This is a genomic window from Microbacterium amylolyticum (assembly GCF_011046975.1).
Lineage (GTDB): Bacteria > Actinomycetota > Actinomycetes > Actinomycetales > Microbacteriaceae > Microbacterium > Microbacterium amylolyticum.
Genome location: NZ_CP049253.1, coordinates 280770 through 338440, shown reverse-complemented (window position 1 = coordinate 338440; position 57671 = coordinate 280770). Strand labels below are relative to the sequence as shown.

The window sequence follows — 57671 nt, the reverse complement described above, 5'->3', positions numbered from 1 at the left end:
GAAGAACTCTTCGCTTCCGCCGTCGATGATGTTGAAGCCGGCCTGGTCACAGGACGCCTTGATCAGCTCGACCTGCTCGCTGCGGCGGGGGTTCGGTGCCTGGTAGCCGATGCGAACGTCCAGGTTGTCGGCGCCGGACGCGTCGAGCAGCGCTGCGGACGCGTCGATGTCGACCTCGTCGTAGCGGCCGTCATACGAGAAGTCGGTGACCTCTGCGTAGTCGTCCTGGAAGGGGAAGACCTCGCGGGCGTTCATGACCTGAGCATCGGGGTTGATCGGTGCGATCAGGGTGTCGATGATCTGCTGGCGCGGAACGCAGAGGGCGAATGCCTCGCGCAGCTCCAGGTCGTCTGCGAAGAGCCCACCGTCGATGAAGTTGAAGTCGAGGTGTTCCCATGTGAGCGTGTCGCGCTGGTAGGTGGTGACGCCGTCCATTGCGCTCAGCTGAGCAAGCGTGTCGACGGTCGGCTGCGGGCCGATCACGTTGACGTCACCGTTGTCCAGCGCCTGAGGCATTGCGTCATCGGCGACGAATCGCACGATGAGCTCATCGTTCTGGGGGCCGAAGTCTGAACCGTAGTAGCTCTCGTTGGCGGTCAGCGTGACGGACTCGCCTGCTGCCCACGACGTGATGGTGTAGGGGCCGGACGCGGGGATCAGCTCAGCATCGGGGAGTGTTCCCGTTGCCGAGTTCCACCCGGTGTTCCAGAACTCTGCGGCGTCGGCAATCGCGTCGCTGTCGCCAGCGAGAATCGCTTCGGCGAGCTCGGTCGTCGACATGCCCGCCTGCTCCGCAACGATGTGCGCGGGCTCGCTGAGCCACGTCTGCAGGCGCCAGTCGGGGTTCGGGTCGGCGTACTCCACCGTGAAGCTCTTGCCGTCGACATCACCCTGAGGTCCAGCAGGAACTTCGTCACCGAGACCCACCGACACCGAGTTGAACAGCGGCTCTCCATCGAGCTCGAGGTTCGGGTTCTGTGTGCCCCATGCCAGGACCGAGTCAGCCACCGTGATCGGCGTGCCGTCAGACCAGACGGCGTTGTCGTTGATCGTGTACTCGATGACCATCGGGTCGTCGCTGACGAGCTCATAGGAGCCCAGGTCAGTGTTCATCTCGATCTCACCCTCAGGGCCGAAGTACGAGAACCCGATGAGCACCTGGTCGAGAATGACCGAGTTGTAGGTGTTGTAGGTGGAGGGAATTCGGCCGTTGTAACCGGCGAATTCAACTGCTCCGCGCGTCAACGAGATCGACTGCGAGACGGTGCTCCCGCCGCCTTCCGAACCGTTGTCGCCGTCGGTGCCCGCCTCGGGCGGCGCGCACGCCGAGAAGACGAGAGCTGCTGCGGCCGAAGCCGCGACTGCTGCTGTGATGCGCCTCATACGCATAATGGGTGCTCCTTTTGTGTTGGGGTGTCGGGATCGCCGATATCCTCACGTGCGCGGTTCGCGCCCGTAAGGGTGCTGTTGCTGGGTACGGCGGCCAGGTTCTCTGGTAGTCCCACACACGACATCGGAGTCTTGCACACGGCATGTTCCCTGTGTGTTACCGGGCGATATCCCGTTATCGAACCGTGGTGATGCGCAGGTGTGAATGTAGCTTGTTCACAATGAAGAACGGGGAACAGTGAGACAAATTTGGCGTAAGTCACCAGTGACCGGCGTGTCGCACCTCGTGCCGTGCACCAGATGCCCAGCGATCGGCGGCAAGATCGGGGAAACCCCGCTCGAGAGGAGTCCCCACCGGTGAGGACTATGCCCCACATCGCCGCGCTCGTGGCGTTCCTCCTCGTCGCCGCGGGTTGTTCCCCAGCGGATGATGCGCTCCCGCTCGAGACAGCCACCGTGAGCGGCGCCGACTACAACCCTGTTGACCGCTCACGGTTGCAGCGCGGTGGTGAAGTGGTCTGGCCCGTTGAGGAGATCCCCCCGCAGCTGAACCCGCTGCACGCCGAGGCGACGGGTGATACGAGCCGCATCTGGAACTGGTTCAGCCCACAGCTCATCCTCATGACGCCCGATGGCGAGGCATACGCCAATCCCGCTTATTTGTCCGAGTGGACAAACAGCATTGTCGACGGCAAGCGCGAGCTCAGGATCACGTTTCAGGACCAGGCCGCATGGAATGACGGCACGCCGATGACGTGGGAATCAATTCGGCTCACGTGGATCGCGCAATCGGGACGCGACGATGCGTTCCGGGCGCGCACAACCGATGGCTACGCCAAAATCGAGTCCGTTGAGCAGGGCCCGACGCCCCGCACGGCCGTCGTGACGTTCGAGGACGAGTACCCGTGGGTGGGCGGCATGTTCTGGGACATCCTGCACCCGGATGTGAATTCCGCTGAGGCATTCAATACGGCGTACGACGGGGAACCACACCCGGAATGGGGAGCGGGCCCGTACACGATCTCTTCCTCCAGCACGGACGCGATCACTCTCGTTCCGAATGAGAAGTGGTGGGGCAACGAACCCCTGCTCGATGCGATCACGTTCCAGCGGATGGACGCTGTCGCCGCGTTGAACGCCTTCCGTGGGGGCGAACTCGATGCCGTGCGAACGGGGTCAGCAGACAGCCTCGCGCAGGTCGCCGACATGGACGACGTCACGACGTATCGGGCGCAGCGCGTGGAGACTACGCTGCTGCAGCTCAATTCCGATCACACCGCTCTCTCGGATCTCGCTGTGCGCAGAGCAATCATGCACACCGTTGATCGCAACGCGATCGCACAGACGGTGTGGGAGGGGCTGAACTTCGCGGAGGAAACACCGGGATCGTTCATCCTCTATCCGTTCCAGGAGGGCTATGAGGACTCGCTCTCCGCCTCCGGGTGGCGCCACGACATCCTCACGGCCGCAACAACACTGCACGAGGCCGGATGGCTTCTGGGGTCGGACGGCTACCGGTACCGAGACAACGAACGCTTGTCTTTGCGGCTTCCGATTTTCGGAAGCGACCCGTCGATCGAAAACCGTGCGCGCATGCTGCAGCGCCAGCTGGCGGGCGTCGGTGTCGAGGTCGTCATCGATCAGCGACGTCAGGACGAATTGTCGACGACCTTCGCGGCGAAGGACTGGGACGCGATCATTCTGGCGTTCACGTCGAGCGATCCCTATGGCGTCGCCTGGATCTGCCAGCTCTACTGTTCCGAGAGCACACTGAATCTCACGGGAACCGGGTCTGCCGATATTGATGAGCGCATCTCCGACGTTCTCTCCCTTCCGACAGAGGCCCTGCAGACGGCCACGGGCATCGAGTTAGAAGCGGAGATCATGGCGGAGACCTGGGGGCTTCTCCCCCTGTACTCCGGGCCCGAAATCTGGACAGTGAGGACGGGGCTCGCCAATCTCACGCCTGAGCCCTACACCGGCCTCGACCTGTTCGGCGTCCAACCGGTTGAAGACGTGGGATGGCTCGCACGGTGACACGATCCGCGCTCTCATGTTTCTCGCCGCCGGCCTGCTAGTATTGGTCTTTGGCTTGCAGCGGGTTCCCACACCCGCACTTGTCGACGGCAGCCCCTCTACTGCTCGACGACATCATCCGAAGCACACCTGAACGAAAGTTTCCCAAAGTGGCAAACATCAAGTCGCAGATCAAGCGCATCAAGACCAACGAGAAGGCTCGCGAGCGCAACCGCATCGTCAAGAGCGAGCTCAAGACGCTCGTCCGTGCGACGCGCGAGGCTATCGCAGCCGGCGACAAGGAGGCCGCCGAGAAGGCGTTCGCCAAGGCGTCCAAGAAGCTCGACAAGGCTGCGGGCAAGCTCGTGATTCACAAGAACCAGGCGGCGAACCGCAAGTCGGCTCTCGCTGCTAAGATCGCCGCTCTCTGAGCGACGTTTTTCTGCGAAGGCCCACCCCTTTTTGGGGTGGGCCTTCGTCGTTCACGGACGGTGGCGGTGCACCCGATCAGGGTGGGACAGAAACGGTGGCCTGTTTCCGCGCTATCAGTTCAGGACGGCGCCCCGTAAGGGGCACGCGTGGAGACAACGGTGACCATACGCTCGAGTGCGAACAATGGATCGCGCGACGCGCCCTTGACTTCTGAGTCAGCCCGCGCGACCGACTGAATAGCGAGCCCGAGCGATTTCTCGCTCCATCCGGCCTGCAGGTCGCGGCGTGCACGATCCACCTGCCAATCGGTCATCTTCAGCTCTTGCGCAATCTGCCGTGACGACCCGCGCTGTCCGGCCACCTTCGCCATCGTGCGTAGCTTCATCGCGAACGCGGCCACGAGGGGCACGGGGTCTGCCCCGGAGTCGAGCGCGTTGCGCAACGAAATGAGCGCTGGTCCATAGTCGCCGGCGATCGCATGGTCGGCGACGTCGAATGCCGTTGCTTCGACGCGGCCGCCGTAGTAGCGGTCGATGATCTTCTCATCGATGTCGCCATCGATGTCTTGGATGAGCTGCTGACAGGCCGCGGCGAGCTCGGCAAGATCGCCGGAAAAGGCCTGAACGAGTGTGCCCAGCGCACGCGGGCTGATGCGACGGCCCGCGTGCTGGAATTCTCCGGCTGCGAATTGCTCGCGATCACGGTCGTACTTGATGGCCTGGCACGCCACCTCCACACCGCCGCCTGTTCCTGATCGGATGGCGTCGAGGAGCTTTTTGCCGCGAACGCTGGCTCCGGTATGACGCAACACCACGGTCGCGCCGTCTTGTGGAGCGGCGACATAGGCGAGCGCTTCCTGCAGAAATGCGTCAGAGCATTTCTCGACGCCACCGACGCGCACGAGCCGTGGCTCGCCGAACAACGACGGTGAGGTGACCGCGAGAAGCGAGCCGGCGGTGTAGTCATCGGCTCGAATGTCGGTGACTTCGAGAGCGGGGTCCTGGTCGCGCAGCTGCGCGCGAATCGACGAGGTCGCCCGCTCGGCGCAGACTTCTTCGGGGCCGGAGATGAGAACGATCGGCGCTGGCTTCGGGTTTCGCCAGGGAAGCTGCGCAATCGCGGTCTTTTTCGGTGTCGATCGACGCGGTGCGGCCATTCTTCCAGCGTACCGGCGACCTCTGCGATTCATCCGTGCTCCCGCCACAGCGAAAGCCCGTCGTCGATGATCGCGACGAGCACGAGGCCGTCCTCGTCGCTTCGGCCGATGAGCGTCCCCGTGCGGGCGAGCATCTCCAGAACATCGGGGTGCGGATGTCCATACGAGTTCTCCCCCACGCCGATGAGGGAAATGGGCGCTGAGATGGTCTCGTAGAGCGCGTCAAGCTGGTCGCGCGATCCGTGGTGCGCCACCTTCACAACGTCATAGGGGCCGGCCACCGCGCCCGCTCCGGCGAGCACGCGTTGCGGCGCCTCACCGAGATCGCCGAGCAGGAGCGTGCGGGGCACCTCGCCACCGCCGATGTCGATCACGAGGCTGGTGGCGTTTCCCGCGTCGAAACCCGTGCCGCCGTTTCGTGGCCACACGATGCGCCACACCGCATCGCCCAGGGTTCCCGCCATCCCCGCTTCCCCTTCCCTCACCTCGCCCGCACCGAGAACGTCGAGTGACGGGACATCGGCGTCATCATCCGTCGGCCCATACACAACGGTGTCAACACGACCGGCGATGACCTCGACTGCCCCGACATGGTCATGATCGAAATGGGTGAGAAAGGCAATATCGACGTGATCGACACCGAGTTTTGCAAAACACGTGCTGAGAGCCTCGGGCTCAGGTCCGGTGTCGATGAGAGCGACTCTGCCGGCCGAGCGCACGACGATCGCATCGCCCTGTCCGACGTCGCAGAGCGCAATCGCCCAGTCACGTGGGGTCGTCAGCGGCGCAACAACGGACTCGAGAGCGACCTTGCCCGCCATCACACCAATGATGAGAGCCAGGGCGCCTGACGAGACGGCGCGAACGAGACGCGATAGACGCCCGCGGCGAAGAGGAATGATCGCGATCGTTGTCAGCGCACCGATCAACACAAGAGCCGAGAACCCCCACCATCCAACGCTTCCGTCGACAGACGCCATCGGAAGGCTCGAAAAGGTCAGCGCAGTGTGAGCGATCCAGGCCGATGGCAACCAGGCGATGGCGGCGACGCCGTAGGAGAAAACAGGAATCGGTTGTGTGATGCACGCGAGGAAACCCAGCACCGTCGCGATGGGCGCCGCGGGAGCAGCGATCATGTTCGCCGGAACGCTTAGAAGAGGAACCTCCGGGGCGAAAAGCAGAACGATGGGCTGACACGCCAGCTGCGCGGCGAGCGGAACGGCGATCCCCAAAGCAAGGGCGCGTGGCATCCACCGGCGCAGCCCGCTCGCCAGGGGTTCCGCGAGAAGGAGAAGCGCCGCCGTAGCGACAGACGACAGCAGAAACGGGTAGGACGCGGCTAGCCAGGGATCGGAGCAGATCAACACGGTGATGGCCACAGACAACACCGCAACTCCCGCGCCCGCTCGCCCGAGGAGGAGGGCGAGCATCGCAACGGCCGCCATTGTCGCCGCCCGCAGCACACTCTCTTCCGGCGTCACGATGACGACGAAGAATACGAGCGCCCCGAGGGCGACGACAACGCGCACCCATCGTCTGGCTCCCACAGCCGCGCAGATCGCAAAGGCAATGCCCACCACGAGCGCGCAGTTACTGCCGGATACGGCCGTCAGGTGGCTAAGCGAGGAGATAATCATCGCCTCGTGCATGTCCTCGCTGACGCCGCTCGTCTCCCCCACGGACAACCCCGGCAAAAGGCCCGCTGCCGGGTCGGGAAGCCCCGCAACCACGTCGTTGACGAATCCGCGGCGAAGCGATGTCGACGCGGCAAAGAGGTGCGGAGGGGGTTCCGCCACCTCGATGTGTGTTGCGCGAAGGGCGACAACCGCCCCGTCACCACGGCCCGTCGCATCGACACGGCCCGTTACCCGCACAACGGCGCCGAGGTCGAGGCCGTCGGACGCGGCGGAGTCCGTTCGCCACGTGACGCGCACGGGGACGACGCCTCCGGGTGTGTCAATGTCCCCCGTGAACCACAGCATCCCGCCGCCCGGTTCGACCTTGCTGTCCACGCGAACCACGTGGTCTGTCACACGGTCACCCAGGTACTCGGCCGCCGCAACGCGACCGGGTTCGGCAAGGGCCACATGGCTGGCCGCCACTGCTCCGGCCACACAGGCCACTGCGATGAGAGCTGCGCCATGGGATCTGCGCGCCCTCAGTGCGACGCCGACCGCTGCCAGCGACGCCGTCCAGCAGGCAACGGCGATAAATCCGGAGATGTTCGGGAGAAGGACGCTGATCAAAGCAATTGCGGCGCAGGAAACGACAACGGGGAGCATCCGCAGATCGCGCGCTCTCATACACGGGCCCGCTCGCGCAGCCCTTCAAGCACTTTCGGCCCGATTCCTGACACCATCAGCAGGTCGTCGACGGATTCGAACCGGCCCTCCGCCGTGCGCCAGGCGATGATCCGCTCCGCCAGCGCGGGCCCAACTCCAGGAAGTGTTTCGAGGGCACCGGCATCCGCAGAGTTGAGGTCGATAGCAGCTCGGGAGCCCGCCGCATCGCCAGAAACGGCCTCGGCCGGCGGCAGCTGTTCCCCCTCAGCGGGAACATGCAGGAGCTCACCATCGACGAGAACGCGCGCGAGGTTCACTCCCGCGTGCGCCGCTACCTCTGCCAGCCCTCCGGCAGCAGCGATCGCATCGACCACACGGTCGCCTTCTGCGAGAACGTATAGCCCCGGCTCCATCACCGCCCCGGAAACATGGACGTAGACCTCGTCGTCACCGAGAGGATCCGGCGCGGGTGTGGCGAACGTGAGCGGTGTCTCCGCGATCGTTTCTGCCGGGGTCGCGGTGGCTCGCCACGCCCCAATGGCCACCGTGACGCCCATTCCGACCAGGAGCAGCACGATCGCCGCTCCGACCCCTACCCGCAGGCGCGCAGACGCCGCCTGCCCCGCTTCGTGTTCGCCCATGCGCACGACGCTAGAGACGCTGAGGGCCGCGCGTTCGTTCAGAACGCGCGGCCCTCAGATAACATCGCCGATGTTCGGCTGTGAACGACCTACTTGACGACGAGGCTGACGATCTTCGGCGCGCGAACGATCGCCTTCACGATCTGCTGATCGCCGATCGAACGCACAACCCGCTCGTCCTCGCGGGCCAGCTTTTCGAGCGTCGCGGTGTCGATCTTCGCGGACACCTGAAGCTGAGCGCGCACCTTTCCGTTGACCTGAACAACGGCCGTCACGTCTTCTTCCACCAGGAGGGTCGGGTCGGCGTCGCGCCATGTCTGCTGGCTAATGGAGCCCTCATAGCCGAGCTGCTCCCACATCTCTTCTGCCGTGTGCGGAGCGAACAGGTCGAGGAGCATCGCCGTTGTTTCCACGGCCTCACGAACGGCGGGATCGCCGGTTCCGGGGCCCTGATCGATCGTCTTGCGGATGGCGTTGACCAGCTCCATGAGACGCGCGACAACAACGTTGAACTTCGTCTGTTCGACGAGCCCCGGCGCATCGGCCAGCAGGCGGTGCGTCACGCGGCGCAGGCCCTGGTCGCCATCGGCCCACTTCACGCCCGGTTCGCTCGAGACCTCGCGCGAAACACGCAGAGCGCGGGCGAGGAACTTCGTCGCACCGGCCGTCGAAACGTCCTTCCAGTCCTTATCGTCCTCAACGGGACCGGCGAAGGCCAGCGCAACGCGCAGAGCGTCGGCTCCGTGCGCCGCGAGCTCATCGCTGAACAGAACAAGGTTGCCCTTCGACTTCGACATCTTCGCGCCGTCCAGGATGACCATGCCCTGGTTGATCAGCGCCGAGAACGGCTCGGTGAAGTCGACATGACCGAGGTCGAAGAGCACCTTGGTGATGAAACGCGCATACAGCAGGTGCAAAATCGCGTGCTCAACGCCACCGACATAGGTATCAACGGGAGCCCACCGTTGCGCGTCCTTCGGATCGAAGGCGCGCTCTGTGTTGCCCGGCGACAGGAACCGCATGTAGTACCAGGAGCTGTCGACAAACGTATCCATCGTGTCGGGGTCGCGCAACGCGCGCTCACCCGTGACGGGATCGGTTGTCTCGACCCACTCGGTCGCAGCGCCCAGCGGCGACGATCCCTTGGGCTTAAGATCGAGGTCTTTCGCCTGGGGAAGACGCACGGGCAGCTCAGCGTCCGGAACCTTTTCAATCCGGCCGTCCTCGGTGTGCACCATCGGAATGGGCGTTCCCCAGAAACGCTGGCGCGAAATCAGCCAGTCGCGCAGACGGTACTGCTTGGCTGCACGCCCCGTCCCCCTCGCCTCAAGGATCTCGATCGTCTTGGCGATCGCGTTGCGCTTGGACATGCCGTTGAGCTCGCCCGAGTTGATCATCCGCCCCTCGCCCGGAAGTGCCACTCCGGTTTCGACGGGGCTGGGGAGCGGATCCGGCTCGATGAGGTTGCCGTCATCGTCGGTCTCGATCACCGGGATAGCGCCCGTAATCGGTGCCGTCGTATCGACAACGATGCGCACAGGCAGGTCGAATGCGATCGCGAAGTCGAGGTCACGCTGGTCGTGAGCGGGCACGGCCATGACGGCGCCGTGTCCGTAATCAGCCAAAACGTAGTCAGCCGCCCAAATCGGCAGGCGCTCGCCGCTGACGGGATTGATCGCGTAGCGCCCCAGCGGAACGCCGGTCTTCTCGCGGGAGGCGTCCTGCCGCTCGATTTCCGTCTGCTTCTGCGTCTTCACCAGATATTCCTGGAAACGCTGCTGCGTCTCGGCATCGGCTGTCGAGACCAGCTCGGATGCCAGATCGCTGTCGGGCGCGACAACCATGAAAGTTGCGCCGTACAGCGTGTCGGGGCGCGTTGTGAACACCGTGACCTTCTCGTCACGGCCCTCGATCTCGAAGTCGACATCGGCGCCAACAGAACGGCCGATCCAATTGCGCTGCATCTGCAGCACCTTGTTCGGCCATGCACCCTCGAGCTGGTTCAGATCGTCCAGCAACCGGTCGGCGTAATCGGTGATCTTGAAATACCACTGCGTGAGCTTCTTCTTCACCACGACCGCGCCAGAGCGCTCCGATGTGCCGTCAGGAAGAACCTGCTCGTTTGCAAGAACGGTCTGGTCTACCGGATCCCAGTTGACGTAGCCGTCCTTGCGGTATACGAGGCCGCGATCGTACATCTGCTGGAACAGCCACTGGTTCCAGCGGTAGTACTCGGGATCGGAGGTGTGCAGAACGCGCGACCAGTCGAACGAAACGCCGTACTTCTTCAGGCTGTCTCGCTGCTGGGCGATGTTGTCGTATGTCCACTCACGCGGATCGGCGCCACGCTTGATCGCGGCATTCTCAGCGGGAAGGCCAAAAGAATCCCAGCCAACGGGGTGCAGAACGTTGTACCCGCGGTGGCGCCAGAAGCGCGCAATGATGTCGCTGTAGAGATAGTTCTCCGCGTGACCCATGTGCAGATCACCGGAGGGGTACGGGAACATCGGCAGAACGTACTTGCGCGGACGCGTATCGCGCTCGTCGCCGGCGGAGAAGGTGCTCTTCTGCTCCCAGTGCGCCTGCCATTTGGCCTGGATGGCGTGCACATCGATCGTCTCGTGTGCGGAGATCTCGGGAGAGCTGGTCTGTGACACGTCTGTAGGAGCCAATCGCATAGTGAACGGCGCGCGTTGTCCCTCGCGCGCGAAAAACTGGGAGATACCAGGTTAGCGCGGGGTCGGCGCGCGCGCCTCCACGTGGAATGGACGACGCCGATAGGTTGCCCCGGTATGGTGTCGCCGTGCTCAACGATGTCCTGACGGCGATTCTCGATTTCGTGGAGGGCGTTGCACCCTGGTTACGCATCCTTATCGCGTCGGTGGCAATCGCCCTCGAGACCAGCGTGCTCATCGGGCTTATCGTTCCGGGTGACACGATCGTCATCGTGAGCGCCATGGGCGTGACCTCGGTTCTCGAGGGCGTCATTCTCGGTCTTTTCGTCGTTCTCGGCGCTCTCGTCGGCGAGAGCATCGGGTATGCGATCGGCTGGTGGGTGGGGCCGCACTTCCGCGCCTCTCGCGTTGGCCGATGGATCGGTGAAAAAAACTGGCAGCGCGCCGAGAACTACTTTGAGCGCCGCGGGGGGATCGCGATCTTCCTCTCGAGGTTCCTTCCCGTTATGCACTCGCTCGTGCCGATGATCGTTGGCATGTCGAAGTACTCATACCGCCGCTTCCTCGCCTGGACGATCCCTGCCTGTGTTTTGTGGTCCGGCATCTACATCACCATCTCTGCCTCGGCAGCTGGCACGTACCGTGAGCTCGGCTCCAGCGCCCATTACGCGGGGTACGTTTTCGTGGGAATCATCGTGGCGGGCCTTCTTCTTTTGTTTGCCGGCAAGAAGCTCCTGCAGTGGCGCGAGGCGCGCCACATGAAAGACTGAGCGGGTGCCCCAACGCCCTCCCCTCGCGACGCGTAAAAGAATCCACTGGGTAGCCCGACTCGAACGCCGCTTCCATGGATGGCGCGAGCGTGTTGCCCGCCGCACAGGACGCGCCCCCCGCGTTGTCCCCTTCCCCGGATACGGCGGGGACGGCTGGATTCGCGTTGTCGGACGTGTCCTCATCCTTCCCCCTCTGTCCACAAAACGCGGACGCGATGCGGGTGTGCGCGGATGGCGGGCATTTCTCGGAATTCCGGTTGCGTTCTCGACCGTCACCGTCACGATCGCTGGACGCACACATGAGGTCGCCGCCGATCGCGGCGGGGTCATTGACGCCGTTCTTCCTGCTGATCTCGCCCCGGGATGGCAGACCTTTCAGATGTCCGTTGAAAACGGCGAGCCCGCCGAGGCTTCCGTTTTCGTTGTCGATCCCGATGTGCGCTTCGGCATCGTCTGTGATGTGGACGACACCGTCATGGTCACGGCTCTGCCCCGCCCCTTGCTGGCCGCGTGGAATTCCTTCGTCGTCAACGAACACGCCAGGCAGCCGGTTCCGGGCATGGCCGTTCTGCTTGAGCGCCTTGCCAAGCGCACCCCAGGAACGCCCATGATCTACCTGTCGACGGGGGCGTGGAATGTCGCACCGACGCTGACCCGCTTTCTTCACCGCAACCTCTTCCCGCGCGGGTCGATGCTGCTCACCGACTGGGGCCCGACGCACGACCGCTGGTTCCGCAGCGGCCGTGAACACAAGGAAACGAACCTTCGGCGCCTCGCCGAGGAGTTCCCCCACGTTCAGTGGCTGCTGATCGGTGACGATGGCCAGCACGACGATGAGATCTATACGACCTTTACGTCCGAGCACCCTGATGCTGTCGCTGGTGTGGCGATTCGCCGCCTGACCGCCACGGAGGCAGTTCTTGCCGGTGGTCGGCAATACGTTGACGACCACTCGGCCGCCGGTGTGCCCTGGGTGACGGCGCATGACGGCGCTGGTCTTGCTCAGCGCCTGGAGAAGGTCAACCTGCTGTAGCGCACGCCCGTTCACGAAGCCCCGCTCCGCCCCGCTTGTTTGTCAGGGGTTCGGAATAGTGTTCGAATACTCATTGTTAGTATCGAACATACGTTCTATTCTGGAGGTGTGGGAATGGCTGTCGTTCAAGCCGCCCAACGGGCGGAACAGATCTCCCAGGTCACGCAGCTCCGCGCGCAGATCGGGCAGATGCAGCGGCGCACGGCCACGGTCGATGCGCTGCCGGTTCCCTCTGCTATCAGCCCCCTGTTCCCGCACGGCGGGTTGCGCCCCGGCGCCGCGTATGCCCTGCCGGATTCCGCCAGCCTTCTGCTCGCGCTTCTCGGCGCCCCCTCTTCCGAGGGCGCATGGTGCGCGGCAATCGGCCTTCCTCATCTCTCCGCCGCCGCCGCCGAGGCTCACGGGGCAGATCTCTCACGCCTCGTGTTCGTTCCTCATCCCGGAGAGCGCTGGATGCAGGCAGCCGATCATGCGGCCGAGGTCTTCCCTGTTGTCGCCGTACGTCCGCAGGGTCGCGTCATGCCCGGTGAGGTCGCTCGCCTCGATGCCCGCCTTCGCGATCGCGGTGGCACGTTGCTCGTGTGCGGCCCCTGGCCGGGGGCCGATGCGTTTCTCACAATGCGTGATCCGGAGTGGAAGGGCGTCGACAACGGCCACGGCGTTATCGCCTCGCGGGCCGTCACGATCGCTGCTGGCGGACGGGGAATTCCGCACGAGCGCTCTGTTCGCGTCCTCCTCCCCGGCCCATCGGGCCAACTGGAGTCCGCCGCCCACGCACACATGGAGCGTCCGCGACTGCGGGCGGTCGGAGCATGAACGCGGTTCGCGAGGGCGTCTCCGCGCTCACGAACCCGTCAGCACCCCCGGTGCGAGTGATCACCGTGTGGATTCCCGATTGGCCCATCGTGGCGTATCTGCGTTCCACAGCACGTGAGATCGGAGCCGCTGACCGTCCGGAAGACAGTGATCCGATCGCCCTGTTCCACGGAAACACGGTAGTTGCCTGCAACCAGGCCGCCCGCAACGCCGGAGTCTCCCGCGCCCAGCGCCGCAGAGATGCGCAGGCCGCGTGCCCTGCCCTCCGCATCGCGCGTGCTGACGAGAGCAGGGATGCTCGGTCTTTTCACGATGTCCTCGCGGTTCTCGAGCGCCTCTCCCCCGGTGTACAGCCGCTGCGCCCGGGTCTTGCCGCTCTGCGGGCTCGCGGGCCCGCACGGTTTTATCGGGGCGAACGCTCCGCAGCGGAAGCTCTGCTCGGCGCGCTCGCGCACGCCGGCTTCCCCCATGCACACGCGGGTATCGCCGACGGGATCTTCACAGCAGAGCAGGCCGCGCGCAGCGCGGGCACACGGGCCGACTCTCCTCCCATTGCCATCGTTCCTCCCGGCGGTGCAGCCGATTTTCTCGCCCCGCTTCCCGTGACCGCCCTCGGCGATCGTGATATCGCACTCCTGCTTGCCCGGCTCGGTATCCGCACCCTCGGCGGCTTCACGCAACTTTCACCCGAGCTCGTTCACGACCGTCTTGGCGATCACGGGCTCCGTCTGCGCGCACTCGCTTCCGGGGCAGACTCCCGCCACGTTTCCCCGATGCCCCCGCCGACAGAGATCGTCCGCGAGATCGCGTTCGAGCCCCCGTTGGACATGGCCGAGCAGGTGGCCTTCGCCGTGCGTCAGACGGCCGAGGCGTTCTGCAACGCCGCCGCCGCAGAAGGCCTCATCGTCACAGCAGTGCGCATCACAATCGAGAGCGACCTCGGAGGTCGGAGCGAGCGCATCTGGCAGCATCCCGAACACTTCGATGCCGCAAGCGTCGTCGACCGGGTGCGGTGGCAGCTCGAGGCCGAGGCCCGTCACAAAGCCCCAGTGCAGGCGCAACTCTCACCGTCAGAAAGCGCCCTCCCCGGCGGTGCCAGCCGTGTACTCATCGAGCCGGAGGCGGTCGATGCCGCCACAGCCCATCAGCCGACGCTTATCGGCCAGGGGCCGGACGAACGTTCGCACCACGCCATGACGAGGCTCCAGTCCACGCTCGGACACGAGGGCGTTCTCACGCCAACGCTCGCGGGAGGGCGGTTCCTCGCCGAACGCGAGGTGCTCGTGCCCTGGGGCGATGCGCAGACATCAGACCGCGATCCTGCGCTGCCATGGCCCGGTTCGCTTCCCGATCCGCTTCCCACGGAAATCTTCCGCTTGCCTCGCTCTGTTCGAGTATCCGGCGCGGCAGGCGCCGAGGTTCGGGTTGATGAACGTGGCCTCCTCACGGCTCCTCCCGCAGAGATCGCGGGAAAGGCCGTTACCGGATGGGCGGGGCCGTGGCCGGTTGTCGAACACACATGGGATGTCGATCGCGCGCGCCATGCGCACCGCTTCCAGGTGATTGATGCGTCGGGTGATGCCTGGCTCGTCGTTCTCGAAAATGGCGAGTGGTGGTTAGAGGGGAAGTACTCGTAATGGGGTGGAAAAATCCCCCGATCCCCTGGAGCGAGCTCGAGCGCGCTCTCAGCGGCACACGCCCCGATCTGCGCCCCGTTGGCGCAGACGCCGGGGACAGCCCGGCGTGGAGCACAAAACGCACGCCATACGACCCGCCGGTCATCACGCGAACACCCTCGCTAACGCGCTACGCCGAACTCCATGCACACTCGTCGTTTTCTTTTCTCGACGGTGCGAGCTCCCCCGAGCAGTTGGTAGAAGAAGCAGAGCGGCTGGGGCTTGAGGCGCTCGCCCTCACCGACCACGATGGATTCCCCGGAATAGTGCGTTTCGCGGAGGCCGCCGAGCACACATCGCTTCGCACCGTATTCGGCTCCGAGCTCTCGTTCGGCCTTCCTGCTCCGCAACAGGGAATCGCCGACCCCGTCGGCACGCACCTGCTCACCCTCGCGCGCGGCGAAGAGGGCTATCACCGGCTCGCCGGAGCGATCACGCGTGCGCAGCTACGCGGCCGCCAGAAAGGGCGCCCGCTATACGACATCGAAGAACTCGCAGAGCACACGGCCGGGCACATCGCCGTTCTCACCGGTTGCCGCAAGGGGGCGGTCGGCCGGGCTCTGCGACGTAATCTGCCACGGGCGGAACGTATCTCTGCGGCCGAGAAGGAGCTCAGACGACTCGTTGATCTGTTCGGCAACGACAGCGTCTTTGTCGAACTCACCCATCACGGCGACCCCCTCGATGACAACAGAATCGATGTTCTGGCGCAGATTGCCCAGCGTGTGGGAGTGCCAACGATTGCCACCAACGGGGTTCACTACGCAACACCAGACAAGGCACCACTTGCTCAGGCCGTTGCGGCAATTCGAGCCACCCGCAGCATGGACGACCTCGACGGATGGCTCCCGGCCCACGCATCAGCCCACCTGCGCTCCGGCGATGAAATGGCCAGGCTCCTTCCCCGGCATACGGAGGCAATCGAACGCGCAGCCGACCTGGCCGCTGAGCTCGCTTTTCCCCTCCGCAGGGCAAAGCCCGCTCTGCCAAAACAGCAGGTTCCCGCGCCCCATACGCCGATGTCCTATCTGCGCAAACTCGTGTGGGCCGCCGTTCCTCAGCGTTACCCCCGCCTTCGTGAAGAAGACCGACAGCGCATTGCGCACGAACTCGATGTCATCGAACAAAAAGACTTTCCCGGCTACTTCCTCATCGTCCACGACATCGTTCAGGAGGCACGACGCCGCGGCATCCTCTGCCAGGGGCGGGGCTCGGCGGCCAACAGCGCCGTCTGCTACCTCCTGAACATCACGGCCGTCGATGCGATCGCCTATCAGCTACCGTTCGAACGCTTTCTCTCAGCGATGCGCGACGAAGAGCCGGACATCGATGTGGACTTCGATAGCGATCGCCGCGAAGAGATCATCCAGTGGGTCTACCAGCGCTACGGACGCGACCGCGCGGCCCAGGTGGCCACGGTAATCCAGTACCGCCCGAAGAACGCCGTCCGTGATGTTGCACGGGCGCTCGGCTATTCCCCCGGTCAGCAGGACGCCTGGTCACGCCAGGTGGAACGCTGGGGCGGGAAACTCGATTCCGGGCCCGATCACACGATCCCGGATCGCGTCATCGAATACGCATCCGAGCTTCTGAAAGCGCCGCGGCATCTCGGTATCCACTCGGGTGGCATGGTGCTCACCGATCGTCCCGTCGGCGAGGTTGTTCCGATCGAGCACGCCCGCATGCCGGATCGCACCGTGATCCAGTGGGACAAGGACGACGCGGCGTGGATGGGGCTCGTGAAGTTCGATCTGCTAGGCCTAGGCATGCTCTCAGCTCTGCAACATTGCTTCGACATCATCCGTGCCTCCACGGGCGAGGCGTTCGAGTTACGGGATCTGCCACGCGAGGAACCTGCCGTGTACGACATGCTGTGCCGGGCCGACTCGATCGGGGTGTTCCAGGTGGAGTCGCGCGCACAGATGGGGCTTTTGCCGCGGTTGCAGCCGCGGTGCTTCTATGACCTCGTTGTTCAGATCGCACTCATTCGCCCCGGCCCGATCCAGGGTGGCGCTGTGCACCCTTTCGTGCGACGCCGGATGGGAACAGAGCCCGTCACCTATGCACACCCAAAGCTCGAACCCGTATTGCGGCGGACCCTCGGCATTCCCGTTTTTCAAGAACAGCTGATGCAGATGGCGATGGCTGTCGGCGACTGCACGGGAGAAGACGCCGATCTCCTCCGCCGCGCGATGGGATCCAAGCGCGGTCAGGAACGCATCGACTCGCTGAAGGAAAAGCTCTACGCCGGCATGGCACGCAACGGCATCACGGGACAGCTCGCCGAGTCGATTTACGCGCAGATCCAGGCGTTCGCCAATTTCGGATTCGCGGAGTCCCACTCGCTGTCTTTCGCCCTGCTCGTCTACGCGAGCTCGTGGATCAAACTGCACTACCCCGCGGCTTTTCTTGCGGCACTCCTGCGTGCACAGCCGATGGGGTTTTACTCCCCCGCCACGCTCACCGCTGATGCCCGGCGGCACGGTGTCGAGGTGCTCCGGCCGGACATCTCCCTCTCGGGCGCCGAGGAAGCGCTGGAAGCGCGTGACCCGAATCGTCGCGGGCCGACGGGGCTGGCTGATTGTCTGCGCGATCATCTCGCGGATGGTCGGGAGACACCCCCGGCCAGGTTCGATGCCTCGGCGCCCGACCGGCATGAGGAGCATCGGCGTGACGGGGGTTTTGCTGTGCGGCTCGGGCTAGCGGGCGTGACGGGAATCGGCGAGAAAACGGCGCAGAGAATCATCGAGGAGCGGACACGGGGTGGCGCGTTCACATCATTGAACAACCTCGTTCGCCGCACGGGCCTCAACACCGCCCAGGTGGAAGCGCTCGCAACAGCGGGAGCGTTCGCTTCTTTCGGGTACGGCACTCGGGAGGCACTGTGGCTCGCGGGCGCCGCTGCCAAGGACCGTCCCGAGTTCCTTGAGGGAACTGTGCAGGCCGTACAGCCTCCGCTCTTCCCCGATCCGACAAGCTACGAACGGCTGGCGAGCGATCTCTGGGCGACGGGGATTTCCTCCGACGATCATCCCCTCACACATTTTCGCGGTCCGCTCGATGCCCGAGGCGTTCTCACCTCTCGTCAGCTGCGCACACATGAGTCAGAGCGGCGCATCGAAATTGCCGGTCTCGTCACACATCGCCAACGACCCGCGACCGCGTCCGGGGTCACCTTCCTCAACCTGGAAGACGAGCACGGTCTGGTGAACGTGATCTGCTCCGTTGGCGTGTGGACACGGTTCCGCCGTCTTCTGCGTGACAGTCCTGCGCTCATCATTCGCGGCGTGCTCGAGCGTTCACCCGAGGGCGTCGTCAATGTTGTCGCCGACGGTGTCGAAGACCTCCGCGTCGGAATCGGGCATCGCTCGCGGGACTTCCAATGATCCGTGCAGGAGCGGATCGATCCCGAGGAGATCCTGCACCCACAGTTGTGGGAGACCGATGTAGGGAACAGCGAAGCGCGTGACCCCCACTTCCGTCACCGTGTATCCCTCACGGTCAATGCCGGAGTTCGCATCTCCCTTCAGCGTCAGAACTGCCGTTCCGTCGGCGATCTGTGAGCTGAAATCAATGTGCACAACACGGTGCGTGACAGTTCCGGGACCATTGAAGCGATCGGTGGTGACGACATCGCCAATATCCACCTCCTCTACGGCAACCGTTTCGGAATAGACGATGGTGCCCACGGGAAACTCGGGCTCCATGGACCCCGAGATAATCACGAGTGGCGTCAACTGCAGCGCCGACAAAGCCAGCGCAAAGCCCGCCCCAAACAGGGCCGCTGTGGCCGCGCACACCGCCGCTGTGCGTTTCACAACGCTTCCCCGCGCGGCCCGGCATGTGGCAGCGGTGATGGTCCGGATAAGTCGCGAAATAGGCATGGCGCCCTCCCGCGCGTCACACGTCCATGTGCGTCGCGCCCGTGACCTAAACGTTACCGACGAAGCATCCCGCGTTCACCCGGCCCATTCATCCGCATACTTCGCACGACAGGCGTCAACGCGTACGCTCGAAGCATGTGCGGACGCTTCGTGGTGGCCAAAGTCGGCAATGAACTCGTGGGAGAACTCCGCGCTGATCACATCGCCGACAATCTGCCCGCGCCGTCATACAACATCGCGCCGACGCAGTCGGCCGCGATCGTTCTGGACTCATCGAAAACGGAGCCTCCAACGCGACGCCTCGAGAGTGCCCGCTGGGGCCTCGTTCCGCGCTGGGCAAAAGACCTCAGCATCGGCCAGCGGGCTTTCAACGCGCGGGCGGAAGAACTCGAGCACAAGAAGATGTTCGCGCCAGCGTTGCAGAGCCGACGGGCTGTGATTCCAGCAACGGGTTACTACGAGTGGAAAACGACCGAAGAAGGCAAGGTTCCGCTGTTCGTCCACTCTGCAGACGGCGACCCCGTTCTGTTCGCGGGGCTCTATGAGTGGTGGAGAAACCCAGAAGCAGGCGAAACGGATCCGGCACGCTGGGTTCTCAGCTTCACGATTCTGACGCGCGAAGCCGTCGGACGCCTCGGATCGGTGCATCATCGCATGCCCGTTTTTCTCGATGTCGACCATGCGGACGCCTGGCTGGACACCGATACCTCCGATCCGCGCGATGTTCTGGACGCGGGAATTGACGATGCGCCGCGCGTTGCCGAGTCTCTCGCCTGGCACGAAGTCGGCACTGCGGTGGGAAACGTTCGCAACAACGACGCCACGCTCATCAAGCCGCTCTGATCCGAGCCCCTCACGGCGCAATCGGGAAGAATGGTCAGGTGACTCACTCGATCCCCGCAGCCGCACGTGCCCATGCCGATGACCTCGCCGCGTATGTGCAGGCCTCCCCGTCGTCGTATCACGCCGCCCAGGAAGCGTCACGGCGCCTTACCGCTGCCGGTTTCGTTCCGCTGGACGAGGCACAGGCGTGGGAGCTGACACCGGGCGGGCGTTATCTGGTTGTGCGGGACGGGTCGATTATCGCCTTCGTGTTGCCGGAAACGGTCGAGGCGACAACGCCATTCGCGATCGTCGGCGCCCACACGGACTCTCCCTCCTTCAAGCTCAAACCGCGTCCGACCACGGTCGGCGCGGGCGGATGGTGGCAGTTGGGGTGGGAGGTCTATGGCGGCCCCCTCCTCAATTCCTGGCTCGACCGCGAGCTTGAGCTTGCCGGACGAATCGTGACGTCGAACGGCGCCGAGCACATCGTTCGCACCGGGCCGATCGCGCGTATCCCCCAGCTCGCCATTCACCTTGATCGTCAGGTGAACGACGGACTCACTCTCGATAAGCAGCGCCACACGGCTCCCGTGTGGGGCCTGGGTGAAGCCGAATCCGCCGACATCGTCGCCGTTCTGGCTGATCGCGCTGGTGTGCGCGCTGCGGACATCGCCGGCTACGACATCGTCGCGGCCGATACGCAGCCGCCCCGCGTTTTCGGCGCTCATGAGGAGATGTTCGCGAGCGGGCGCATGGACAATCTGCTGTCGACCCACGCAGGACTCATCGCCATCGAACAGGCGAAGCCTGCGAGCTCGATCGCCATGTTCGCCTCTTTCGACCACGAGGAAATCGGCTCCGCATCGCGATCCGGCGCTGCCGGGCCCTTCCACGAGGACGTTCTGCGCCGCATCCTCGGCGTCTTCGGCGCCACAGACGAACAGCGGGCCATATCGTTCGCGACCTCGCTCCATGTTTCGAGCGACGTTGGGCACGCCGTTCACCCGAACTATGCCGATCGCCACGACCCCGCAAACCGGCCCGTTGCCGGCGGCGGCCCCATCTTGAAGATCAATGGGAACCAGCGGTACGCAACGGACGCTCACGGCGCCGCCGCCTGGAACTCCGCGTGTCGCGACGCGGGCGTTCCGTCCCAGGAGTTCATCTCGAACAACCAGGTCCCGTGCGGATCAACGATTGGCCCCATCTCCGCCACCCGTCTCGGTATCCGAACAGTTGATGTGGGTGTGCCGATTCTGTCGATGCACTCGGCGCGCGAGCTCACAACCGTTATCGATCCCTGGTACCTCACACGGGCGATGGGGGCGATTCTGGCCCGGTGATAACGCTCACCGAACCCGAATGGCGCGCCAGGGAGAGCGCGCACGCCAGACGCGCCGATGCGCTCACGGCGTCCCACCGCGCACGACAGGCGCGAGGCGAAAAGCACCCCGTCTGGGACTTCCTGTTCACGTACTACTCCTACAAGCCTGCTGTTTTGCGCCGCTGGCACCCGGGCGCCGGCGTTGAACTCGAGAACGCCCGCGGTGATGCGCGCGCGCAGTGGCGGTGGTACGTGCCCGGATCATCTCCCGGTTCCCTCGCCGTGGACGTGGATGCCTTCGAGCGCGAGAAGACATCGCTCACGCGCCTGATCGAGATCATGCTGCGCCGAACCGCCGCACGCCCCGGGCAATTCGACTGTTTCGGGTTGCACGAGTGGGCAATGGCCTACCGACAGGATGAGCATCGGCACCCGCAGCCGCTCCGTCTCGGGCGGGCCGGAACCGATGATGTCGTCGAAGCGCACGACCTGCGGTGCACACACTTCGATGCTTTTCGGTTTTTTACCCCGGACGCCGTTCCGCGAAATCGCCTGCGCCCAACGCGCGAAGCACAGCCCGATCTCGATCAGCCTGGTTGTCTGCACGCCGGCATGGATGTGTACAAATGGGCGATCAAATTGGGCCCCCTCGTGCCGGGCGAGATTCTGCTCGACGCCTTCGAGCTGGCCAGCGAGATCCGGCAGCTCGATATGGAAGCGGCCCCCTACGACCTTCGCGAGCACGGATTTCTGCCCGTTCAGATCGAGACGCCGGAAGGAAAAGCGGAGTATGTCCGCCGGCAACGCGCCTTCGCCGAGCGCGGCAACACCCTGCGGACACGGATACTGGAGGCATGGCGCGGATGAACCTGGCATACGAACAGCTCAGTGCGCTGCCGTCTCGCCTCCGCGGCCAACCCCTGTGGCAGGCACCCGAACCGAACGAGTTCGATCACACAACGGCAACGCACGCCGCCATCCTCATTCTCTTTGGCGTTCTCGATGGCGTTCCCTCGGAACACAGCGCTCAGGCCGTTGGTCGCGATCTGGATGTTCTTCTTCTCACCCGCGCGACGACGCTCCGTTCGCACCCAGGGCAGGTGGCGTTTCCCGGCGGGCGCGTCGACCCCGGCGACGCGGACATCGTTGCCACCGCGCTGCGTGAAGCTCAGGAAGAAACGGGCCTGAACCCCGCGGGCGTCGAAGTTCTCGGAACTCTGGAACCGCTTCCCCTCCCCTTCTCCGGACACGCCGTCACGCCCGTTCTCGGATGGTGGAGAGACCCGTCGCCCGTCGGTGTTGTTGATCACGCCGAATCGTCTGACGTCTTCCGTGCCCCCGTCGCTGACCTCCTCGATCCGGCAAACAGATCGCTCTGGGAAATCCCGCAGGGGGATCTGGTCCGCACCGGACCGGCGTGGGAGCTCACCGTGCACGAGCGCCACCACGTTGTGTGGGGGTTCACGGCGGGAATTCTCGACCGGCTCTTCGCCCGTCTCGGCTGGGAGGAACCGTGGGACAGCTCACGGCGGACACCGATTGCTATTCCGTGACGCGCGGCGACTGCAACACGCACGTGACATGAATCGCGAGAGGATGTCAGAGTGACGCATACCCCTACCCTCGGGCTTCTCCTCGACGTCGATGGCCCGCTCGCGAGCACGGTAACCCGCACGATGCGCGTTCCGACGCTTGCCCCCGACCTCGTCGCCCTGGCCAAAGCCGGCTGTCCCATCGTCTTCAACACGGGGCGGTCAACTGACTTTCTCGCCGAACAGGTCGTCCCCCGTCTTGTGGAAGCAGGGATGTCAGCCAATGCCCCGGTGTGGGGCGTGGGGGAAAAAGGCGGAACATGGTTCTCTTTTCTCCCCGATACCGCCGATCCCGTAATGGGAGAGGTTCTGCGCGATGAAACCCTCGTGCCACCACACGCCTTGATCGACGAGGTGCGGGCCATCGCCGAGCGGTTCTCAGACATCGTATTTTTCGATGAGACCAAGCGAACGATGCTGTCGATCGAACACCACGTCGATGTGCCGAACGAGACGTTCATCGCTGCCCGCACATCCATGGTGGCGGAGATCGAAGAGGCGATCGAACGTACCGGCGCGGAGAGCATGTCAATCTATCCCACGGTGATCTCCATCGATGTCGAACATGTCAACAGCGGGAAGGCACTGGGTGCTCGGCGTGCGCTCGGACTGATCAGTGAGCGGATGACGCCCCCGCGAACCTGGTTCACGGCCGGCGACTCCGGTCAGGACTACGACATGTCCCGCCAACTTCACGAGCTGGGCTTCACAACGACGCACCTCGATGTTCGCCCCCACGGGCAGGTTCCCGAGGTCGCTTTTGAGGTCATCCGTGAGCGCCCGCGCTTCGACGAGGGCGTCGCAGAAGACGACATCACAGCGCGGCACATCGCTCGGCTGCGGTCACAGCTCGCCTGCTGAGTGCGGGAGCGCGTCAGGAGGTCCTGGCCAGACGGCGACGTACCCGGCGGAAAAGACGCAGGGCGCCGCGGGCGGGAACGCCGACGACGAACGCCGCCCGGCCCGCCGCTGATGTGTCGCGGTTGCCGAGCGCAAGTCGGCGTTCCCACACGAACCGCGCCGTGCGAAGAAGCGTCTGACGTTCTTCGCGCACGGGGGACGACGTTTCCTTCTGCCGTTCCTCGACGAGTGATTGTGCGAGCGCAACCCACGTATCGTCCGCCGGATCGTGAAAGTAGTTTTCGTCGAGCCACTCTGCAGCGGGATGGCGGAAGTTCCGCGCGATGACCTCCTCCTCCCCCGCGAGGAGGCCGCTCCCGTGAAACACGGTGTTGATCAGCGCATCGTCGATTCCGAACGTATCGAGGGCGATGACCGGAACTCCGTGCGCCGCCGCCTCAATTGCGGCCGTTGAACTCACCGTCACAAGTCCCTGCGCCGATACCAAAGCTGCCGACATCGGCTCATACGAGATGACGAGGTTGTGCGGCTGACCGATGGCCGCGAGCATCGCCGGATACGGATCATCTTCGCGGTGGGTCTCGTGCTCTCCGGGCCGTCCGCGCAGTTTGAGGACGACCCTGCGCGACGGGTCCGCCTCGGCGGCACGCACGAGGATCCGTGCCACACGGAGTCGCTCGGCAGGGTCAGCAGGGATGCGTGCCTGGGCAGCAAATACCAGGTCCGTTCCCTCGTCCGAGCTCAGCCACTTTCTCTGACGCGCGAACGGAAGCGTCGCAAGGGCGAAGCGCTGCGTGATTCCGCGCTCGACCGCCAACGCCGCGAACTCGCTCACCTCACGGCGCGAATGAAGGATGAACATCTCGCACGCGCGCCGAAAGTGCAGCGCACGCCACGTTGCTGGGATGGAAATCCCCGGCAGGCCGGTCGCACGCACGGCGCGAGGCTCCGCGTGCGCTGCAACGCGAGCGATCACACGGGCCACGGGCCCGCGCGCAGCAACCAGCACGACGTCGGCGCCGATCAGCCGGTGCGGAAGATCGTCAAGCGAGGTGCGCGCAACCCGTTGCTGATCAAGACCGGCCCCCGCCAGCGCGCGACTCAGCTGTCCGTCCGTCACAACAAGCTCCGTGTCGAGCACCACGAGGGTTCCGTCGACATCCGCGGATCCGAGCAACCATGCCGCCCACTTCACGTATGAGTCGGTGTCGGCAACCGCGACAACCCGCAGGCTCACGCGCCGACGCGGCGCAGCTTCGCTTTCGGCGCCTCTTCACCGGCGAAAACGCGCTTGACGCCATCGCCCCGTGCCGTCTCGATGATCCGAATGTCTCGAACCAGTGTGCTGAGCCCGCCCGGTTCGAGGGATGCCGCGTGGTCCGATCCCCACATCGTTCGGTCGAGCGTGATGTGGCGTTCTATCGCCTGCGCGCCCAGCGCGACGGCGGCGAGCGAGATCTGCAGTCCGCGTTCGTGACCCGAATACCCGACGGGTACCCCGGGGAAACGATCGCGGAGAACCGGAATCATACGCAGGTTCGCCTCGTCGGGTTCCATCGGATAGGTGGACGTTGCGTGCATGACGACGAGGTTCGATGTTCCGAGCGTCTCGACCGCCCGGTCGATCTCGTCCATCGTGGACATTCCCGTCGACAAGATAACGGGCTTTCCCGTGTCGCGCAGCGCCTCCAAAAGCTCGATATCCGTCACGCTCGCAGAGGCCACCTTGTGTGCCACAACGCCCAGGTCCTCCAGGAACTCCACGCTGGGCACGTCCCAGGGCGAAGCAAACCATTCAAGGCCGCGGAGCAGCGCATGATCGCCGATATCGATGTACTGGTCCCGGTCGAACTCGACGCGGTGACGATACTCGAGGTACGACATCGTGCCCCACGGCGTCTCGCGCGGAACATCGCGCATGTACGCCGGAGTGCAGATCTCGGGCGTGCGCTTTTGGAACTTCACCGCGTCCGCGCCGGCGTTCGCCGCAACATCGATGAGGTGCTTGGCGAGCTCAACCGATCCGTTGTGGTTGAGGCCGATCTCGGCGATGACAAAGGCCGGGGCCCCGCCGCCGATGTCGTGTGAGCCAATGGTGACGCTCATGGACGCATCCCTTCTGTTAGCGGTGCCGGCCGCCGCGCGGCAAGCACCCGTTCTGCGAGCTCTCTGACAGCCCCATGTCCGCCCGGACGGGTGAGCAAACTGCGCGCGCTCGCCGCAACAAGCGGATGAGAGTCGGGCACCGCAATGGGCCAGCCGACCGCCTCGAGTGCGCCAAGATCATTGACGTCGTTGCCGACATAGGCGATACGCTCCAGGGGGATACCCCGCTCACGAGCCCAGGTCCTCAGCGCGGATTCCTTGTCGCTGAGAGCCTGGATCACCTCAACGCCAAGCTTGTTCGCGCGGGCTGCGACAACGGGATTCACCTCCGTTGAGAGGATCAGAATCGGCACGCCGGCCTCACGCAAGAGGCGCACGCCCATCCCGTCGGAGCGGCTCACGCGCACGTGTTCCTCGCCCGTCTCGGACACGATCGCGGTGTCGTCCGTGTGCACACCGTCGAAGTCGGTGATCACTGCGTCAACGTCAATCGGTCCCGCGTCGCGTGCCTCCTCGGGGAAGGCACTCGCGACGAGCCGAGCCAGACGCAAATCGGCCGGGGTGTCGATGTCGATCGCGGTTTGCTCCGGAACCACGACGATCTCGGTCCGCCCGAAGAAGCGGTGGCCGCTCGCACGGAATCCCATCGCGTCCATCACATAGAACGCACCGGTTTCGACGAACAACGCCTCGCGGTCTTGCCGACGTGGCCGATGTGCGGCGTCGTGCCCGACTGCCCAGGCGCCGTCCGCTGTGTCGGCCCAAAAAAACTCATACGACTCACGAGCGGAAAACGCTACGTCCGCCGTGCCTCCGCGCACCATCGACACGGCCGCTTCGAGCTCTCTGCGCGGAAGAAGCGGGGACGTCGCCTGCACGAACGCGATCGTTGCCATCTCGACCCCTCGATGGCTCAGTTCATGGATTGCGTGCAGCAACGCCGATTCCGACGATGCTTCGTCGCTGGCGAGCTCCTCGGGGCGCAGGACAATGTCGGCCCCCCACTCGCGCGCAACGCGACTGATCTCGTGATCGTCGGTTGTGACGACGACCCGGTCAATACCCGATATCTGCGTGCAGGTGCGTACGGCTCGTGCGATCAGTGGTACGCCGCCAACCAGGGCGAGGTTCTTGCCGGGAATCCCCTTCGAACCACCGCGCGCGGGAATGATCGCCACCGTCTCCGCCGTCACCGCGCGTCCTCTCTCTGCGCGAAAAGGTCGAGCTCGCGAACGCTACTCGTGGTCCCGGCCAGCACACGACGCAGCGTTGTCGCCGCGCTTGAGCGGAGCGTCACGATGTCGAAAGAACGCCCCTCGCCTGCGAGCACGATTTCGACGGGGAGCGGAATGCGAACCGGACGCGCGAGCGTCGTCGCCGCAATCTCATCGACGAGAGCAGAACTCTCTCGGCGGTGGGGAAGATAGGCGGCTCCGCCGCGTGCCTGTTCCCGAACCCATGAGATATATGCCTGACGCGGAATAAGGCCGTCTTCCACGCGGGCCGTCCCAAGCACGATGCGCGATGACAGCTCTGCGCGCCACAAGGACCGGCTCGGGGCCGTCGATCGGAGCCACGAGAAGTCGTGTCGCACTGACCCCACTCCCAGGTCTGCGAGCCGGTCTTCCCGCTGCGCCCCCAACGGAAACGCCGTGAAGATATCCACTGCGCCCGATGCGGCGCGCATCCGTACGGTGTCGAGCGCAAGAGGCGCGACCCGGCGGCTCAGCCCCCGCTCCGCCACGCCGGGCCGCGAGTAGGAACGGACACCTGTTAAGGCGTCCACGAAGGAGACGGCGTTCAGCCCGTCATCAAGAAACGTGAGGCGTCGCGGACGAAGCACGGTGGCCGCGAGACGAAACTGCCCCGAGAACCCATCACCGACAAGCCAGTGGTCGTGCGCGGAAAGCATCCGCCAGGGGATCCCCCAGAACCCGTCCTGGATGCCAAAAAGCGCTCCGCGCACAGAAAGTTCGCGCGCCGTTTCCTCGACCTGAGTCGCCAGACGGGCGGCGAGATCGACACGCACCCCGGTGTGGGCAGCCCATTCGGCTGCGCCAATGAGCTGCAGAGGAGATTCGACCCAGGCAACCGGGACGTCGACCTTCGGCATGCGTCTCCCGGGTCGTGAGCGGTCGGCGGCCCATCTGGGCCCGTCCGGCGATGCTCCTCGCCTCCGGTAAACCACGTCCCGACATCACATGTCGGTTCTCTGACGCAAAGGTGAATGATCGGCGCTCGTCCGACAGCGTCAGCTAGCTGCCAGCACGGAGTGACGGATCCGGTGCTGTCCCGCGTACACATTCATCGTGTCGCCGCGCAAAAATCCCACCAGCGTCAGGCCGCTCTCGGCCGCAAGATCGACCGCCAACGATGACGGCGCCGATACCGCGGCAATGACGGGAACACCCGCCATGAGCGCCTTCTGCGCGATTTCGAATGCCACCCGTCCCGAAACCATCAGAACGTGACCAGACAGCGGGAGACGTCCGTTCATTGACGCCCACCCGAGAACCTTGTCGACGGCGTTATGGCGTCCGACATCTTCTCGCGCAACAACGAGGTCGCCCGTGACTCCGTCGAAGAGCGCAGCAGCGTGAAGGCCGCCCGTTTGGTCGAAGACGCTCTGATGGGAGCGGAGCAGGTCGGGAAACGAGGCAAGAGCCGCGGCGTCAACCACCAGCGGATCATGTGCAACGGGATACACAGACTCCGTTCGCACCGCGTCGACCGATGCCTTTCCGCAGACACCACACGAGCTCGTCATGTACACATTCCGCGCCATGTCTGGGCGCGGGGGTGCCACCCCGGGAGCAAGGGTGATGTCAAGAACGTTATAGGTGTTCGCCTCGCCGCCCGTTCCCGGGCCACCGCAGTGGATCGCGGAAGCGATGTCGGCGCCGGAACGCACAACGCCCTCGGAGAGAAGAAAACCCGTCGCCATTTCCACGTCGTGGCCTGGCGTCCGCATCGTGATCGAGAGAGCCTCTCCGCCAACGCGAATCTCCAGGGGTTCTTCCACTGCCAGCGTATCGGGACGACGACGCACGCCGTTCGTCAGCGAGATGCGGGTCACAGGGCGACGCGCAACGATTCGCCCCATGTCAGCCCCGACTCTCGAATCGCACCACGACCGCCTTCGAGGTGGGCGTTCCGCTGATATCCGCGTACGACTCCAGCGGAACCAGCACATTCGTTTCCGGGTAGTACGCGGCCACGTTGCGTCGCGGGGTGTCATAGGCAACCAGGCGGAAGGCTTCCGCCCTGCGCTCTTCTCTGCCCTCTGGCCCCTGCCACTCGGAAACGATGTCGACAATGTCTCCGTCGTGAAAACCGAGGTCGTCAATGTCCTCGGCATTGATCAGAACGACTCGACGCCCGCCATGGATGCCGCGGTAGCGGTCGTCCTTGCCATAGATGGTGGTGTTGTACTGATCGTGCGAACGAAGAGTCTGCAACAGAACTCGCCCTTCGGGAATGTGCGGGTATTCGAGCGGGTTGGCGGTGAACATCGCCTTGCCCGTGGGGGTGTCGAATCTGCGTGCATCACGAGGCCCGTTCGGCAAGAAGAAGGTTCGTCCTCCCTGAATGCGCTCTTCGTAGTCGCCGAAACCGGGAACGACGCGAGAGATCCCATCGCGGATGAGCGCGTAGTCGCCTTCGAGCGCCGCCCAGTCGGCCCGGGGGGCGTTCGCACGGTCGCGAAAAACGCGCTCGCACAACCCGGCGATGATCGCGACCTCGCTGAGCAGGTCCGCCGCTGGCGGCGACAGGCGACCGCGCGAGGCGTGAACGGCTCCCATGGAGTCCTCCACCGTGACGCGTTGTTCGCCGCCCTTTCTGATATCGCGATCCGTACGGCCCAGAACGGGCAGGATGATGGCGCGCGTGCCGGTGACGACGTGCGATCGGTTGAGCTTGGTCGATATCTGAACCGTGAGGTCTACCTTGGCCATCGCCGCCTCAACGACGTCAGTGTCGGGCGTCGCGCTGACGAAGTTGCCGCCCAGCCCCATAAAGAAGCGCACGTCGCCATCGCGCATCGCCCGGATGGCCGCAACCGTGTCATAACCGTGTTCGCGCGGCGCCGAGAACGCGTACGCATCGTCGAGTGCCTGGAGAAAAGACTCGGATGGCTTCTCATAGATGCCCATTGTGCGGTCACCCTGCACATTGGAGTGACCGCGAACGGGACACACACCGGCACCCGGGCGACCGATACTGCCCTGAAGGAGGAGAACGTTGACCACTTCGCGCAGTGTGGGAACGGAGTGCTTGTGCTGCGTCAGCCCCATCGCCCAGCACACGATCGTCGCCTGTGACGCACGAACCTGCTCGGCGATCGCCCGCATGCGCTCTTCGCTCAGGCCCGTCGCCCGTTCTAGGTCGGACCACGAGACCTCCGCCACCGACCCGGCATAGGCGTCGAACCCTGATGTGTGCGACGCCACGAAGCGCTGATCTACCACACCGCCGTGAAGAGCTTCCTGCTCCAGCAGGTGCTTGCCGATCGCCTGGAACAGGGCCTGGTCGCCGCCTAGTCGGATCTGCACGAAGTCGTCGGCGAGCTTCGTGCCACCGAGAATCGCGCCGTGCGGAGTTTGCGGATTGTCGAAGTGCAGCAACCCCGCTTCGGGCAGGGGATTGATGGCGATGATCCTCGCGCCGCGCTTTTTTGCTTTCTCCAGCGCGCTGAGCATACGAGGGTGGTTCGTCCCCGGGTTTTGTCCCGCAACGATCAGGAGATCGGCCTCATGGATGTCCGTGATCGAGACCGTGCCCTTACCGATTCCGATCGTTTCGGTCAGCGCCGACCCGCTGGATTCGTGGCACATGTTGGAGCAGTCGGGCAGGTTGTTGGTGCCGAATCCGCGAACGAGCAACTGATAGAGGAAGGCTGACTCGTTCGACGCCCGGCCGGAGGTGTAGAAAACGGCCTCATTCGGATCGCTCAGCTCGCGCAGGTGGTCGGCGATGGTGTCCAACGCCGTGCTCCATGAGATCGGCCGATAGTGCGTATCGCCCTCATCGAGCATCATCGGCGTTGTCAACCGGCCCTGCTGTCCGAGCCACCAGTCGTCACGACTGCGCAGATCGTCAAGGGAGTTTTCGCGGAAGAACGCGGGCTCTACACGGCGGATCGTCGCTTCTTCCGCCACCGCTTTGGCGCCGTTTTCGCAAAACTCCGCGAGGTGACGCTTGTCTTCTTCTGGCCATGCGCAGCCCGGGCAGTCGAAGCCGTCCTTCTGATTCACCCGGAGCAAGGTCTGCGCCGTCCGTACGGCGCCCATCTGGTCGACAGACATCTTGAGCGCGTGAAGAACGGCGGGAATTCCCACCGCGCGTGTCTTCGGATCGCCCACCGTGAGCTGCGATTCATCGATGTTCTGCGTCGGGGGCTTCGTCACCATACGCCCATGCTATTCATCCGCGACGCCCCGGGGAATCGTCATTCTCGATGGGCCTTTCATCCCGTGGAAGATAACGAAAATAACGACTGCCGCGACACGCCCTGTGCGCCGTGCGCGTCGCAACGGACACTGCCGCGCGCGGGCTTACGATCAACCAGAGAGCGGCAGCACGATCGAGCGGATCGCGGCCCGCTCACATCACCCCGCGCATGTCTCAACATCGGGAAGGGAGAGCCTGTGCTGATCGTCATAGGACTGGTGGCGGTGTGCATCCTGGCACTTGTCGCCTCGGCCGGGCTCTTGTTCGCCGCTGTTCTCCTTGTCCGCCTCGCCTACGACTTCGGCATTACGGGAATTCGTCAGGCCTCGCGCAGCTTCTTCCTCGAGGACGGATGGCGACGAGCAGCGTCCGCCGCAGCCGTCGGCGCGCGGCGCGCAGCGGCAGCGACATCTCGCGGGGCACGCTTCGCCGGCATCGCCATCACACGGTGGGGACGCATCGCGGGTGCCGAGATCGCTCGCATCTCGAAGCAGATGTGGATCGTCACGCGCCGCTCGACGCAACGAGCACGCGCCGCAGTAGCACAGCACCGCGCGGCGCCCCCGGTGTTGTCGGATGTTCCGCCCGCGACGGACGGGACGGGTCCTATCCCGACCGTTGCGACGGGAACCGGCACATAGGGACGCTCTGACGGGTTCCGCTAGGTGGCGGGCCGGTCCGCATGTCCGAGGGATTTTTCGGGCGCAATGATGTCCCTCACACGCCGCTTCAACTCGGTAATCTCCGGAAAGCCGTCATCACGCTTCCGGTTCCACACGTGCGCGTCGCCGATGTCGATGCGGAAGACACCGCCCGTGGCGGGAACCAGCGCGACTTCTCCGATCTCATCGGGAAACGACTGCAACAGCTCCCCCGCGTACCACTGTGCGCGTAGCTGCCATCGGCACTGTGTACAAAAGGTGATCTGAATACGTGGACCCGTCATGTCTCGAGCTTGCCATGCCTTTCGTCTCGCTCGGTCACTAAGACACCTCCCGCACCGCCCTATACAACGTCACAGAGGGAATGGTCTTTCCGGCTCCCGATGACCGGAATGCGCTGCGATTTTCGGAACCAAGCGCACGAAGACCACCATCAAAATCAGTTCGACGAGCGTTTGGGTCACAACGACGAGGGCAGCAAGACCGTAGGTTGCGGGCAACGCGAGAACGAGCGGGAGGACCACCAGCGAATTACGTGTGGCCCCGCTAAACATCACTGCGCGTGTTCCGGGCACATCGAGACGGAGGGCACGGCCAGCGATTCGCCCAACGAACAGCATGATGACGGCGAAAAGAACAAAGACGGGCACTGTGAGCATCAGAGCATCGATTCGTCCCCCGACACGGGAGATCTGTGACGTCACAACCACCGCGAGAGTCACCATCATCAGCGGTACCATCGCGCTGAGCGCGGTGTCCATCACGCGCCTGCCCAATCCGGAGCGCCTCGCGAACGCTTGTGTCACGGTAGCCGCAGCCAGCGGAAGAATGATCAAGAACAGGAGCGCTTCGACGAAGGGCGCAGGGTCGATGGCCGATATGAACTCCGGGCCGACGAACGCCCACAGGTAGAGCGGGAGAAGTGCCATCTGCCCGATCATGAGCAGAGGCGCTGCCGCGAGCAGCCTGTCTCGTGCACCACCAGCAATACCGGTGAAGACGATGACGTAGTCGACGCACGGCGTCAGCAAGACGAAGAGTACGCCGATGAGCAGCACGTCGTCGTGGGAGACGAGGCGTGAGAGCAGCCAGACGACGATCGGTGCCACGACGAAGTTCACCGCGAACACGGCCCCGAGGAAGCGGTGGTCGCGGAAGGACGTGCGGATGTGGGAGAACGGGACGCCGAGAAACGTCACATACAGCAGGAGGGCAAGAACGGGCTCAATCGTCAGGCGTGCCGGCGTGGCGATGCCGGGCGCCGCGAGCCCGATCGACGCACCCCCGGCCAATGCCAGTAGGTAGAGCACGACCTGGTGTCTCTCCATCCACTCGGCCGCTTTTCGCATGAGCGCCATTCTTCCAGTGGTCGCGAGTGTTCTCCCGCCGACCGCACCGGGGTTGTTCACAGCCGCGCCGCGCCTCCCCCGTCAACAATGCGGAACTCTTACGAGGCGCTCACTCTGCCGTTCACGTGAATGTCCAGCTGATACGAACCTGACCGCACGGTCCGTGTCGTCATTCCTTCCCGGAGCGCATACGTCTCCGCCAAGGGCCGCACCGCGTAGTCCGCAATGACATCGGTCTCCCGCAGCGCGACGAGCGTGAAAGAGAACTCCAGCGCGCCGCCGAAAGCTACTTCCTCGGGAATGACCACCTCGCTGATCTCGACAGCATCCAGATCAGCGATACCCACGAGAGACATCGCTGGGTATGTCCGATTAACGGTGGATCTGGCCGAGCGCATGGTTAGTTGATTCGGCCTTCGAAAGCGATCGCGAACGCGTTCAGCGCCGACTTCCACCTCGTCGCCCAGCGTGCCCTGCCCCGGCCAGTGGGGTCAAGTGAGCGGGTCACGAGGTAGAGACACTTGAGCACGGCGGCGTCGTCGGGGAAGTGCCCGCGTGCCCTCACGGCGCGGCGGTAGCGGGCGTTGAGGGACTCGATCGCGTTCGTGCTGCAGACGATCCGGCGGATCTCGACGTCCCAGTCCAGGAACGGCACGAACTCACTCCAGGCGCTGCGCCAGAGCTTGCTGATCGCCGGATACTGCCCGCCCCACTTCGCGTCGAACTCCTCGAACCGCTCGACCGCGCCCGATTCGGTCGACGCGGTATAGACGGGTCGGAGGTCCTTGCCCATCTCTTCGCAGTAGTGGCGGGACGCGAACCGGAACGTGTTGCGAATCAAGTGGATAATGCACGTCTGCACCGTCGCCAGCGGCCACGCCGTGTTGATCGACTCGGGCAAGCCCTTGAGTCCGTCGCAGACGACGATGCACACGTCCTCAGCGCCGCGGTTCTTGATCTCGGTGAGCACACCGAGCCAGAACTTCGCGCCCTCACCGCCGTCACCCGCCCAGATCCCGAGAATGTCGCGTTCCCCGTTCACTGTCACGCCGACAGCGAGATAGAACGGCTTGTTGCGCACCTGACCGTCCCGGACCTTCACCACCAGCGCGTCGATGAACACCACCGGGTAGACGCGATCCAACGGCCGGTTCTGCCACTCGGTCATCTCCTCGATCACCTTGTCCGTGATCCTCGAGATCGTGTCCTTCGACACCGAGGCCCCGTAGACGACACCGAGGCCCGTAGACGTCGTCGAAGTGCGCCGCGACCTCACCCGTCGTGAGCCCGCGGGCAGTGAGGGACAGCACAATCTCATCGACCCCGGTCAACCGCCGCTGCCGCTTCTTGACGATCTTCGGGTCCAACGAGCCGTCCCGATCTCTCGGGACATCGATCTCAACGGGACCGACCTCGGTCAGCACGGTCTTCGACCGCGTCCCGTTGCGCGCATTCTCGCTGGTCGACACAGCGTGCTTCTCATAGCCGAGGTGCTCGGACATCTCCGCCTCGAGCGCCGTCTCCAGCACCCGCTTCGTCAGTCCGTTCAGCAACCCGTCCGGGCCGACGAGGTCGACGCCCTGTTCCTTCGCTTGCTTCAGCAACTGCTCCGCGAGCTGCTGCTCGTCGATGATCTCTCCCGTCACAGGATCGATCATCTCGATGACATCAGTCATCGCCCTTCCTTTCGGTCAGGCCCGACCAGATCCACCGTTAATCAGACAGTCCCCTCGTCCACGATGCACGACGCGAACAGCCCACCGGAATCCCCGACATCACGGGGCAAACAAAAGAGCCCGCCGAAACCGGCGGGCTCTCCCTGGACACCATGTCCGATAATCTCATTGCTCTTGTCGAGGGTTCGAATAAGAGCATCATGGTGGACCTGAGGGGACTCGAACCCCTGACCCCCTGCATGCCATGCAGGTGCGCTACCAGCTGCGCCACAGGCCCGTGTTGTGAAGTTATCGTTTCCCTTGCGGGCAACTCGACTACTTTACAACGCGATCAACCGTCAGTCGAAATCCGGCTCATCACCCGCGCGTGTCGGGGTTTCGAACGGCACCGTCGGACAATCCTTCCAGAGACGCTCGAGACCGTAGTACTCGCGCTCCTCCTGGTGGAAGACGTGCACGATGAGGTCGCCGAAGTCGCACAGGACCCAGCGCCCTTCCGCCTTGCCCTCGCGGCGCAGCAGCTTGTGACCGGTCTTGAGGAGCTCGCGCTCGACCTCTTCGGCAATCGCAATCACGTTGCGATCACTGCGACCAGTGACGATGAAGAAAATGTCGGCCAGCGGCATCGGCTGTGCCACATCGAGGGCGACGAAATCTTCGCCGCCCATTTTGTCAGCGGCGTTAACCGCTGTCTGGAGCATGTCCAGAGACGTGCTATTCACGAGTTGAAGACTCCCATTAGTTGAAAACGCCAAGCGCGAATGCGCCAGCGAGAGCACCGACGACGACGATGCCCAAAACGCCAGCCGTGATGCCGAGAATGACGACCGCTTTGCGGCCCTTCTCGGGTTCGGGCGGACGGATGACATCGGTCGGGCTCTTCTGCGTCGAAATTGCTTCCGACGCTGCGATCGGTGTCGGCGAGGAAGAGGCAGGAAGCTCCCCGTCGATGAGGACGGAATCGACTTCGCGTCCATCCGTTGTTCCCCGCGCGGCTCCTGTCGAACCGAGGCCCTCGGGCAGCCGATGCGAGCTGGTCATGATGATTGAGCTCGGCGAGGTTGCCGTGTATTGGTCCATCAGATCGTCAAAGGAACGTGTGGACGCGCCGGGGGTGGTCGCCGTGAATCCCTTGCCGAACGCCGGGTTCAGCCGGGGAACATCGTCGCCGGCAGTCGGCTTTTCCAGTTCACGACGATCTGGCTGCTGCTCCGGCGAGAGCGTGTTCGGGGCGGAACGTTCTGGCTCCGCCAGCGGAAGGGCAACCGTCGGCGTTTCCTGACGGGACGATGCCGCGGGCTCGCCGGCGGAGGCCTCCTCAGCCGCGGGCTCGGTGTCGCTGTCTGGTGTGACAATCGCGATCTCATTCGTGCGCAGGCGACGAATAGCGCGCCGCGTCAGCGGCGGATCTGAACGGTTCTCGGCCGTTGATCGGGCAACGATGTGCGTTCCCTGCGGTGCATCAGCAGCGGGAGCTCGCGTGTCTTCCGCCTCGGGCACGATCGTTTCGGCAGGCTCCGGGGTGTCCCCTTCGTCGTGCGCCGGAGCAGAAGCGGGAGCGGCAGCATCCGGTGTGTCAACGACGGGAGCGTCTGCTGCGCCATCCGCAGCAGAACCGCTGTTTTCACCGCGCGCGCGCAGATCCCGCAACTCGCGACGCGTCAACGGCCGCTGTTCCTGCTCTCCAGATGTCGTCATGACCTACTCCGATAGAGATGATGCTTCGCGATGTATTGCACAACGCCGTCCGGTACCAAGTACCACACGGGCAAGCCCTTCTCGACTCTCCCACGACAGTCTGTCGAGGAGATAGCCAGCGCCGGGATCTCCAGCCAGCTCACAACGCCCTCGGGCAAGTCGCCGACGTCGATCACGTGGCCGGGCCGAGACACAGCCACGAAGTTCGCTAGCTCCCAGAGTTCATCATGATCGCGCCAGCTGAGAATCTGCGCCACAGCGTCAGCACCAGTGATGAAGAAGAACTCCGCGTCAGGTCGTTCAGCCTTGAGATCACGAATCGTGTCGACCGTGTAGGTCGGTCCGCCCCGCTCGATGTCCACGCGGCTCACCGTGAACTCGGGGTTGGACGCCGTCGCAATGACGGTCATTTCGTATCGGGCTTCGGCGGGTGAAACATCACCCTTGTGCCACGGCTCCCCCGTTGGCACAAAAACGACCTCGTCGAGGTCGTAGCTCGCGGCCACCTCGCTAGCCGCCACAAGGTGGCCGTGGTGGATGGGATCGAACGTTCCTCCCATCACCCCGATGCGCGGCCGCCGCGAGCCTTGTGTCACAGGCGAGGCCTAGTGCTGCTCGTCGTGCGCGACCGGAGCAGCGTGACGGTTGGCGACGTGGCGATACGAGGCGGTCACCATGCCGAGCACGGCGAAGATAACCAGCGTGACGATGCCATACGGCAACGTCTGAATCGCGACGGCGGCGTGGCTCTCGCTTTCAGCGGCAAGATTGGCAACGGCGGAGGCGAAGAGCATCCTGGCTCCGATCCAGTGAGGGAAGTAGTGGTGTTCTTTTCAGAACGTTGATGGACAGTTTATCCCCTGTCCGAGGAGAGACCTGGCCGACCCGCGGACGGGCCGGCCAGGAGGATGACTCAGCGAATCTGCCCCGAGCCGCGTCCCAGCCACTTGGTGCTGGTGAGCTCGGGAAGGCCCATCGGGCCGCGGGCGTGAAGCTTCTGCGTGGAAATCCCCACCTCGGCGCCGAAGCCGTACTCGCCGCCATCCGTGAATCGCGTCGACGTGTTCACGTAGACCGCAGCCGAGTCCACTTCCGCCAGGAAGCGCTCCGCATTGCGCACATCCGTCGTGACGATGGTCTCCGTGTGGTGCGTGCTGTAACGATCGATGTGATCCAGTGCCTCGTCGAGGCTGTCCACCACGCGCATGGCGATGTCGAGGCTTTGGTACTCCGTCGACCAGTCGTCCTCCGTTGCCGGAACGATTCCCTGCGCCAGCGTCTGCACGGTGTCATCGCCGTGCACCGTGACGCCACGTTCCTGAAGCGCCGCCACAACGGGACCAACAAGACGCTCAGCGGCATCCCGCAGCACAAGCACGCTCTCTGCCGCGTTGCACACGCTGATTCGCTGCGTTTTGGAGTTGACCGTGATGTCTACGGCCCAGTCGTCGGGCGCCGTGCTGTCGAGAACAACGTGAACGTTCCCCGCACCCGTCTCAATGACGGGAACGGTCGATTCCGTGACAACCGTCTCAATCAGGTTCGCGCTTCCACGCGGCACGAGAACATCGATCAGACCGCGTCCGCGCATCAGCGCCTTCGCGCCGTCACGGCCGAACTCGTCGACCGTCTGGATGGCTTCCGGGGTGATGCCCTGCGTCGCAAGTGCGTCGCGCATAATCGCAACGAGCGCCATGTTCGACGACTTCGCGGCGCTGCCGCCGCGAAGAACCACAGTGTTCCCCGAGCGCAATGCGAGCGCGCCGATATCAACAGTGACGTTGGGGCGTGCTTCGTAGATTGCCCCCACAACGCCAAAGGGCACTCGCACCTGCTCCAGGTTGATTCCGTTCGCCAGGCGGTGTCCGCGAATGACCTCGCCGACCGGGTCGGGAAGCGCAGCGACCTCGCGCGTGGCCTCTGCGAGAGCGACGATGCGCTCGTCATCCAGAGAAAGGCGATCGAGAAGAGCATCGCCGATACCATTGCGCCGCCCGCGCTCAACGTCGTCACCGTTCGCAGCGACGATCGTCGCTGCATTGGCCACCAGAGCGTCGGCGATCGCGTTGAGTGCGTCAGCCTTCTGGGCGCTCGTCAAGCGAGCGACTTCGCGCGCAGCAGCCTTTGCCAGCGTCATACGCGTTTCGGGAGAGTCGTTTGTCATCATTCCTCCTCGTTATCGTCCTGCAGGATCACCGAGAGTGTCTCGGTGCGGGGGTGCTGGCCGGCGACCGGGGGGAACCACGTTCCGATGGAGTGACCCGCAAGCGCATCCGAGACGTTGTCGGCGCTCGTGACGAGCGCACCAACGCCGTGCTCCTGCGCGAGGCGTCCGGCCGTTGCCTTGGTCGCCGCACCGCCGGTTCCGACGCTGTTGACGACCTTGCCGCCGAACTCGTACTGACGCAGATCGTCGTCGGGGCCGATGACGTCAATGGGGTGTGACCCCTCGCGGTCCGGCGGTGCGGTGTAGAGAGCGGAGATATCGCTGAGAAGAACGAGGGCGTCCGCGCGCATCAGGTGAGCGACGAGCGCCGACAGGCGGTCGTTGTCGCCGAAACGGATCTCGTGTGTAGCGACCGTGTCGTTCTCGTTCACGATCGGGAGAACGCCGAGTGTCAGCATCCGGTCGATGGCGCGATGAGCGTTGCTGCGCGGCGTCGGGTTCTGCATGTCGCTCAGTGTCAGAAGGACCTGTCCGGCGAGGACGCCGAATCGGTCGAAGCTGGACTGCCAACGCCACAGGAGCACGTTCTGCCCGACGGCCGCCGCCGCCTGCTGTGTGGCAAGGTCCGCTGGCTTGCCGCCGAGGTCCATCAGAGACACAGCCGTCGCAATGGCACCAGACGAGACGAGGATGATCTCCTGTCCCCGGCTTCGTGCCTCGATGATGGCGTCAGCCAGCATGTCGATGCGCCACGACGCATCACCGCTGATCGACGACGAACCGACTTTTACGACGATTCTCTTCGCTGTCGCTAGGTCTCCGCGCGCAAATGCCGTCACTGGATCTGTTCCGTCCCTTCGGTGAATTCCTCGTCATCGCCACGGGCGAGGCGCCGCTCTTCTTCCAGGGCGCGCTCGATCGTTCGAGCGTCCTGGCGTGCGCGATACGCGTCACGCCGCTCCTGCGTCGTGCGCCGGCGTGTGCCGTCGAGGCGGGGATCCGATCCGCGCGGTGCCTGCGTGAGCTCGGCTGCCGACGACAGAGCGGGATCCCAATCGAATACGATGCCATCGTCGTCGCCGATCACGACGGGTGCGCCGGGTGTGGCGCCGGCCCGGAACAGGGCATCTTCAATTCCGAGCTTCTCGAGGCGGTCGCCGAGATAGCCGACAGCCTCGTCGTTCTGGAAGTCTGTTTGGTGCACCCAGCGCTCCGGCTTGTCGCCGCGAATGCGGTAGAGCGTGCCCTCCGAGCCACCCTCTGCCGTCACCGTGAACTCCTTCTTCGAGCCACGGGGGCGGATGATGACGCGCTCTTCGACGACCTCCGCCGCGTTTGCGACGCGGTGCTCTTCGATGAGCTCAGCCAGCGCGAAGCTCAGCTCGCGGAGGCCCCGACGGGCAACCGTCGAGATCTCGAAAACGCGGTAACCGAGCGCTTCGATGTCGGGGCGGACGAATGCCGCGAGTTCTTCTGCCTCGGGTACGTCAATCTTGTTCAGGACCACGATCTGCGGACGCTCCAGCAGGGGCGTCTGCCCTTCGGGAACCGGGTAACTGGCGAGCTCTGCGCGAAGAACCTCGAGGTCACTCAGCGGGTCACGACCGGGATCGAGCGTTGCGCAGTCGAGAACATGCACAAGAACCGAGCAGCGCTCAACGTGGCGAAGGAACTCCAGGCCGAGACCCTTGCCTTCGCTTGCTCCTTCGATCAAGCCAGGAACGTCAGCCACCGTGAACCGGAAGTCGCCCGCCTGAACGACACCGAGGTTGGGGTGCAGCGTCGTAAACGGATAGTCAGCGATCTTCGGCTTCGCTGCCGAGACCGCGGCGATCAAGCTCGACTTACCGGCGGAGGGGAAGCCGACGAGCGCGGCATCGGCGACCGTCTTCAGCTCGAGGACGACATCGCCCTCCCAGCCAGGAGTGCCGAGAAGAGCGAAGCCGGGTGCCTTGCGCTTGGGCGATGCCAATGCGGCATTTCCGAGTCCGCCTGTTCCACCGGGAGCCGCGATAAAGCGCATACCGGGTTCGACCAGGTCGACAAGTACTTCACCAGAGGGGTCTTTGACGACCGTCCCGACGGGCACGAGGAGCTCGAGCGGCTCACCACGCACACCCGAGCGCAGATCACCCATTCCGAAACCGCCGTTGTCCGACTTGCGGTGCGGCGAGTGGTGGTAGCTCAGAAGAGTCGTCGTCTGCGTATCGGCGACGAGGATGATATCGCCTCCGTCGCCGCCATTGCCGCCGTCCGGGCCGGCCAGGGGCTTGAACTTCTCGCGTCGAACCGACACGCAGCCGTTGCCGCCGTTGCCCGCCTTGAGGTGCAGGGTGACCTCGTCGACAAACGTGACCATGAATCCTCTTTCAAAGCTTCGAGGGAACGGGTGAAAACCCTGTCCTCATTATGCAGAACGGGGGCGAGCCTCAGCCCGCCCCCGTTCCGGATGCAGAATGTGTGTGGAGCGCGAATTACTCGGCTGCAGCCACCACGTTGACAACCTTGCGGCCGCCCTTGTTGCCGAACTCAACCGCACCGGCGGCGAGAGCAAACAGCGTGTCGTCTCCGCCACGGCCGACGTTGGCGCCGGGGTGGAAGTGGGTGCCGCGCTGACGAACGAGGATCTCTCCCGCGTTGACGTCCTGGCCACCGAAGCGCTTGACGCCGAGGCGCTGCGCGTTGGAGTCACGACCGTTGCGAGTGGAGCTTGCGCCCTTCTTATGTGCCATTTGTCTCTCCGCCTTAGTTGATGCCGGTGACCTTGACGCGCGTGAGCTCCTGACGGTGACCCTGGCGCTTCTTGTATCCGGTCTTGTTCTTGAACTTCTGGATGACGATCTTGGGACCGCGGAAGTCGTTGAGGACCTCGGCCGTGACCTTGACCTTCGCGAGCTTGGCCGCGTCAGTCGTCACGGTCTCGCCGTCGACGAAGAGAACGGCGGGCAGCTCGATCGACTCACCCTCGGCAGCCTGGACACGGTCGAGCGTAATAACCGAGCCGACCTCGACCTTCTCCTGCCGACCACCGGCGCGAACAACTGCGTAAACCACGTTGGTACCTGTTTCATAGGGGGCGGGCCCTGGAGGTCCACCCGAATCTCACGGGAAGTCTGGACGTCGTGCCCCAGAGGGAAGCGAGGGCAGTGACGAAACCTGCTTGCGCCGCACTGGATGTGCGAGGTGCCTCCAGCAAGACTTTTGTCACGCCGCCAGTGGGAGAGCGCGCGAACCGAGAAGCACCAAAGAGATACATTACCCGATGTGCCCCTGAAGAGGCAATTGGACGAGGCGCGTGTTGTCTGCGTGTCCCCTGTGTGCGACGCAATTGGCGCACAAGACTTCTATTCTGATGAAGATGACGATCCTTGTCGACACCCCGATGTGGCCCGCCCACGGCACGCTGTGGGCGCACCTGGTGAGCGATACCAGCCTGGACGAACTTCATGCCTTCGCGGCTGAGCGGCGCATTCCTGCGCGCGCCTTCGACAGGGATCACTATGACGTTCCCGCAGATCGCGTTGACGATCTCGTGGCCGCCGGTGCACACCGCGTCTCCTCAGCCGAGCTCACACGGCGGCTGATCGCCTCCGGGCTACGAGTTCGGGCAAAGGACAGGCCGCCACGGGGCACATAAACACCCCGTGGCGGCCTGCGTCACTGCTCAGCTGCCGCTCTGCGCCGTCGGATTGACCTCAACGGCAGTTCCCCGCAGCGCCGCCGTGGAGACGCGGCGACGCCCACGACCCTGCCCCGGAGCCTTGGGCTCGGGAAGCGCACTCAAAACGGAGTCCAGCAGCTGAGAGGCCGCAGGGTCCTTCGACACCTTCGCCGGCTTGTCAACGGTCTTTTCTGCGTTCTGACGCTTGCGCCGCGGCTTGCGCGGACGATCATCCTGCTCGCCCTCTCCCCCACGCGGGCCCTCAGGAAGACCAACGGCAAGTTGGTCAAGCGACGCGGGTGCCGACGCGACCACACCGGACTTTTCCGCGGGCGCTTCGTCCTTGGCAATTGTGGAGGCCGCGATCTTCGCCAGAGCCGACTTCGCGCTCTCCGAGTTGATGGCGGTCGATGCCTCATCCTTCTCCGGGGTCTGAGCAGGCGCCGGGTGGTGCGCCGCGTGCGAGCCACGACCGGCACTCGGCGACTTTCCGCTGCCGCCGCGCGTGCGTCGTCCGTTGCTCGATGACTTTCCGGAAGACTTCATCACCGGATCGTGGTGAACGATGACACCGCGGCCGGCGCAGACCTCGCACGGCTCACTGAAGGTCTCGAGAAGCCCGAGGCCAATCTTCTTGCGCGTCATCTGCACGAGGCCCAGCGACGTGACCTCAGCGACCTGGTGCTTTGTTCGGTCACGGCTCAGGCACTCAACGAGTCGGCGCAGCACGAGATCGCGGTTGGATTCCAAGACCATGTCGATGAAGTCGACAACGATGATGCCGCCGATATCGCGCAGTCGCAGCTGACGGACGATCTCTTCTGCGGACTCGAGATTGTTCTTGGTAACGGTCTCTTCGAGGTTTCCCCCCGAGCCAACGAACTTGCCGGTGTTGACGTCGATCACCGTCATCGCCTCTGTGCGGTCGATGACGAGAGACCCGCCGGAGGGAAGCCAGACCTTGCGGTCGAGCGCCTTTTCGATCTGCTCCGTGATGCGGAACTCGTCGAACGGATCGCCGTCGCCGTTATACGCCTCGACGCGTTCCAGCAGATCCGGAGCAACCGACTCGAGGTAGTTCGTAATCGTCTTCTGCGATTCGGCGCCCTGAATGTGCATCTTCGTGAAGTCTTCGTTGAAGACGTCGCGAACGATCTTGACGAGCAGGTCGGGCTCGCTGTGCAGAAGGCTGGGGCCACCGCCCTTCTCCACCTGCTTGCTGATGTGTTCCCACTGCTGCTGAAGACGGGTGACGTCGCGCGTGAGCTGCTCCTCAGTCGCGCCTTCTGCTGCCGTGCGGACGATAACGCCGGCGGAATCCGGAAGGACCTTCTTGAGGATCTTCTTCAGCCGTGCGCGCTCCGTGTCGGGGAGCTTGCGGGAGATTCCATTCATGGAGCCGGCTGGGACATAGACCAGATAACGCCCGGGAAGAGAAATCTGGCTGGTCAGGCGTGCGCCCTTGTGGCCCACCGGATCCTTCGTGACCTGAACGAGAACCTTGTCGCCGGGTTTCAGAGCCAGTTCAATGCGCCGCGGCTGGTTGCCGGTTTCGACGGCATCCCAGTCAACTTCGCCCGAGTACAAAACGGCGTTACGTCCGCGGCCGATGTCGACAAACGCGGCCTCCATGCTGGGGAGAACGTTCTGGACACGCCCCAGGTAGACATTGCCGATCAGCGACGCGTCCTGTGCGCGAGCAACATAGTGCTCGACGAGCACACCGTCTTCCAGCACGCCAATCTGTGTGCGGTTCTCCTTCGTGCGGACAACCATCTCGCGGTCGACCGACTCGCGACGCGCAAGGAACTCAGCTTCTGTCACCACGGTGCGACGGCGACCTGCTTCGCGTCCATCACGACGACGCTGCTTCTTCGCGGCAAGGCGCGTCGATCCCTTGATCTGCTGTGGCTCGTTGACGACTTCGACACCCCGCTTGCGTGCAGGCGCCTCGTCCTGAGCTTCGTCACCGCCACCACGACGGCGACGCCGACGGGGCGGGCGCGAACTTCCGCCCTCACGAGAATCACCGTCAACGTCGTCATCGAAAGGAGCGCGGCCTCCCCCCGGCAGCGGGGGCAACGGCGGCAGCAGGCTGACGTCTGGCGCGTAGAAGGACAGCTGCGTCGAAACCTGTGAGACGAAGGTCTCAGGAATGAGGCCGAGGCTGACGGCCGTCGGAATCGCGTTCTTCGCGTTGTCCTCTGTGCTCTCCGCGTCGTCCTGCTGTGGCTCCGTCGTGTCGGCGTCTGCCGCGGGGGCAACCACCTCTGACTGCTCTTCCGGGGCGCTATCGGTGTGTGTTGTGGTGTCTGTCGTTTCTTCGGCCATCTCTGGCAAGCTCCCTGCGCGAGCGGTCGGAACCGCCCGTCTGCGATCAGGTCGCCGCGCGACTCGCGGGGCGACTCCCAAACGGTATGCGACCGGCCCGCGGGCTCTGGTCGCGCGGAGCATCCGTTGCTCCGAAGTCTTCTCCGTGAGGCGAATATCCGCCTACACGCCCTTGCATTATCTCACTTTCCTGCGTCGGACGTCATCAGGCGCGGATCTGGCGTTTCTCGGCGCGTCGCGGGAGCGGATCCTCGGCCCGTTCATGAACTACTCCTGGCACACTAAGGACATGGAGAAAACGCACACGCGTCCCACCGTTCTGGCACTCTGGTTGGTCATTGCCGGCGCCGTCGGTCTATGGGCTGCCTTCGAGCTCACCCTCGAGAAGCTCGCTGTGCTCGCCGACCCCGACCACATGGCGGCGTGCGACTTCAGCGTCGTCATTCAGTGCGGGGCCAATCTCTCATCAGAGCAGGGCGCGGTGTTCGGCTTTCCAAACCCGCTAATCGGCCTCATCGGATGGATGGCGCCTCTGGTCGTTGGCGTCGCCATTTTGTCCGGTGCGCGCTTTGCCAAGTGGTTCTGGGCGCTGTTCGCCGGCGGAATGACCTTCGCATTCGGGTTCGTGATCTGGCTCATCTGGCAGAGCATTTTCATCCTCGGAACGCTGTGCCCCTGGTGCATGGTGACGTGGGTCGTCACGATTCCCTCGTTCTTCGCGGTGATCCTTCACACGGTACGAATCGGCGCAATCCCGCTGCCGCGCGGCGTTCGCACGTTTGCGAACACCCTCATGGGCTGGATGCCCCTGATTGTCACGGTCGCTTTCGTCACGATTGCCGTTATCGCAGAACTTCGCCTCAACCTTCTCGACATGTTCTTCTGACATGCGCCCAACACAACGGCGCCGCCTCCCCTCGGGGAAGCGGCGCCGTTGTGTTGTTGCTGAGTAACCCTTAACCGAACCAGAGCGCGAGTTCACGCTCGGCAGACTCGGAGCTGTCAGAGCCGTGCACCAGGTTCTGCTGCACCTTCAGATCCCAGTCACGGCCGAGGTCGCCACGGATAGTTCCCGGCGCCGCCGTCGTGGGGTCGGTGGTTCCCGCAAGCGAGCGGAATCCTTCGATGACGCGATGTCCCGACACCTTCGCGGCGACGACATCGCCGGACATCATGAAGGCGACGAGCGGTTCGTAGAAGGGCTTTCCCTCGTGCTCGGCATAGTGCGCCTCGAGCAGCTCACGGCCGGGCGTGAACTTCTTCAGGTCGACGAGCTCGTAGCCCTTTGCTTCGATCCGAGCGAGGATCTGGCCGGTCAAGCCGCGCGCAACGCCATCGGGCTTCACAAGGACCAGGGTGTGTTCCGTGGACATGTCTGCCTTCCTGTTATGGGGAGGGGGTGGCACCAACGCTATCGCGCGGTGTCGATGTTCCTGCTTAGGACGGAAGGTCGTCGTCGTTCTTCGCCAGCTGTACGCGGCGCTCGATCTTGGCGCCGCCCACCATCGCATACGCCCACAGCCCACCGAAGATGAGCGTGATCAACAGAATCGACGGGACAAGCAGAGCACCCAGTGCGATGATCCCCTGTACGATCCATCCGGCGACGCGCGCCCACCGGTAGCGGAGCATCCCACTGAGCAGAATGAGGACGAGCAGGAGCACGGTACCGGCGATCACGGCCCACCACGCGGGGATGTCGCCGGGGAGCGCTCTCAGGCCGTAAACGGTCAGGCCCGCGAGGAAAACGACGATCGATTCAAATCCGAGAACGGCGCTGCCGAGCTTCTCGGGCAGGCTGCGATAGCGGCGCGGTCGGGGCGCGGGCGTCGAGTCATCCGTCATCGGTCAGTTCCCTGCTTCTTCCATCCCTCAGCGCGTGCGAGCGCAATGGCTTCGCCTCCGAGGACGATCGATCCGACGATGACGACAGCACGCTTTTGGCCCTCAGCGGCCCATTCACGGGCCGCATCTGCAGCGTCAGCGATATCGCGATGCACGGTCGGGCGCAGGTATGCCGCTTCGGCGATGTCTGCGATCTCGTCAGCGGAGGCCGAACGATCGCTATTCGCCTCGGTCGCGAAGAGGTGAGAGATCACGGGGCGCAACTGCTCAATGATTCCCGCGATGTCCTTGTCAGCCATCGCGCCGAAGACGACGCCCCATTCGTCGACATCGAAGGTCTCCTCTAGCGCCTGCACCAAAGCGGCCGCGCCGTGCGGGTTGTGCGCGGCGTCGACGAGAACAGTCGGCTCCGTCCCGATCAGCTGCATGCGACCCGGCGATGTCGACTCGGCGAAGCCCTCCGTGAGGACATCGGGGGCAATCCGCTGTTCGCCGCCGCCGATGAGCGACTCAACAGCCGCGACCGCGAGTGCCACGTTGTCGCCCTGGTGCGCACCAAAGAGGGGAAGGAACTCTTCGTCGTATCGGCCCGCAAGCCCCTGAACCGTGACGAGCTGTCCCCCAACAGCGAGAGCGCCACCTGCTCGCGAGAACTCGCTGCCTTCGAACGCGACGGACGTTCCTCTGTCGCTCGCGACCTCACGCAGCACCGCCGCGGCGGCGGGCTCCTGCTGGGCCGAGACGACGAGAGACCCAGGCTTGATGATTCCCGCCTTGACTCGCGCGATTTCCTCAATCGTGCTGCCAAGTCGGTCGGCGTGATCGAGAGCAATCGGCGTGAAGACGGCGACATCACCATCGGCGGTGTTCGTCGAGTCCCATGCGCCTCCCATGCCAACCTCCAGCACGAGGACATCAACGGGAGCGTCGGCGCAGGCAACGAAGGCGAGAGCCGTCAGCACCTCGAAGAACGTCAACGGCTCCTGGTCGTCCTGTGCGAGTTCCGCGTCCACAATCGGTAGGAAGGGCGCGAGCTCGTCCCAGGCTTCCGCAACGGCCGAATCGTCGATGGGACGGCCGTCGATGAGGATACGCTCGGTGAATCGCACGAGGTGCGGGCTAGTGAAGAGGCCCGTTCGCAGCCCGTGTGCCCTGATAAGGCTCTCGATCATGCGCGCGGTCGATGTCTTACCGTTCGTGCCCGTGATGTGAACGACGCGGTACGTGCGCTGTGGGTTGTCGAGATACTCGAGCAGGCGGGCGGTGCGTTCGAGGCGGGGCTGCACCCACCTCTCCCCTGCGCGAGCCAGCAGTTTCGCGTAGGCATCGTCCGCACGTCGCCGGTCTGACGGAGTCGATGACGATATGACGTCCCCAGAATCGCGAGTGTTGTCCGTCATGCGGTTTCTCCTGTCCGGGTGACGCCGATTGTGACGTCGCCACCGTTCGCGTAGGTACCAGCGGGAATCACCTGGACGAACTCGGCCCCCTGTGCACTGGTGCCAGAAGCGCTGTCAACGCTGTGGCTGGTTGCGAGAGTTTCTGACGCGACTCCCGCGGTGTCCCATGCCGCCGTCACGGCCCGCGCATCGGCGTCATCGGAGAACGACACGACCAACCGGATCCGGTCGCTCACGTCGAATCCCGCGTTCTTGCGTGTGTCCTGAACAGCACGGATCATGTCGCGCGCGAGGCCTTCTGCTTCAAGTTCCGGTGTGGTGTTTGTGTCCAGGATCACAAAACCACCGGACGGCAGTGTCGAAATCGCCTCGCCGCCCGGGCGGCCCGAGGTGTCGAGCTCAAGCTCGTACTCCGATTCGACCAGCGCGATACCTCCTGCCGTCACAACACCGTCGTGTTCCGACCAGTCTCCCGTCTTCGACGCCTTGATCACCGTCTGGACCTGCTTACCGAGACGCGGGCCGGCAGCGCGTGCGTTGACCGTGAGCCGGTGAGAAATACCGAATTCCTCGGCGGTCATGTCGGTGAGTTCGCCGAAGCCAACGTTCTTCACGTTGAGCTCATCGCGAAGAATGTCCTCGAACTGCGCCAGACCGGCCGAGCCCGTTGTCACGACCGTCAGCTGGGCGAGGGGCAGGCGCACGCGAAGCCCTTCGCGCTTGCGCAGTGCGTTCGCAACGCTCGATGCCTCACGCACCGCATCCATTGCTGTGCGCACATCTGCTGCGGCGGCGAACTGGGCGGAATCGGGCCAGTCGGTGAGGTGCACGCTCCTGCCCCCTGTCAGCCCCTGCCAGACGCGCTCGGAGATCAACGGAACCAGCGGCGCCGCAACGCGCGTCAGGGTTTCGAGCACCGTGTAGAGGGTGTCGAATGCCTCACGGCTCGCCGGGTCCGCCGTCACGCCGCGCCAGAACCGGTCGCGCGAGCGGCGGATGTACCAGTTCGTAAGAACATCCGCGAAGGAGCGCAGTCGTGCGGACGCCGTCGTCGAGTCAAGGCGCTCAAGGTCGCCCTTGACGTCGTCGATCAGCTCGCCCGTGAGAGCCAAGATGTAGCGGTCGAGGACATCCGTCGAATCGGTGCGCCACGTAGCCTCGTAACCTTCGCCCGACGCATTCGCGTAGGTGGAGAAGAAGTACCACGAGTTCCACAGCGGCAGCAGGAACTCGCGAACGCCCGAACGGATGCCCTCCTCCGTGACGACAAGGTTGCCGCCGCGCAGAACGCTGGAGGACATCAGGAACCAGCGCATGGCGTCGGAGCCATCACGCTCGAACACCTCGTTGACGTCCGGGTAATTGCGCAGAGACTTTGACATCTTCTGACCATCGTTGCCGAGCACGATGCCGTGAGCGGCAACCGACTTGTAGGCGGGACGATCAAACAGCGCACCCGCGAGCACATGCATCACGTAGAACCACCCGCGCGTCTGACCGATGTACTCGACGATGAAGTCAGCGGGGGCGTGCGCGTCGAACCAGTCCTGATTTTCGAACGGATAGTGGAACTGCGCGAACGGCATCGACCCTGAGTCGAACCACACATCGAAAACGTCCTCGATGCGGCGCATCGTGCTCTGGCCGGTGGGGTCGTCCGGGTTCGGCCGGGTGAGTTCGTCGATGTACGGGCGGTGCATATCCACATCGCCCTGCTCGTTCACCGGCAGTCGCCCGAAATCGCGCTGCATCTCGGCGAGTGATCCGTAAACGTCCACGCGCGGGTAGTCCGGGTTGTCCGACTTCCACACGGGAATCGGCGAGCCCCAGAAACGGTTACGGCTGATCGACCAGTCCCGTGCCCCCTCGACCCACTTGCCAAACTGGCCGTGTTTCACGTTCTCCGGAGCCCAGGAGATCTCCTCATTCAGCTCGACGAGACGGTCCTTGATGTCGGTCACACGGATGAACCAGCTGGACACCGCCTTGTACATCAGAGGGTTGCGGCAGCGCCAGCAGTGCGGGTAGCTGTGCACATACGACTGCAGGCGCAGCAGTCGCCCATCACCGCGAAGACGACGAACGATGTCCATGTTCGCGTCCATCCACAGCTGGCCAGCGAAGTCCGGCACGATCGACAAGAACGTTCCGTCGTCACCCACCGACACGATCGTGGGAATCCCCGCGGCATCGTTGAGGCGCTTGTCGTCCTCACCGTACGCCGGCGCCTGATGAACGAGGCCCGTTCCGTCGCTGGTCGTGACGTAGTCATCGACGAGCACCTGCCAGGCGTTTTCCGTCCCCCACTGTTCGGTGTCCGTGAAGTAATCGAACAGCGGCTCGAAGAACACGCCCGCCAGGTCAGAACCGACAATGCGCTGGGTCACGGCCGCGGCGGCGTCTTCGGCCGACTCGTAGCCAAGGTCCTTCGCATAGCCGGGCAGGAGGTCTTCGGCCAGGAGGACGTTTTCTGCCAACAGCCCCTCCTTCGCGGCGGGAGCAGGAACAACCACATAGGTGATGTCGGGCCCAACGGCGAGCGAAGAGTTGGTCGGCAGCGTCCATGGCGTCGTCGTCCAGGCCAGCGCGGCGACCGAGGTCAGCCCCAGCTGTTCGGCCTTCTCGCCGACGAACGGGAACGACACGGTGACCGACGGGTCCTGACGGTCCTGGTAGACGTCGTCGTCCATCCGAAGCTCATGGTTGCTGAGCGGCGTTTGATCGCGCCAGCAGTACGGCAACACACGGTAGCCCTCGTATGCCAAGCCCTTTTCGTGGAGTTGCGCGAAGGCCCAGAGGACGCTCTCCATGAACGTGGGTTCGAGAGTTTTGTATCCGCGCTCGAAGTCCACCCACCGCGCCTGCCGCGTGACGTACTCCTCCCACTCACGCGTGTAGGCGAGAACCGACTCGCGTGCCTTGCCGTTGAACGCATCGATCCCCATCTCGAGGATCTCGCTCTTCTCGGTGATGCCGAGCTGCTTCATCGCCTCAAGCTCGGCCGGCAGACCGTGCGTGTCCCAGCCGAACACCCTGTCGACCTTCTTGCCGAGCATCGTCTGGAAGCGCGGGAAGAGGTCCTTCGCGTATCCCGTCAGCAGATGGCCGTAGTGCGGCAGGCCGTTCGCAAAGGGAGGTCCGTCGTAGAAGACCCACTCATCGGCGCCGTCACGCTGTGCAAGCGACGCGTGGAAGGTGTCGTCCTTCTTCCAGAAATCAAGGATCTCCTCCTCGATTTCGGGGAAGCGAGGCGAAGGGGTCACAGCCTGGGCGGAGCTCTCGGCAGCGGGGCCGAATGGGCTCTTAGGGTAGGTCATCTCACTCCAGCAGTTGCGTCAGGAACGAACTGCGAGGACGACCTCATGGCCGCGGTACCACCCCGCGTTGTGCCGTCGGAACAGCACCCCTCTCACTGCGGCTGTTACGGGCCTGCCCCGCGTGGTTCTACTGGGTCCGAAGACTGTTCTTCCACGAGCTCCCCGGTGATATCCGGTTCAACGCCGTTACGGCTGATTCTACCGCCCGAAACCGTGAGGAAAGACCACATCGATATGGTGGGTGGCAATGCGATCAGACATGCGAAACACCACCCCGTACGAACACATTGCGGTCATCGGCGGTGGCGCGTGGGGCACAGCTCTCGCCGCCGTCGCTGCTCGTGCCGAGCGAGATGTTCGGCTGTGGCTTCGCGACGATGCGCTCGCGAAGGATATCGCCGCCGGACGCGGAAACACGAAGTACCTCGCGGGCATCGACCTCCCGCCGGGAATCCGGCCAACGACCGTCCTCGAGGATGCAGTGCGCGGCGCGGACGCCATTTTGCTCGTCACCCCATCGACGACCATTCGTGACATGTCCCGGCGCATCGGCGCGATCACCGCTCCGGGCGTTCCCCTGTTCGTCTGCGCAAAGGGCATCGAAGCCGGAACGGGCTTGCTCATGAGCGAGGTCGCGGCGGAAGCCGCTCCCGGCCGAGCCGTCGGCACCGTCACGGGACCGACCTTCGCAACGGAAACCGCCGCGGGGCACCCGACGGCGGTGACGGTCGCCTGCACATCCGGCGTGCGCACACCACCTCACGAGCGCGCGGCAACGCGCATGGCGGTTTCCCTCGCGACCGGCGCGTTTCGCCCCTACATCTCGGACGATATGCCGGGCGTCGAGGTCGGCGGCGCTGTGAAAAACGTCATCGCGATCGCCTGCGGCATCCTGGAGGGCGCCGGATTCGGCGAAAATTCGCGCGCCGCCATCATCACGCGCGGACTCGACGAGATGAAGGAGCTCGCCGTCGGACTCGGCGGCACACGCGAAACCGTGACGGGACTGGGCGGGCTGGGTGATCTGATGCTCACGTGTTCGTCCCGCCAATCGCGCAACTTCTCCTACGGCTTTCAGCGCGGCCAAGGTGTGAGCGACGCCGAGGTCTTTGGCGGTCAGTCCGTTGTCGTCGAGGGACGTCTCGGCGCCGTCACCGTGACGGACCTGGCGCGCCTCCTCGGAATCACCATGCCGATCAGCGAAATGGTGCGGTCCATTGTCGAAGACGGTCAGCCCATCGGAGACGCCTTCGCCGAGTTCTGGGCCTCGCCGATCCGTGCCGAACCGCGCGGACTGCACGTCGAAATCGCCCATCCCGCTGTCGAAGCCGTCACACAACGATTCCAAGGACTCAACTGATGTCATCCCCGGAAGACTGGAGCGTCGTTCTCGCAACCGACCTCGACGGAACGTTTCTCGGTGGCTCCTCCCGCCAGCGTCGCATCCTCTACGACTGGATCACGGCGAACAGATCACATGTCGGACTGATCTTCGTGACCGGGCGGGATTCGGCCTATATCGAACGTCTCTGCTCCGACGGCGCTGACGCGTGGCGCGGCGACCGTGTGATCGCCCCCTGGCCGGATTACGTTATCGGCGACGTCGGAACGACGATCGCCGGCATCGACAACGGCACCGTGACCCCTCTTCCCGAGCTCGAGGAACACATCCGTCATGCCTGGCAAGACCGAGGAGATTGGACCCGTGAGGTGCTGAGCGATGCGCCGGGGCTCACGGAACAGAACACCCCGTTCCGCCACCGCGTCTCGTATCACTGGGACCCTGACCGCTACGACCCCGCAAGCGTCGCTCCGCTCGAAAAGGCGGGCCTCGATATTCTCATTTCCCACGGCTGTTACCTCGACGTCCTGCCCGGAGGAGTGTCAAAGGGGCCGTCGCTTCTGCGGCTCATCGCGCAGCTCGGAATCGATCGAGACCGCGTGCTCGTCGCCGGCGACACGGGCAACGACCTGTCCATGTTCCAGACGGGGTTGCGCGGGGCCGTCGTCGGAAACGCCGAACAAGATCTTGTCGACGCCACCGCTCACCTGGAATCGGCGTACCGCTGTGCTCTTCCGGGCGCCGCGGGAATCGCCGAAGCGATCCGCGCCATGTCCCTTCACCCGACTCCCCCGCAGGAGGTCAGCGCATGAATGCACAGCAGGTCACCGCGAAAAGCGATCTCGTCGTCGTCTATCACCGCCAGCCCTACGAGGAAGTCACCCATCCGGACGGCAGCGTCGAGCTTCGGGAGAACTCGAGCCCGAACGGCATCGTCCCGACGATCAAAGGGGTGATGGGCCGAATGAAGTCCGCGTCCTGGGTCGCGTGGAAACATGCGGACGATCCGGACAACCCGCAGTTCGAGCAGATCATCGATATCGACGATAGCTACGGTTCGTACCAGGTGAATCGGTTGCCGCTCACCGAGCACGAGGTCTCCAGCTTCTATCACCTCACGTCGAAAGAGGCGTTCTGGCCGATCCTGCACGGTTTTAAGGAACGCTATAACTACGATCCCGTCGACTGGGATACGTTCCGCGACGTCAACCGTCGCTTCGCTCAAGCAGCGGCGGATGCCGCGAGCGACGATGCCGTCGTGTGGATCCACGACTACAACCTGTGGCTTGTCCCCGGCTACCTCCGACAGCTCCGGCCCGACGTCAAGATCGCGTTCTTCCACCACACGCCGTTTCCTGCCTCCGGCATGTTCAACGTTTTGCCCTGGCGCGAGGAAATCATTCGTTCACTCCTGGAAGCCGATTCGATCGGCTTCCACATCCCGCGCTATGCCCAGAGCTTCGTCTCCGTTGCTCGGTCGCTCACGTCCGCGCGCACCATTGCCGACCAGCCGACCGACCCGGATATGTCCCCTCGGGGTGACGCCCTCAGCGAGCGATGGACCCCGACGCTGATGGATCATCACGGGCACACCATCCATATCGAGACCAATCCGGTGGGCGTCAATGACTCCTACGTCGAAGAGCTCACGGCGCGCGATGGGTTCCACCAGCGGGTGCAGGAGATCCGTGACTGGGTGGGTGACGCAACGATGATCCTGTCGGTGTCGCGCACGGACTACACCAAGGGCAATGTCGAACAACTCGAGACGTTCGAGCGTCTTCTCGTTCGCCGCCCCGAGTTGCGGGGAAAGGTCCGACTGATGCTCGTCTCCGTTGGCGCCAACCGCGCCGTCGCCGCGTACGACGAGGTCCAGCAACGCATCGAAGAACTCACCGGGCGCATCAACGGAACACACGGCTCATTCCAGTGGCAGCCGGTTTCTCTGATCTCCACGGCGATACCCATGGACGAACTCGTCGCTTACTACCGCGCGGCAGACATCTGCTCCATCACGCCCCTCGCGGATGGGCTGAATCTCGTGGCACCGGAGTACTGCATCGCGCAGGGTGACGACGGTGCTGGCGTCCTCATCCTCAGTGAGTTCGCGGGCTCCGCCGTTCTGCTTGAAGGGCAGATTCCCGTGAACCCGTTCAGCTTCCAAGCGATGGACAAGGCTCTCGACGCCGCCCTCGAGATGAGCGGAGAAGAACGACGCGAACGAATGCGCGACCTCGTTCGTTCATCGCGGAGATGGAACATCACGGCATGGTCGGAGGCGACGATGGCCCTCTTCCGCGCGCTGCGTCGCGGCGAGAAACCAGAGGTGACGCCGTCGTCGGCTCACGCGTCCGATCGCACCTCTGAGATTCCGATCGTTTCTGCTCCGGATACCTCCGTGGGATGAGAAATCGGCCACACCGATGACCGCTCACGAGAGGATCCCATGACTCTTCGACCGCCCTTCCTGCCCGACCTGCCCCGGCTGCTGACCGCGTCCTCTCTTTCCGGGCCGCGCACCGAAGCGGACGGCTCAGGATCGCCTGGTCCGGCTCGATCGATGTCTCGCACGGACATCTCACGGAGTGCGTTGTTACGCCAGCATCGCTCGAGGCTGTGGTCGGCCGCGGAACAACCCTGATCGACGTCGAGATCTCCGACCTCGTCACGCCGCACGTCGATCTCCGAGATGCCTCGCTCCGCCGCGTCCGCATACGCGGCGGACGCATCGGCGCACTCGACCTGCAGGGAGCACGGATCGGCGACCTCGTGATCGAGGGCACTCGGATCGACTACCTGACCCTGGCCGGTGCCCATATCGCCACATCGCGCATCACCGATGCGCACGTGCAGTCGCTCGATCTGCCCATGGCCACGATCGACGGGCTGGTCATCGCCGACACCAGGATCGACGAACTCCATCCCCAAGGAATGCGCGCCGAAGGACTCGACCTTCGGGGAGCCAATCTGCGCCGCGTGACGAGCGTGCAGGCGCTGCGCGGGGCGATCCTCACGCCGTGGCAGATTGAGGGAATGGCCCGCGCGCTGGCCGAGGCCACCGGTATTCGCGTCGAGGACGCCGGGCCCTAGCCTCCGAGCGGCTCACGAAGATCACGGGTGACCCCACGTAGACTGATCTCGTCCACGTAGACTGATCTCGCCCACATAATTGGCACGCACACACCGTGCCGCACATCGTGCGAGGAGACGCATGTCTGACATTCCCGACAAGCCCAAACTCGAGGGACTCGAGCAAAAATGGGGTGAGCGCTGGGAGCAGCAGGGCACATACCTGTTTGACCGCGCACAGGCCCTGCAGAGCGGACGCGCAGGCGTTTACTCGGTCGACACTCCCCCTCCGACGGCTTCGGGATCGCTGCACATCGGCCATGTGTTCAGCTACACCCACACCGATGTGAAGGTGCGTTTCGAGCGCATGCGTGGAAAGACGGTCTTCTACCCCATCGGGTGGGACGATAACGGTCTTCCGACGGAACGCCGTGTGCAGAACTACTACGGCGTTCGCTGCGACCCGTCGCTTCCGTACGACCCCAATTTCACGCCCCCCTTTGAGGGCACGACGAAGAACATCAAGGCAGCAGATCAGCTGCCGGTCAGTCGTCGAAACTTCACGGAGCTGTGCGAGAAGCTGACCGTCGAGGACGAGAAGACATTCGAGGAACTCTGGCGCCAGCTGGGCCTCTCGGTCGACTGGACGCAGACGTACCGCACGATTTCCGACGAGACGATCCGCACCAGCCAGCTGGCGTTTCTGAATAACCTCGATCGTGGTGAGGCCTACCAGGCGCTCGCTCCGACGCTGTGGGATGTCGACTTCCGTTCGGCCATCGCCCAGGCTGAGCTCGAGGATCGCGAGCGTCCCGGCGCGTATCACCGCCTCACGTTCCACCGCACCGATGGCGCGGGCGACGTTCTCATCGAGACCACCCGCCCTGAGCTGCTCGCAGCATGTGTTGCGCTCGTGGCACACCCCGACGACGAGCGCTATCAGCCGCTGTTCGGAACAACGGTCACCACCCCGCTGTTCGGCGTTGAGGTTCCCGTTCTTGCTCATCCACTGGCTCTGCCTGACAAGGGCTCCGGCATCGCGATGATCTGCACGTTCGGCGACATGAACGACATCATCTGGTGGCGCGAGCTCGATCTGCCGAACCGCACGATTGTCGGCAAGGACGGCCGTATCGTTGCCGAGCGCCCCGAGGCCATCACGAGCGAGCAGGGAATCGCCGCATACGACGACCTCGTCGGCAAAACGATCTTCAGCGCGCAGAAGCGCGTTGTGGAACTCCTCGAGGAGTCGGGCGAACTTGTCCACAAGGGCGAGACATTCAACCACCCGGTCAAGTTCTTTGAAAAGGGCGACCGTCCCCTCGAGATCGTTTCGACCCGCCAGTGGTACATCCGCAATGGCGCACGGGACGAGCAGCTGCGTGCGAAGCTGATCGAGCTCGGCGAGCAGATCGATTGGCACCCCGAGTTCATGCGCGTGCGTTTCGAGAACTGGGTGAACGGGCTCACCGGCGACTGGCTCGTCTCGCGCCAGCGCTTCTTCGGCGTGCCGATTCCCGTGTGGTACGCACTCGACGACAACGGTGAGCGTGACTATGAGCGCGTTCTTACCCCCGCCCTCGAATCCCTCCCCATCGATCCCTCTTCCGATGTTCCCTCCGGCTACTCCGAGGACCAGCGCGGAAAGCCCGGCGGCTTCGAGGCCGAACAGGATGTCTTCGATACCTGGGCGACATCCTCGTTGACACCGCAGCTGGCCGGCGGATGGCAGCAGGACGAAGAACTGTGGAACCTGGTGGCACCCTTCGACACCCGCCCCCAGGGACAGGACATCATCCGCACCTGGTTGTTCTCGACGCTGTTGCGCAGCGCGCTGGAAGACAACCGCGTTTCCTGGAAGCACGCGGCGATCTCCGGCTTCATCGTCGACCCCGACCGCAAGAAGATGTCGAAGTCGAAGGGCAACGTCGTCACCCCAGCCGACATCCTGGACAAGCACGGCTCCGACGCCGTCCGCTATTGGGCAGCATCGAGCAGGCTCGGAACCGATGCCGCGTTCGATCCGCAGAACCCGACGCAGATCAAAATTGGCCGGCGCCTGGCGATCAAGGTGTTGAACGCCGCGAAGTTCGTCCTCGGGTTCGATGCGCCGGAGGGTGCGAGCGTCACGGAGCCCGTTGACCTGTCGATGCTCGCGGCGCTCGACGGTGTCGTCCAGCAGGCGACGGCCTCGCTCGAGGCGTACGATCACGCCCGTGCGCTCG

The 57671-nt window shown here is 64.2% G+C and carries 49 protein-coding genes, 1 tRNA gene and 1 pseudogene (2 of these 51 cut by a window edge); 20 read left to right on the top strand and 31 right to left on the bottom strand.

Annotated elements, in window-relative coordinates; translation table 11 throughout:
- Positions 1–1383, bottom strand: the 5' portion of a protein-coding gene (locus tag G6N81_RS01750) for an ABC transporter substrate-binding protein (RefSeq protein ID WP_338144001.1). The gene continues 360 nt to the left of window position 1, outside the view; only the first 1383 of its 1743 coding nucleotides appear in the window; the start codon lies at positions 1381–1383; the stop codon falls past the left edge of the window.
- Between the two features lie 372 nt (positions 1384–1755).
- Here G6N81_RS01750 and G6N81_RS01745 point away from each other — a divergent pair, with 372 nt between their 5' ends.
- On the top strand, positions 1756–3426 hold the full coding sequence (locus G6N81_RS01745; RefSeq protein WP_241245098.1) for an ABC transporter family substrate-binding protein: 1671 nt from the start codon (positions 1756–1758) through the stop codon (positions 3424–3426).
- A gap of 149 nt (positions 3427–3575) precedes the next feature.
- Entirely contained in the window at positions 3576–3836 is a 261-nt protein-coding gene (gene rpsT, locus G6N81_RS01740) for a 30S ribosomal protein S20 (RefSeq protein WP_165132261.1), read from the top strand.
- A gap of 119 nt (positions 3837–3955) precedes the next feature.
- Here rpsT and holA read toward each other — a convergent pair whose 3' ends face one another.
- From holA to leuS, 4 genes are all read right to left on the bottom strand, one after another.
- Positions 3956–4993, bottom strand: coding sequence for a DNA polymerase III subunit delta (gene holA / locus G6N81_RS01735; protein ID WP_165132258.1), 1038 nt, complete (start codon positions 4991–4993; stop codon positions 3956–3958).
- Between the two features lie 29 nt (positions 4994–5022).
- On the bottom strand, positions 5023–7296 hold the full coding sequence (locus G6N81_RS01730; protein WP_165132255.1) for a ComEC/Rec2 family competence protein: 2274 nt from the start codon (positions 7294–7296) through the stop codon (positions 5023–5025).
- On the bottom strand, positions 7293–7916 hold the full coding sequence (locus tag G6N81_RS01725) for a helix-hairpin-helix domain-containing protein (protein ID WP_165132252.1): 624 nt from the start codon (positions 7914–7916) through the stop codon (positions 7293–7295). The genes G6N81_RS01730 and G6N81_RS01725 overlap by 4 nt, the downstream gene beginning before the upstream one ends.
- An 89-nt stretch (positions 7917–8005) precedes the next feature.
- A complete protein-coding gene (gene leuS, locus G6N81_RS01720; protein ID WP_165132249.1) occupies positions 8006–10594 on the bottom strand; it encodes a leucine--tRNA ligase in 2589 nt (862 codons plus the stop codon).
- Positions 10595–10719: 125 nt separating this feature from the next.
- Between leuS and G6N81_RS01715 the strand changes: the two genes are divergently transcribed.
- The 5 genes from G6N81_RS01715 to G6N81_RS01695 all read left to right on the top strand — a co-directional run bounded on the left by G6N81_RS01715 (position 10720) and on the right by G6N81_RS01695 (position 18272).
- Positions 10720–11361 (top strand): DedA family protein, encoded by a 642-nt coding sequence (locus tag G6N81_RS01715; RefSeq protein ID WP_241245023.1) that lies wholly within the window; start codon positions 10720–10722, stop codon positions 11359–11361.
- Positions 11362–11365: 4 nt separating this feature from the next.
- Positions 11366–12394, top strand: a complete 1029-nt coding sequence (locus tag G6N81_RS01710) for an App1 family protein (RefSeq protein WP_241245022.1) — start codon at positions 11366–11368, stop codon at positions 12392–12394.
- A gap of 114 nt (positions 12395–12508) precedes the next feature.
- A complete protein-coding gene (locus G6N81_RS01705) occupies positions 12509–13210 on the top strand; it encodes a hypothetical protein (RefSeq protein WP_165132243.1) in 702 nt (233 codons plus the stop codon).
- Complete coding sequence (locus G6N81_RS01700; protein ID WP_165132240.1) at positions 13207–14847, top strand: DNA polymerase Y family protein; 1641 nt, start codon at positions 13207–13209, stop codon at positions 14845–14847. Before G6N81_RS01705 ends, G6N81_RS01700 begins: the two co-directional genes overlap by 4 nt.
- Positions 14847–18272: an error-prone DNA polymerase gene (locus G6N81_RS01695; protein WP_165132237.1), complete on the top strand. Its 3426-nt coding sequence runs from the start codon at positions 14847–14849 to the stop codon at positions 18270–18272. The genes G6N81_RS01700 and G6N81_RS01695 overlap by 1 nt, the downstream gene beginning before the upstream one ends.
- Here the strand turns inward: G6N81_RS01695 and G6N81_RS01690 are convergent.
- Positions 18186–18704, bottom strand: coding sequence for a signal peptidase I (locus G6N81_RS01690; protein WP_165132234.1), 519 nt, complete (start codon positions 18702–18704; stop codon positions 18186–18188). The two genes, G6N81_RS01695 and G6N81_RS01690, sit on opposite strands and share 87 nt — an antisense overlap.
- 201 nt (positions 18705–18905) lie before the next feature.
- Here G6N81_RS01690 and G6N81_RS01685 point away from each other — a divergent pair, with 201 nt between their 5' ends.
- From G6N81_RS01685 to G6N81_RS01665, 5 genes are read left to right on the top strand one after another with little or no spacing between them, the layout of a single operon-like run.
- The gene (locus tag G6N81_RS01685; protein ID WP_165132231.1) at positions 18906–19613 is read left to right on the top strand and encodes an SOS response-associated peptidase; all 708 of its coding nucleotides are present in this window, start codon (positions 18906–18908) and stop codon (positions 19611–19613) included.
- Positions 19614–19651: 38 nt separating this feature from the next.
- Entirely contained in the window at positions 19652–20938 is a 1287-nt protein-coding gene (locus G6N81_RS01680) for a M18 family aminopeptidase (protein WP_165132228.1), read from the top strand.
- The gene (locus G6N81_RS01675) at positions 20938–21786 is read left to right on the top strand and encodes a 3-methyladenine DNA glycosylase (protein ID WP_165137570.1); all 849 of its coding nucleotides are present in this window, start codon (positions 20938–20940) and stop codon (positions 21784–21786) included. The genes G6N81_RS01680 and G6N81_RS01675 overlap by 1 nt, the downstream gene beginning before the upstream one ends.
- A complete protein-coding gene (locus G6N81_RS01670) occupies positions 21774–22472 on the top strand; it encodes an NUDIX hydrolase (RefSeq protein ID WP_165132225.1) in 699 nt (232 codons plus the stop codon). The genes G6N81_RS01675 and G6N81_RS01670 overlap by 13 nt, the downstream gene beginning before the upstream one ends.
- A 51-nt stretch (positions 22473–22523) precedes the next feature.
- Entirely contained in the window at positions 22524–23372 is an 849-nt protein-coding gene (locus tag G6N81_RS01665) for a Cof-type HAD-IIB family hydrolase (protein ID WP_165132222.1), read from the top strand.
- A gap of 13 nt (positions 23373–23385) precedes the next feature.
- On the opposite strand, the gene G6N81_RS01660 is transcribed toward G6N81_RS01665, so the two are convergent.
- The 6 genes from G6N81_RS01660 to G6N81_RS01635 all read right to left on the bottom strand — a co-directional run bounded on the left by G6N81_RS01660 (position 23386) and on the right by G6N81_RS01635 (position 30889).
- The gene (locus tag G6N81_RS01660; RefSeq protein ID WP_165132219.1) at positions 23386–24609 is read right to left on the bottom strand and encodes a DUF6716 putative glycosyltransferase; all 1224 of its coding nucleotides are present in this window, start codon (positions 24607–24609) and stop codon (positions 23386–23388) included.
- On the bottom strand, positions 24606–25478 hold the full coding sequence (locus G6N81_RS01655; RefSeq protein WP_165132216.1) for an N-acetylneuraminate synthase family protein: 873 nt from the start codon (positions 25476–25478) through the stop codon (positions 24606–24608). The genes G6N81_RS01660 and G6N81_RS01655 overlap by 4 nt, the downstream gene beginning before the upstream one ends.
- Entirely contained in the window at positions 25475–26671 is a 1197-nt protein-coding gene (locus G6N81_RS01650; RefSeq protein WP_241245021.1) for an acylneuraminate cytidylyltransferase, read from the bottom strand. The genes G6N81_RS01655 and G6N81_RS01650 overlap by 4 nt, the downstream gene beginning before the upstream one ends.
- Complete coding sequence (locus tag G6N81_RS01645; protein WP_165132213.1) at positions 26668–27591, bottom strand: hypothetical protein; 924 nt, start codon at positions 27589–27591, stop codon at positions 26668–26670. Before G6N81_RS01645 ends, G6N81_RS01650 begins: the two co-directional genes overlap by 4 nt.
- A 138-nt stretch (positions 27592–27729) precedes the next feature.
- Positions 27730–28581 carry a formate dehydrogenase accessory sulfurtransferase FdhD gene (gene fdhD / locus G6N81_RS01640; RefSeq protein ID WP_165132210.1) on the bottom strand — a complete coding sequence of 284 codons (852 nt, stop codon included), beginning with the start codon at positions 28579–28581 and terminating at the stop codon, positions 27730–27732.
- Between the two features lies 1 nt (position 28582).
- Positions 28583–30889: an FdhF/YdeP family oxidoreductase gene (locus tag G6N81_RS01635; RefSeq protein ID WP_165132207.1), complete on the bottom strand. Its 2307-nt coding sequence runs from the start codon at positions 30887–30889 to the stop codon at positions 28583–28585.
- Positions 30890–31126: 237 nt separating this feature from the next.
- Between G6N81_RS01635 and G6N81_RS01630 the strand changes: the two genes are divergently transcribed.
- Positions 31127–31570, top strand: coding sequence for a hypothetical protein (locus G6N81_RS01630; RefSeq protein ID WP_165132204.1), 444 nt, complete (start codon positions 31127–31129; stop codon positions 31568–31570).
- A 20-nt stretch (positions 31571–31590) separates the two neighbouring features.
- Here G6N81_RS01630 and G6N81_RS01625 read toward each other — a convergent pair whose 3' ends face one another.
- The 14 genes and pseudogenes from G6N81_RS01625 to rplU form a co-directional block, all read right to left on the bottom strand.
- Complete coding sequence (locus tag G6N81_RS01625) at positions 31591–31875, bottom strand: Rdx family protein (protein ID WP_165132201.1); 285 nt, start codon at positions 31873–31875, stop codon at positions 31591–31593.
- 69 nt (positions 31876–31944) lie between these two features.
- Entirely contained in the window at positions 31945–32940 is a 996-nt protein-coding gene (locus G6N81_RS01620) for an arsenic resistance protein (RefSeq protein WP_165132198.1), read from the bottom strand.
- Positions 32941–33038: 98 nt separating this feature from the next.
- Entirely contained in the window at positions 33039–33287 is a 249-nt protein-coding gene (locus G6N81_RS01615; RefSeq protein ID WP_165132195.1) for a hypothetical protein, read from the bottom strand.
- Positions 33288–33340: 53 nt separating this feature from the next.
- Positions 33341–34598: pseudogene (locus G6N81_RS01610) on the bottom strand (IS256 family transposase).
- A 219-nt stretch (positions 34599–34817) separates the two neighbouring features.
- Positions 34818–34893: transfer RNA gene (locus G6N81_RS01605), tRNA-Ala, on the bottom strand.
- Positions 34894–34954: 61 nt separating this feature from the next.
- Entirely contained in the window at positions 34955–35317 is a 363-nt protein-coding gene (rsfS, locus tag G6N81_RS01600; RefSeq protein ID WP_165137564.1) for a ribosome silencing factor, read from the bottom strand.
- Between the two features lie 37 nt (positions 35318–35354).
- Positions 35355–36314, bottom strand: coding sequence for a hypothetical protein (locus G6N81_RS01595; RefSeq protein WP_165132192.1), 960 nt, complete (start codon positions 36312–36314; stop codon positions 35355–35357).
- Positions 36311–36874: a nicotinate-nucleotide adenylyltransferase gene (gene nadD / locus G6N81_RS01590; protein WP_241245097.1), complete on the bottom strand. Its 564-nt coding sequence runs from the start codon at positions 36872–36874 to the stop codon at positions 36311–36313. The genes G6N81_RS01595 and nadD overlap by 4 nt, the downstream gene beginning before the upstream one ends.
- 45 nt (positions 36875–36919) lie before the next feature.
- Positions 36920–37108, bottom strand: coding sequence for a hypothetical protein (locus G6N81_RS01585; RefSeq protein WP_165132186.1), 189 nt, complete (start codon positions 37106–37108; stop codon positions 36920–36922).
- A 119-nt stretch (positions 37109–37227) separates the two neighbouring features.
- On the bottom strand, positions 37228–38478 hold the full coding sequence (locus tag G6N81_RS01580) for a glutamate-5-semialdehyde dehydrogenase (RefSeq protein ID WP_165132183.1): 1251 nt from the start codon (positions 38476–38478) through the stop codon (positions 37228–37230).
- Complete coding sequence (proB, locus tag G6N81_RS01575) at positions 38478–39320, bottom strand: glutamate 5-kinase (RefSeq protein WP_165132180.1); 843 nt, start codon at positions 39318–39320, stop codon at positions 38478–38480. The genes G6N81_RS01580 and proB overlap by 1 nt, the downstream gene beginning before the upstream one ends.
- Positions 39317–40840, bottom strand: coding sequence for a GTPase ObgE (obgE, locus tag G6N81_RS01570; RefSeq protein WP_165132177.1), 1524 nt, complete (start codon positions 40838–40840; stop codon positions 39317–39319). The genes proB and obgE overlap by 4 nt, the downstream gene beginning before the upstream one ends.
- Before the next feature lie 115 nt (positions 40841–40955).
- Entirely contained in the window at positions 40956–41213 is a 258-nt protein-coding gene (rpmA, locus tag G6N81_RS01565) for a 50S ribosomal protein L27 (RefSeq protein WP_029149810.1), read from the bottom strand.
- 13 nt (positions 41214–41226) lie between these two features.
- Positions 41227–41535 carry a 50S ribosomal protein L21 gene (rplU, locus tag G6N81_RS01560; RefSeq protein WP_165132174.1) on the bottom strand — a complete coding sequence of 103 codons (309 nt, stop codon included), beginning with the start codon at positions 41533–41535 and terminating at the stop codon, positions 41227–41229.
- Positions 41536–41839: 304 nt separating this feature from the next.
- On the opposite strand from rplU, the gene G6N81_RS01555 reads away from it, so the two are divergent.
- Positions 41840–42118, top strand: coding sequence for a DUF4031 domain-containing protein (locus tag G6N81_RS01555; RefSeq protein WP_165132171.1), 279 nt, complete (start codon positions 41840–41842; stop codon positions 42116–42118).
- A gap of 27 nt (positions 42119–42145) precedes the next feature.
- On the opposite strand, the gene G6N81_RS01550 is transcribed toward G6N81_RS01555, so the two are convergent.
- Positions 42146–44473: an Rne/Rng family ribonuclease gene (locus tag G6N81_RS01550; protein WP_338144000.1), complete on the bottom strand. Its 2328-nt coding sequence runs from the start codon at positions 44471–44473 to the stop codon at positions 42146–42148.
- A 289-nt stretch (positions 44474–44762) separates the two neighbouring features.
- On the opposite strand from G6N81_RS01550, the gene G6N81_RS01545 reads away from it, so the two are divergent.
- On the top strand, positions 44763–45359 hold the full coding sequence (locus G6N81_RS01545) for a vitamin K epoxide reductase family protein (protein ID WP_165132166.1): 597 nt from the start codon (positions 44763–44765) through the stop codon (positions 45357–45359).
- Positions 45360–45429: 70 nt separating this feature from the next.
- On the opposite strand, the gene ndk is transcribed toward G6N81_RS01545, so the two are convergent.
- The 4 genes from ndk to ileS form a co-directional block, all read right to left on the bottom strand.
- Positions 45430–45846 (bottom strand): nucleoside-diphosphate kinase, encoded by a 417-nt coding sequence (gene ndk, locus G6N81_RS01540; RefSeq protein WP_165132164.1) that lies wholly within the window; start codon positions 45844–45846, stop codon positions 45430–45432.
- A gap of 64 nt (positions 45847–45910) precedes the next feature.
- Complete coding sequence (locus G6N81_RS01535; RefSeq protein ID WP_165132162.1) at positions 45911–46318, bottom strand: DUF4233 domain-containing protein; 408 nt, start codon at positions 46316–46318, stop codon at positions 45911–45913.
- Positions 46315–47718 (bottom strand): bifunctional folylpolyglutamate synthase/dihydrofolate synthase, encoded by a 1404-nt coding sequence (locus tag G6N81_RS01530; protein ID WP_165132160.1) that lies wholly within the window; start codon positions 47716–47718, stop codon positions 46315–46317. The genes G6N81_RS01535 and G6N81_RS01530 overlap by 4 nt, the downstream gene beginning before the upstream one ends.
- A complete protein-coding gene (ileS, locus tag G6N81_RS01525) occupies positions 47715–51035 on the bottom strand; it encodes an isoleucine--tRNA ligase (RefSeq protein WP_165132158.1) in 3321 nt (1106 codons plus the stop codon). Before ileS ends, G6N81_RS01530 begins: the two co-directional genes overlap by 4 nt.
- Before the next feature lie 259 nt (positions 51036–51294).
- Between ileS and G6N81_RS01520 the strand changes: the two genes are divergently transcribed.
- From G6N81_RS01520 to valS, 5 genes are all read left to right on the top strand, one after another.
- Positions 51295–52395 carry an NAD(P)H-dependent glycerol-3-phosphate dehydrogenase gene (locus G6N81_RS01520; protein ID WP_165132156.1) on the top strand — a complete coding sequence of 367 codons (1101 nt, stop codon included), beginning with the start codon at positions 51295–51297 and terminating at the stop codon, positions 52393–52395.
- Positions 52395–53189: an HAD family hydrolase gene (locus G6N81_RS01515; RefSeq protein ID WP_165132154.1), complete on the top strand. Its 795-nt coding sequence runs from the start codon at positions 52395–52397 to the stop codon at positions 53187–53189. Before G6N81_RS01520 ends, G6N81_RS01515 begins: the two co-directional genes overlap by 1 nt.
- Positions 53186–54784: a glucosylglycerol-phosphate synthase gene (gene ggpS, locus G6N81_RS01510; protein ID WP_165132151.1), complete on the top strand. Its 1599-nt coding sequence runs from the start codon at positions 53186–53188 to the stop codon at positions 54782–54784. Before G6N81_RS01515 ends, ggpS begins: the two co-directional genes overlap by 4 nt.
- 209 nt (positions 54785–54993) lie before the next feature.
- Positions 54994–55467 (top strand): hypothetical protein, encoded by a 474-nt coding sequence (locus tag G6N81_RS01505; RefSeq protein ID WP_165132148.1) that lies wholly within the window; start codon positions 54994–54996, stop codon positions 55465–55467.
- A gap of 121 nt (positions 55468–55588) precedes the next feature.
- A protein-coding gene (valS, locus tag G6N81_RS01500; protein WP_165132145.1) for a valine--tRNA ligase crosses the window boundary here: on the top strand, positions 55589–57671 show its 5' portion. The gene runs 482 nt beyond the window's last position; 2083 of the gene's 2565 nt are visible here — the first part of the coding sequence; it begins with the start codon at positions 55589–55591; its stop codon lies beyond the right edge, outside the window.

Excerpts from the sequence above, each read along its gene's own strand:
- G6N81_RS01700 (WP_165132240.1), top strand. The coding sequence starts at position 13,207 with ATGAACGCGGTTCGCGAGGGCGTCTCCGCGCTCACGAACCCGTCAGCA.
- rsfS (WP_165137564.1), bottom strand. The coding sequence starts at position 35,317 with ATGCTCCAGACAGCGGTTAACGCCGCTGACAAAATGGGCGGCGAAGAT.
- G6N81_RS01745 (WP_241245098.1), top strand. The coding sequence starts at position 1,756 with ATGCCCCACATCGCCGCGCTCGTGGCGTTCCTCCTCGTCGCCGCGGGT.
- G6N81_RS01580 (WP_165132183.1), bottom strand. The coding sequence starts at position 38,478 with ATGACAAACGACTCTCCCGAAACGCGTATGACGCTGGCAAAGGCTGCT.
- G6N81_RS01685 (WP_165132231.1), top strand. The coding sequence starts at position 18,906 with ATGTGCGGACGCTTCGTGGTGGCCAAAGTCGGCAATGAACTCGTGGGA.
- ileS (WP_165132158.1), bottom strand. The coding sequence starts at position 51,035 with ATGACCTACCCTAAGAGCCCATTCGGCCCCGCTGCCGAGAGCTCCGCC.
- G6N81_RS01545 (WP_165132166.1), top strand. The coding sequence starts at position 44,763 with ATGGAGAAAACGCACACGCGTCCCACCGTTCTGGCACTCTGGTTGGTC.
- G6N81_RS01595 (WP_165132192.1), bottom strand. The coding sequence starts at position 36,314 with ATGACGACATCTGGAGAGCAGGAACAGCGGCCGTTGACGCGTCGCGAG.
- G6N81_RS01695 (WP_165132237.1), top strand. The coding sequence starts at position 14,847 with ATGGGGTGGAAAAATCCCCCGATCCCCTGGAGCGAGCTCGAGCGCGCT.
- leuS (WP_165132249.1), bottom strand. The coding sequence starts at position 10,594 with ATGCGATTGGCTCCTACAGACGTGTCACAGACCAGCTCTCCCGAGATC.
- G6N81_RS01635 (WP_165132207.1), bottom strand. The coding sequence starts at position 30,889 with ATGGTGACGAAGCCCCCGACGCAGAACATCGATGAATCGCAGCTCACG.
- G6N81_RS01530 (WP_165132160.1), bottom strand. The coding sequence starts at position 47,718 with ATGACGGACAACACTCGCGATTCTGGGGACGTCATATCGTCATCGACT.
- G6N81_RS01535 (WP_165132162.1), bottom strand. The coding sequence starts at position 46,318 with ATGACGGATGACTCGACGCCCGCGCCCCGACCGCGCCGCTATCGCAGC.
- G6N81_RS01645 (WP_165132213.1), bottom strand. The coding sequence starts at position 27,591 with ATGCCGAAGGTCGACGTCCCGGTTGCCTGGGTCGAATCTCCTCTGCAG.
- G6N81_RS01670 (WP_165132225.1), top strand. The coding sequence starts at position 21,774 with ATGGCGCGGATGAACCTGGCATACGAACAGCTCAGTGCGCTGCCGTCT.
- G6N81_RS01705 (WP_165132243.1), top strand. The coding sequence starts at position 12,509 with ATGGCTGTCGTTCAAGCCGCCCAACGGGCGGAACAGATCTCCCAGGTC.
- G6N81_RS01555 (WP_165132171.1), top strand. The coding sequence starts at position 41,840 with ATGACGATCCTTGTCGACACCCCGATGTGGCCCGCCCACGGCACGCTG.
- G6N81_RS01620 (WP_165132198.1), bottom strand. The coding sequence starts at position 32,940 with ATGCGAAAAGCGGCCGAGTGGATGGAGAGACACCAGGTCGTGCTCTAC.
- holA (WP_165132258.1), bottom strand. The coding sequence starts at position 4,993 with ATGGCCGCACCGCGTCGATCGACACCGAAAAAGACCGCGATTGCGCAG.
- G6N81_RS01625 (WP_165132201.1), bottom strand. The coding sequence starts at position 31,875 with ATGACGGGTCCACGTATTCAGATCACCTTTTGTACACAGTGCCGATGG.
- G6N81_RS01725 (WP_165132252.1), bottom strand. The coding sequence starts at position 7,916 with ATGGGCGAACACGAAGCGGGGCAGGCGGCGTCTGCGCGCCTGCGGGTA.
- fdhD (WP_165132210.1), bottom strand. The coding sequence starts at position 28,581 with ATGGGGCGAATCGTTGCGCGTCGCCCTGTGACCCGCATCTCGCTGACG.
- G6N81_RS01655 (WP_165132216.1), bottom strand. The coding sequence starts at position 25,478 with ATGAGCGTCACCATTGGCTCACACGACATCGGCGGCGGGGCCCCGGCC.
- nadD (WP_241245097.1), bottom strand. The coding sequence starts at position 36,874 with ATGGGAGGAACGTTCGATCCCATCCACCACGGCCACCTTGTGGCGGCT.
- G6N81_RS01520 (WP_165132156.1), top strand. The coding sequence starts at position 51,295 with ATGCGAAACACCACCCCGTACGAACACATTGCGGTCATCGGCGGTGGC.
- G6N81_RS01585 (WP_165132186.1), bottom strand. The coding sequence starts at position 37,108 with ATGCTCTTCGCCTCCGCCGTTGCCAATCTTGCCGCTGAAAGCGAGAGC.
- ndk (WP_165132164.1), bottom strand. The coding sequence starts at position 45,846 with ATGTCCACGGAACACACCCTGGTCCTTGTGAAGCCCGATGGCGTTGCG.
- G6N81_RS01515 (WP_165132154.1), top strand. The coding sequence starts at position 52,395 with ATGTCATCCCCGGAAGACTGGAGCGTCGTTCTCGCAACCGACCTCGAC.
- ggpS (WP_165132151.1), top strand. The coding sequence starts at position 53,186 with ATGAATGCACAGCAGGTCACCGCGAAAAGCGATCTCGTCGTCGTCTAT.
- G6N81_RS01730 (WP_165132255.1), bottom strand. The coding sequence starts at position 7,296 with ATGAGAGCGCGCGATCTGCGGATGCTCCCCGTTGTCGTTTCCTGCGCC.
- G6N81_RS01550 (WP_338144000.1), bottom strand. The coding sequence starts at position 44,473 with ATGGCCGAAGAAACGACAGACACCACAACACACACCGATAGCGCCCCG.
- obgE (WP_165132177.1), bottom strand. The coding sequence starts at position 40,840 with ATGGTCACGTTTGTCGACGAGGTCACCCTGCACCTCAAGGCGGGCAAC.
- rpmA (WP_029149810.1), bottom strand. The coding sequence starts at position 41,213 with ATGGCACATAAGAAGGGCGCAAGCTCCACTCGCAACGGTCGTGACTCC.